The organism is Neobacillus rhizosphaerae (assembly GCF_937468385.1).
GTDB lineage: Bacteria > Bacillota > Bacilli > Bacillales > Cytobacillaceae > Neobacillus > Neobacillus rhizosphaerae.
In genome coordinates this window covers 346030-403700 of sequence record NZ_CALBWS010000001.1, presented here as the reverse complement: position 1 = coordinate 403700, position 57671 = coordinate 346030, and the positions used below count along the sequence as shown (strand labels likewise).

53 protein-coding genes and 1 pseudogene (2 of these 54 only partly in view) are annotated in these 57671 nt (G+C 38.7%); 48 read left to right on the top strand and 6 right to left on the bottom strand.

Features of this window, described 5'->3' with window-relative positions; translation table 11 throughout:
* The 14 genes from M5A78_RS01930 to M5A78_RS01865 all read left to right on the top strand — a co-directional run.
* On the top strand, nt 1–3949 hold the 3' portion of the coding sequence (locus M5A78_RS01930; protein WP_248733581.1) for a PolC-type DNA polymerase III. It extends 377 nt beyond the left edge of the window; 3949 of the gene's 4326 nt are visible here — the last part of the coding sequence; the start codon falls outside the window, past its left edge; its stop codon occupies nt 3947–3949.
* A 449-nt stretch (nt 3950–4398) separates the two neighbouring features.
* Nucleotides 4399–4869, top strand: coding sequence for a ribosome maturation factor RimP (rimP, locus tag M5A78_RS01925; RefSeq protein WP_248733580.1), 471 nt, complete (start codon nt 4399–4401; stop codon nt 4867–4869).
* A 40-nt stretch (nt 4870–4909) separates the two neighbouring features.
* Nucleotides 4910–6031, top strand: coding sequence for a transcription termination factor NusA (gene nusA / locus M5A78_RS01920; protein ID WP_248733579.1), 1122 nt, complete (start codon nt 4910–4912; stop codon nt 6029–6031).
* A gap of 16 nt (nt 6032–6047) precedes the next feature.
* Entirely contained in the window at nt 6048–6320 is a 273-nt protein-coding gene (gene rnpM / locus M5A78_RS01915; RefSeq protein ID WP_248733578.1) for an RNase P modulator RnpM, read from the top strand.
* Nucleotides 6321–6328: 8 nt separating this feature from the next.
* The gene (locus tag M5A78_RS01910; RefSeq protein WP_248733577.1) at nt 6329–6631 is read left to right on the top strand and encodes a YlxQ family RNA-binding protein; all 303 of its coding nucleotides are present in this window, start codon (nt 6329–6331) and stop codon (nt 6629–6631) included.
* Nucleotides 6632–6650: 19 nt separating this feature from the next.
* Nucleotides 6651–8972, top strand: coding sequence for a translation initiation factor IF-2 (infB, locus tag M5A78_RS01905; RefSeq protein WP_248733576.1), 2322 nt, complete (start codon nt 6651–6653; stop codon nt 8970–8972).
* Nucleotides 8969–9250, top strand: a complete 282-nt coding sequence (locus M5A78_RS01900; protein WP_248733575.1) for a DUF503 domain-containing protein — start codon at nt 8969–8971, stop codon at nt 9248–9250. The genes infB and M5A78_RS01900 overlap by 4 nt, the downstream gene beginning before the upstream one ends.
* Nucleotides 9251–9267: 17 nt before the next feature.
* On the top strand, nt 9268–9639 hold the full coding sequence (rbfA, locus tag M5A78_RS01895) for a 30S ribosome-binding factor RbfA (RefSeq protein ID WP_248733574.1): 372 nt from the start codon (nt 9268–9270) through the stop codon (nt 9637–9639).
* A gap of 101 nt (nt 9640–9740) precedes the next feature.
* Nucleotides 9741–10661, top strand: a complete 921-nt coding sequence (gene truB / locus M5A78_RS01890) for a tRNA pseudouridine(55) synthase TruB (RefSeq protein ID WP_248733573.1) — start codon at nt 9741–9743, stop codon at nt 10659–10661.
* A 31-nt stretch (nt 10662–10692) separates the two neighbouring features.
* Nucleotides 10693–11646 (top strand): bifunctional riboflavin kinase/FAD synthetase, encoded by a 954-nt coding sequence (gene ribF / locus M5A78_RS01885; protein WP_248733572.1) that lies wholly within the window; start codon nt 10693–10695, stop codon nt 11644–11646.
* Between the two features lie 171 nt (nt 11647–11817).
* Nucleotides 11818–12087 carry a 30S ribosomal protein S15 gene (gene rpsO, locus M5A78_RS01880; protein ID WP_248733571.1) on the top strand — a complete coding sequence of 90 codons (270 nt, stop codon included), beginning with the start codon at nt 11818–11820 and terminating at the stop codon, nt 12085–12087.
* Nucleotides 12088–12365: 278 nt separating this feature from the next.
* Entirely contained in the window at nt 12366–14483 is a 2118-nt protein-coding gene (gene pnp, locus M5A78_RS01875; RefSeq protein WP_248733570.1) for a polyribonucleotide nucleotidyltransferase, read from the top strand.
* 130 nt (nt 14484–14613) lie between these two features.
* A complete protein-coding gene (locus M5A78_RS01870) occupies nt 14614–15561 on the top strand; it encodes a polysaccharide deacetylase family protein (RefSeq protein WP_248733569.1) in 948 nt (315 codons plus the stop codon).
* A gap of 260 nt (nt 15562–15821) precedes the next feature.
* Entirely contained in the window at nt 15822–17060 is a 1239-nt protein-coding gene (locus tag M5A78_RS01865) for a M16 family metallopeptidase (protein ID WP_248733568.1), read from the top strand.
* A gap of 236 nt (nt 17061–17296) precedes the next feature.
* Here M5A78_RS01865 and M5A78_RS01860 read toward each other — a convergent pair whose 3' ends face one another.
* On the bottom strand, nt 17297–17578 hold the full coding sequence (locus M5A78_RS01860; protein ID WP_264760429.1) for a transposase: 282 nt from the start codon (nt 17576–17578) through the stop codon (nt 17297–17299).
* 546 nt (nt 17579–18124) lie between these two features.
* On the opposite strand from M5A78_RS01860, the gene M5A78_RS01855 reads away from it, so the two are divergent.
* The 26 genes from M5A78_RS01855 (at nt 18125) to M5A78_RS01730 (ending at nt 46875) form a co-directional block, all read left to right on the top strand.
* Entirely contained in the window at nt 18125–18367 is a 243-nt protein-coding gene (locus M5A78_RS01855; RefSeq protein WP_248733567.1) for a YlmC/YmxH family sporulation protein, read from the top strand.
* A 163-nt stretch (nt 18368–18530) separates the two neighbouring features.
* Nucleotides 18531–19433 carry a dipicolinic acid synthetase subunit A gene (dpaA, locus tag M5A78_RS01850; protein WP_248733745.1) on the top strand — a complete coding sequence of 301 codons (903 nt, stop codon included), beginning with the start codon at nt 18531–18533 and terminating at the stop codon, nt 19431–19433.
* Complete coding sequence (gene dpaB, locus M5A78_RS01845; protein WP_248733566.1) at nt 19430–20029, top strand: dipicolinate synthase subunit B; 600 nt, start codon at nt 19430–19432, stop codon at nt 20027–20029. Before dpaA ends, dpaB begins: the two co-directional genes overlap by 4 nt.
* A 158-nt stretch (nt 20030–20187) precedes the next feature.
* The gene (gene asd / locus M5A78_RS01840) at nt 20188–21234 is read left to right on the top strand and encodes an aspartate-semialdehyde dehydrogenase (RefSeq protein WP_248733744.1); all 1047 of its coding nucleotides are present in this window, start codon (nt 20188–20190) and stop codon (nt 21232–21234) included.
* 115 nt (nt 21235–21349) lie between these two features.
* On the top strand, nt 21350–22594 hold the full coding sequence (gene dapG / locus M5A78_RS01835; RefSeq protein ID WP_248733565.1) for an aspartate kinase: 1245 nt from the start codon (nt 21350–21352) through the stop codon (nt 22592–22594).
* Between the two features lie 92 nt (nt 22595–22686).
* Nucleotides 22687–23562 (top strand): 4-hydroxy-tetrahydrodipicolinate synthase, encoded by an 876-nt coding sequence (gene dapA / locus M5A78_RS01830; protein ID WP_248733564.1) that lies wholly within the window; start codon nt 22687–22689, stop codon nt 23560–23562.
* Between the two features lie 161 nt (nt 23563–23723).
* A complete protein-coding gene (locus M5A78_RS01825) occupies nt 23724–25391 on the top strand; it encodes a ribonuclease J (RefSeq protein ID WP_319942250.1) in 1668 nt (555 codons plus the stop codon).
* Between the two features lie 115 nt (nt 25392–25506).
* Nucleotides 25507–26262: a ClpP family protease gene (locus M5A78_RS01820; RefSeq protein ID WP_248733563.1), complete on the top strand. Its 756-nt coding sequence runs from the start codon at nt 25507–25509 to the stop codon at nt 26260–26262.
* Nucleotides 26259–26495, top strand: coding sequence for a YlzJ-like family protein (locus tag M5A78_RS01815; protein ID WP_248733562.1), 237 nt, complete (start codon nt 26259–26261; stop codon nt 26493–26495). Before M5A78_RS01820 ends, M5A78_RS01815 begins: the two co-directional genes overlap by 4 nt.
* 144 nt (nt 26496–26639) lie before the next feature.
* Complete coding sequence (locus M5A78_RS01810; protein WP_248733561.1) at nt 26640–28985, top strand: DNA translocase FtsK; 2346 nt, start codon at nt 26640–26642, stop codon at nt 28983–28985.
* A 329-nt stretch (nt 28986–29314) separates the two neighbouring features.
* Complete coding sequence (locus M5A78_RS01805) at nt 29315–30040, top strand: GntR family transcriptional regulator (protein ID WP_248733560.1); 726 nt, start codon at nt 29315–29317, stop codon at nt 30038–30040.
* Nucleotides 30041–30127: 87 nt separating this feature from the next.
* The gene (locus M5A78_RS01800) at nt 30128–31213 is read left to right on the top strand and encodes a BMP family lipoprotein (RefSeq protein WP_248733559.1); all 1086 of its coding nucleotides are present in this window, start codon (nt 30128–30130) and stop codon (nt 31211–31213) included.
* A 212-nt stretch (nt 31214–31425) separates the two neighbouring features.
* Nucleotides 31426–32961 (top strand): ABC transporter ATP-binding protein, encoded by a 1536-nt coding sequence (locus M5A78_RS01795; RefSeq protein ID WP_248733558.1) that lies wholly within the window; start codon nt 31426–31428, stop codon nt 32959–32961.
* On the top strand, nt 32954–34000 hold the full coding sequence (locus tag M5A78_RS01790) for an ABC transporter permease (protein ID WP_248733557.1): 1047 nt from the start codon (nt 32954–32956) through the stop codon (nt 33998–34000). The genes M5A78_RS01795 and M5A78_RS01790 overlap by 8 nt, the downstream gene beginning before the upstream one ends.
* Nucleotides 34001–34960, top strand: coding sequence for an ABC transporter permease (locus M5A78_RS01785; RefSeq protein WP_248733556.1), 960 nt, complete (start codon nt 34001–34003; stop codon nt 34958–34960).
* A 181-nt stretch (nt 34961–35141) separates the two neighbouring features.
* A complete protein-coding gene (gene yfmF / locus M5A78_RS01780; protein ID WP_248733555.1) occupies nt 35142–36422 on the top strand; it encodes an EF-P 5-aminopentanol modification-associated protein YfmF in 1281 nt (426 codons plus the stop codon).
* The gene (gene yfmH, locus M5A78_RS01775; protein ID WP_248733554.1) at nt 36422–37711 is read left to right on the top strand and encodes an EF-P 5-aminopentanol modification-associated protein YfmH; all 1290 of its coding nucleotides are present in this window, start codon (nt 36422–36424) and stop codon (nt 37709–37711) included. The genes yfmF and yfmH overlap by 1 nt, the downstream gene beginning before the upstream one ends.
* A 188-nt stretch (nt 37712–37899) precedes the next feature.
* Complete coding sequence (gene ymfI, locus M5A78_RS01770; RefSeq protein WP_248733553.1) at nt 37900–38622, top strand: elongation factor P 5-aminopentanone reductase; 723 nt, start codon at nt 37900–37902, stop codon at nt 38620–38622.
* A 78-nt stretch (nt 38623–38700) separates the two neighbouring features.
* Nucleotides 38701–38946 (top strand): DUF3243 domain-containing protein, encoded by a 246-nt coding sequence (locus tag M5A78_RS01765; protein ID WP_248733552.1) that lies wholly within the window; start codon nt 38701–38703, stop codon nt 38944–38946.
* A 194-nt stretch (nt 38947–39140) separates the two neighbouring features.
* Nucleotides 39141–39929, top strand: coding sequence for a DUF3388 domain-containing protein (locus M5A78_RS01760; protein ID WP_248733551.1), 789 nt, complete (start codon nt 39141–39143; stop codon nt 39927–39929).
* A 21-nt stretch (nt 39930–39950) separates the two neighbouring features.
* A complete protein-coding gene (locus M5A78_RS01755; protein WP_248733550.1) occupies nt 39951–40865 on the top strand; it encodes a helix-turn-helix domain-containing protein in 915 nt (304 codons plus the stop codon).
* A 51-nt stretch (nt 40866–40916) separates the two neighbouring features.
* Nucleotides 40917–41501 carry a CDP-diacylglycerol--glycerol-3-phosphate 3-phosphatidyltransferase gene (gene pgsA / locus M5A78_RS01750; protein ID WP_248733549.1) on the top strand — a complete coding sequence of 195 codons (585 nt, stop codon included), beginning with the start codon at nt 40917–40919 and terminating at the stop codon, nt 41499–41501.
* Between the two features lie 24 nt (nt 41502–41525).
* Nucleotides 41526–42779: a competence/damage-inducible protein A gene (locus tag M5A78_RS01745; RefSeq protein WP_248733548.1), complete on the top strand. Its 1254-nt coding sequence runs from the start codon at nt 41526–41528 to the stop codon at nt 42777–42779.
* A 267-nt stretch (nt 42780–43046) separates the two neighbouring features.
* Nucleotides 43047–44087: a recombinase RecA gene (gene recA / locus M5A78_RS01740; RefSeq protein ID WP_248733547.1), complete on the top strand. Its 1041-nt coding sequence runs from the start codon at nt 43047–43049 to the stop codon at nt 44085–44087.
* A 320-nt stretch (nt 44088–44407) separates the two neighbouring features.
* Nucleotides 44408–45967, top strand: coding sequence for a ribonuclease Y (gene rny, locus M5A78_RS01735; protein ID WP_248733546.1), 1560 nt, complete (start codon nt 44408–44410; stop codon nt 45965–45967).
* A 110-nt stretch (nt 45968–46077) separates the two neighbouring features.
* Nucleotides 46078–46875, top strand: a complete 798-nt coding sequence (locus M5A78_RS01730) for a TIGR00282 family metallophosphoesterase (RefSeq protein WP_248733545.1) — start codon at nt 46078–46080, stop codon at nt 46873–46875.
* A 227-nt stretch (nt 46876–47102) separates the two neighbouring features.
* On the opposite strand, the pseudogene M5A78_RS01725 reads toward M5A78_RS01730, so the two are convergent.
* Nucleotides 47103–47345: pseudogene (locus M5A78_RS01725) on the bottom strand (transposase); the annotation flags it as partial.
* Between the two features lie 791 nt (nt 47346–48136).
* Between M5A78_RS01725 and spoVS the strand changes: the two are divergent.
* The 7 genes from spoVS (at nt 48137) to M5A78_RS01690 (ending at nt 54814) form a co-directional block, all read left to right on the top strand.
* Entirely contained in the window at nt 48137–48397 is a 261-nt protein-coding gene (gene spoVS, locus M5A78_RS01720) for a stage V sporulation protein SpoVS (RefSeq protein ID WP_003211281.1), read from the top strand.
* A 519-nt stretch (nt 48398–48916) separates the two neighbouring features.
* Nucleotides 48917–50653 (top strand): 2-oxoacid:acceptor oxidoreductase subunit alpha, encoded by a 1737-nt coding sequence (locus M5A78_RS01715; RefSeq protein WP_248733544.1) that lies wholly within the window; start codon nt 48917–48919, stop codon nt 50651–50653.
* Nucleotides 50654–51520: a 2-oxoacid:ferredoxin oxidoreductase subunit beta gene (locus M5A78_RS01710; protein WP_248733543.1), complete on the top strand. Its 867-nt coding sequence runs from the start codon at nt 50654–50656 to the stop codon at nt 51518–51520.
* A 193-nt stretch (nt 51521–51713) separates the two neighbouring features.
* The gene (gene miaB, locus M5A78_RS01705) at nt 51714–53258 is read left to right on the top strand and encodes a tRNA (N6-isopentenyl adenosine(37)-C2)-methylthiotransferase MiaB (protein ID WP_248733542.1); all 1545 of its coding nucleotides are present in this window, start codon (nt 51714–51716) and stop codon (nt 53256–53258) included.
* A gap of 1 nt (nt 53259) precedes the next feature.
* Nucleotides 53260–53715, top strand: coding sequence for a RicAFT regulatory complex protein RicA family protein (locus M5A78_RS01700; RefSeq protein ID WP_248733541.1), 456 nt, complete (start codon nt 53260–53262; stop codon nt 53713–53715).
* A 253-nt stretch (nt 53716–53968) separates the two neighbouring features.
* The gene (locus tag M5A78_RS01695; RefSeq protein WP_248733540.1) at nt 53969–54514 is read left to right on the top strand and encodes an outer spore coat protein CotE; all 546 of its coding nucleotides are present in this window, start codon (nt 53969–53971) and stop codon (nt 54512–54514) included.
* Between the two features lie 99 nt (nt 54515–54613).
* A complete protein-coding gene (locus M5A78_RS01690) occupies nt 54614–54814 on the top strand; it encodes a hypothetical protein (protein ID WP_248733751.1) in 201 nt (66 codons plus the stop codon).
* Nucleotides 54815–54831: 17 nt separating this feature from the next.
* On the opposite strand, the gene M5A78_RS01685 is transcribed toward M5A78_RS01690, so the two are convergent.
* Nucleotides 54832–55383: a GNAT family N-acetyltransferase gene (locus M5A78_RS01685; RefSeq protein WP_248733539.1), complete on the bottom strand. Its 552-nt coding sequence runs from the start codon at nt 55381–55383 to the stop codon at nt 54832–54834.
* Between the two features lie 119 nt (nt 55384–55502).
* On the opposite strand from M5A78_RS01685, the gene M5A78_RS01680 reads away from it, so the two are divergent.
* Nucleotides 55503–56258 (top strand): serine/threonine protein kinase, encoded by a 756-nt coding sequence (locus tag M5A78_RS01680; protein WP_248733538.1) that lies wholly within the window; start codon nt 55503–55505, stop codon nt 56256–56258.
* Between the two features lie 210 nt (nt 56259–56468).
* On the opposite strand, the gene M5A78_RS01675 is transcribed toward M5A78_RS01680, so the two are convergent.
* The 3 genes from M5A78_RS01675 to M5A78_RS01665 form a co-directional block, all read right to left on the bottom strand.
* Nucleotides 56469–56660 carry a hypothetical protein gene (locus tag M5A78_RS01675; RefSeq protein WP_248733537.1) on the bottom strand — a complete coding sequence of 64 codons (192 nt, stop codon included), beginning with the start codon at nt 56658–56660 and terminating at the stop codon, nt 56469–56471.
* Between the two features lie 52 nt (nt 56661–56712).
* The gene (locus M5A78_RS01670; RefSeq protein WP_248733536.1) at nt 56713–56904 is read right to left on the bottom strand and encodes a hypothetical protein; all 192 of its coding nucleotides are present in this window, start codon (nt 56902–56904) and stop codon (nt 56713–56715) included.
* 267 nt (nt 56905–57171) lie between these two features.
* A protein-coding gene (locus tag M5A78_RS01665; RefSeq protein WP_248733535.1) for an aminotransferase-like domain-containing protein crosses the window boundary here: on the bottom strand, nt 57172–57671 show its end. 952 nt of this gene lie beyond the right edge of the window; the window shows 500 of its 1452 coding nt (coding positions 953–1452); the start codon falls outside the window, past its right edge; the stop codon is at nt 57172–57174.

Genomic DNA, 57671 nt, shown 5'->3' with positions numbered 1-57671 from the left:
GAATAAGTTAACGATTTCCGTAAGAAATGAGGCAGAAGGGCTGGCGCTAAAACGTAAATACGGCCCAGTAATTGGTGAGGTATTTCAATCCATAGGTTTTCCGCTATTGGCAATCGAGACAGACATAAAGACTGATGAAAAAAATGAGGAATATCAACAATTTTTACTTGCTAAGCAAAAGGAAGATCAGGAACGTGCCCTGTTGGCAATGGTTGAGATGCAAAAGAAGGAAGCTGAAAAGGAACAAGCTGCAGGAGATGGTCCTGTTGGTCCGTTATCGATTGGATTAACCATTAAAGATGATAGTGACCTGCGCAGTCTAATTGATATCGTCGATGAAGAGAGAAGAGTAGTAGTTGAAGGTTACATTTTCGATGCAGATATACGGGAGTTAAGAAGCGGGCGTTCCCTTTTAACTTTTAAGATTACTGATTACACAAGCTCTATCATGGTAAAAATGTTTTCTCGTGATAAAGAGGATGCTGCCCTGTTCCAGCATGTGAAAAAAGGAATGTGGGTAAGGGTCCGTGGAAGCATTCAAAACGATACCTTTGTTCGTGACCTTGTCATGATTGGCAATGATATTAATGAATTCAAGCCAATTGGCCGCAAGGATACCGCAGCAGAAGATGAAAAACGTGTTGAACTTCACCTTCATACTCCTATGAGTCAGATGGATGCTGTAACACCAGTAAGTGCCCTAATTGCTCAAGCGAAAAAATGGGGTCATAAAGCTATTGCCGTAACCGACCATGCTATTGCCCAATCTTTTCCCGAGGCATATGGAGCAGGAAAGAAAAATGATGTTAAGATTCTATATGGAGTTGAAGTTAATTTAGTCGATGATGGTGTACCCATTGCCTACAATGACGCTCACCGGTTATTAGTAGAAGATACCTATGTCGTTTTTGACGTTGAAACCACAGGTCTTTCAGCTGTTTATAATACGATTATCGAGCTAGCTGCTGTGAAGGTGAAGGAAGGGGAGATCATTGACCGGTTTGAATCCTTTGCTAACCCACATCATCGTTTATCTGCAACAACCATAAATTTGACAGGTATTACTGATGATATGGTGCAAAATGCACCTGAAGTGGAAGAAGTCCTCAGAAGGTTTTATGACTGGGCGGAGGATGCGGTTTTAGTCGCCCATAATGCTTCCTTCGATATGGGATTCCTCAATGTCGGTTATAAAAAAATCGGATTGGAAAAAGCGAAAAACCCAGTCATTGATACACTTGAACTCGGCCGATTTCTTTATCCAGAGCTGAAAAACCACCGCTTAAATACTTTAACAAAGAAATTTGACATTGAACTAACCCAACACCATCGGGCAATATATGATGCAGAAGCAACCGGATATTTATTGTTAAAGATGTTAAAAGATGCCCTTGAAAAGGGGATAGAGTACCATGACGAATTTAATAACAACATGGGAAAAGGAAATGCCTATCAACGTGCTCGTCCATATCATTGCACACTTTTAGCACAAACTGAAGCTGGGTTAAAGAACTTATTTAAACTCGTTTCGATTTCTCACATTGAGTATTTTTACAGAGTTCCAAGAATTCCTAGGTCGGTCTTACAAAAATATCGTGAAGGAATCTTAGTGGGATCTGGCTGTAATAAAGGTGAAGTATTCGAAGGGATGATGCAAAAGTCTCCTGAGGAAGTAGAAGCCCATGCCCATTTTTATGATTATCTTGAGGTAATGCCTAAGGAAATAAATGCACCGTTGATTGAAATGGAATTGGTCCGTGATGAAAAGGCTATGGAAGATATTATTACGAAAATAGTTGCACTAGGCGATAAATTAGGACTTCCAGTAGTGGCAACGGGAAATGTTCATTATTTAAATGAAAACGACAAAATTTATCGCAAAATATTAATCAGCTCACAAGGCGGCGCTAACCCGCTGAATCGGCACGAGCTTCCTGATGTCCATTTTCGAACAACCAACGAAATGCTTGATTCCTTCTCGTTTTTAGGTAAAGAAAAGGCAAAGGAAATTGTCGTCACAAACTCGAATAAAATTGCCGATATGATTGAGGTCATAAAACCGATAAAAGATGATTTATATACTCCAAGAATTGAAGGCGCGGATGAAGAAATGCGTGAAATGAGCTATGAGATGGCACGCAAAATCTACGGTGACCCACTCCCTGAAATTGTTGAAGCAAGGCTTGAAAAGGAATTAAAAAGTATTATCGGACATGGATTTGCCGTCATATATTTAATCTCTCATAAGCTTGTTAAAAAGTCACTTGATGATGGTTACCTTGTAGGCTCACGTGGATCTGTCGGTTCATCCCTTGTTGCAACAATGACCGAGATAACAGAAGTAAATCCACTGCCACCACATTATGTGTGCCCAAGCTGTAAGCATTCAGAGTTTTTTAATGATGGATCTGTTGGTTCTGGTTTTGATTTACCTGATAAAGATTGCCCACATTGCGGAGATAAATACCGCAAGGACGGACATGATATCCCATTCGAAACGTTCCTCGGCTTTAAGGGAGATAAAGTTCCCGATATCGATTTAAACTTTTCGGGTGAGTATCAACCGCGTGCTCATAACTATACGAAGGTCCTGTTTGGTGAAGATAATGTATTCCGTGCAGGGACAATTGGTACGGTTGCAGATAAAACAGCGTTTGGTTATGTAAAAGCCTATCAACAAGAAAACAATTTACAGATGCGTAATGCAGAAGTGGAACGACTTGCTTCCGGCTGTACCGGGGTAAAAAGAACGACGGGACAGCACCCTGGTGGAATTATTGTTATCCCTGATTACATGGATGTTTATGATTTTTCACCCATTCAATTCCCGGCTGATGATAGAAATTCTGAATGGAAGACAACACATTTTGATTTCCATTCCATCCATGATAACGTATTAAAACTAGATATCCTTGGTCACGATGATCCGACAGTTATCAGAATGCTTCAGGATCTGAGTGGTATGGACCCGAAAACCATCCCAACCGATGACCCAGAAGTGATGAAAATCTTTAGCAACACCGAATCATTAGGGGTAACAGAAGAACAAATCATGTGTAAAACCGGGACTCTAGGGATACCAGAGTTTGGAACCAGATTCGTAAGGCAGATGCTTGAAGATACGAAACCAACTACCTTCTCAGAGCTCGTTCAGATTTCTGGGCTGTCACATGGCACCGACGTTTGGCTTGGAAATGCGCAAGAGTTAATTCATAATCAAACATGTAACTTAAGTGAAGTAATTGGCTGCCGTGATGATATCATGGTTTACCTGATCTATCAGGGGCTGGATCCATCGTTTGCTTTCAAAATTATGGAATCCGTCCGTAAAGGAAAAGGCTTAAGCGAAGAAATGGAAGCGGAAATGCGAAAAAACGAAGTACCGGAATGGTACATCGATTCCTGCAAAAAGATTAAATACATGTTTCCTAAGGCACACGCTGCAGCGTATGTATTAATGGCGGTTCGAATTGCCTATTTTAAGGTCCATCTGCCACTGCTATATTATGCTGCCTACTTTACTGTCAGAGCAGAGGATTTTGACATTGAAGCGATGTCGCGTGGTTCAGAGGCTATTCGGGCAAAAATTGAAGAAATAAATGCAAAGGGTTTAGAGGCTTCAAATAAAGAGAAAAACCTGCTAACCGTTTTGGAGCTAGCACTTGAAATGACTGAAAGAGGCTTTTCTTTCCAAAATTATGATTTATATAAATCCGATGCATCAGAATTTATTATTGATGGAAATTCATTAATTCCACCTTTTAATTCGATACCTGGTCTAGGAACAAACGCTGCGTTTAATATCGTTAAGGCTAGAGAAGGTAGAGAATTTTTATCGAAAGAAGACTTGCAGCAGCGGGGGAAGGTATCTAAGACCATTCTTGAATATTTAGACAAACAAGGCTGTCTAAAATCCCTTCCAGAGCAAAATCAACTTTCGTTGTTCTAATTAAGTAAAACCTAGATACGACACCACTAGCGTCAAGGTTACCGGCCCATGATTAAGGTGCTTCAGCTTTGGGATTCATTTGCATATAATTGTTGGTTATGGTATAGTTTTATTGGAAATACTAAGAAATACTCTCGTGTTCAAGAGTGGGGAAACCCGCTCTTTCGTTTTGTGTAGATTATTTTTGTATGGAAAAGGGGCGGAGTGCCGCTAAAACGAACTAGGATATTCTATCTGAGTGAAAAATTTACATTTCACGCGACGAATAAAGTGAAATGCAGCTCTGCTCACACCGCCTTTATTAGGTTATGCTATCGCATTGAATCCATTGTATTTTCAGGAATAGGTGGTAGCGTGGAACTCTATTTACGTTTTTTATGTAACTTAATAAAACTTTCCGTGAACTACATACAATATGGGTGAATAATATCGAAAAAAGGAGGGTAAGTATGAGCAAAGTAACGGAAGTAGTGGAAGAGCTTGCCGCACCGATTATGCTTGAATTAGGATTGGAATTGGTAGAAATCGAGTATGTGAAAGAAGGAAAAAGCTGGTTTCTTCGCGTATATATAGATTCAGATAAGGGTGTTGATATTGAGGATTGCGGACTTGTCAGTGAACGACTAAGCGAAAAACTCGATGAAATCGATCCAATTCCCCATAATTATTTTCTAGAAGTGTCCTCTCCTGGAGCAGAGCGTCCATTAAAAAAAGAAAAAGATTTTCAAAAGGCAATCGGCAAAAATGTCTTTATCAAAACTTATGAGCCAATTGATGGCGAAAAAAACTTCGAGGGGACATTGCTTGAATTTGATGGGCAGCATCTTAAAATTGAAGTCAAAATCAAAACTCGTAAGAAAACCATAGAAATACCTTTTGAAAAAGTGGCGAATGCACGATTAGCTGTTATTTTTTCATAACGAAAGAAAAATTGAAAAAAGATTAGGGGGATACAAGCAAATGAGCAGCGAATTATTAGATGCTCTTACTATACTGGAAAGAGAAAAAGGTATTTCCAGAGATATTTTAATTGAAGCGATTGAGGCAGCACTAGTATCGGCCTATCGTCGAAATTTCAATCAGGCCCAGAATGTTCGCATCGACTTAAATTTACAAGTAGGTTCAATGCGTGTTTTTGCACGTAAAGAGGTTGTTGACCAGGTATTTGATCCACGTCTGGAAATATCTATCGAGGATGCTAGACGAGTTAATCCAAACTACCAGGTAGAAGATGTAGTTGAAATGGAGGTCACTCCAAAGGATTTCGGAAGAATAGCCGCCCAAACGGCAAAACAAGTAGTTACACAGCGAGTTAGAGAAGCAGAACGAGGAATTATTTACTCTGAATTCATTGACCGTGAAGAAGATATTATGACAGGTATTGTTCAGAGGCTAGATTCAAAATTTATCTATGTCAGCCTTGGAAAAATAGAAGCATTATTACCAGTAAATGAACAAATGCCAAATGAACGATATAAGCCGCATGATCGGATCAAGGTATTTATTACCAAAGTCGAAAAAACCACAAAAGGTCCACAAATCTTTGTATCGCGGACCCACCCGGGATTATTAAAACGATTATTTGAAATTGAAGTACCTGAAATTTATGACGGTACAGTAGAAATTAAATCTGTTGCCCGTGAAGCGGGTGATCGCTCGAAGATTTCCGTCCATTCAGATAATCTTGAAGTCGATCCAGTCGGATCTTGTGTCGGACCAAAGGGAACAAGGGTTCAGGCAGTCGTCAATGAATTAAAGGGTGAAAAAATCGATATTGTGAAATGGTCTGATGATCCGGTTGTCTTTGTTGCAAATTCGCTCAGCCCTTCTAAAGTACTAGATGTTATCGTAAATGAAAATGAAAAAGCCACAACGGTGATTGTCCCGGATTATCAGTTGTCCCTTGCAATTGGCAAGCGCGGTCAAAATGCCCGCTTAGCTGCTAAATTAACAGGCTGGAAAATTGATATCAAATCGGAAACTGAAGCACGTGAGCTAGGTATATATCCACGAGAAGAAACAATTAGGCTTTTTGATGACCAGGTTGATACTGATTTCGATTTTGAAGAAGAATTAGATTAAAGTAGAGGTGAGACGTGTGAACCCTAGAAAAAAAGTTCCTATGCGTAAGTGTGTGGCAACCGGTGAAATGAAACCGAAAAAAGAACTTGTTCGCATCGTTCGCACCAAAGAAGGAGACGTTTCCATCGATTTGACTGGAAAAAAATCCGGCAGAGGCGCATACCTTTCAAAGAACAAAGAAGCTGTCATACTAGCCAAGAAAAAAAACACCTTGTCTAATCATTTAGAGGTTTCTATAAATGATTCTATATATGAAGAACTACTTGAATTAATAGAGAAGGAGAACTGACCATCCACATGAAACAAAATCAATGGATGTCATTGCTTGGCTTGGCCAATCGAGCGCGTAAAATCACAACCGGTGAGGAACTAACCGTCAAGGAAATCCGAAACGGCAAAGCAAAACTCGTTTTATTATCCGCAGATGCATCTGTAAATACGACTAAAAAAATTACGGATAAATGTAATTCTTATGAGGTTCCATTTAAAATGGTGGAAGACCGTCATCTTCTTGGTCAAGCAATTGGCAAGGAAGCCCGCGTTGTTGTAGCTATTATGGATGATGGATTTGCAAAAAAATTGATAACGTTGCTCGATTAAATCTAGCGGGGGTGAAAATATGAGTAAAATCCGTGTTTATGAATACGCAAAAAAACACAATATTTCAAGTAAAGAAATCATCACAAAATTAAAAGAAATGAATATAGAGGTTTCTAACCATATGGCAACAATAGAAGATTCAGAAGTTAAAAAACTTGACGCAACCTTCAACAAAAAAGAGAACACCACTTCACAGCAAAAACAAGGAAATGGGCAGCAGCAAAATCGCTCGAACGCGCAGCCAGCAAAGCAGCAACAGCAACGTCAAAATCAAAATCAAAATCCTGCTAAGTCTGGGCAAAAGCCGCAAACACAAACGAAAGCAACTCCTAAAGCTTTTGAGGAAGCTGCTGACAAGACGGCCGCTCCAAGCAAGGTAAAAGTAGTCTCTCCACCAAAAACAGGTGAAGGTAAAAAGCAAAACCAGCAAAGTCAATCAAAAGAAAATAAAGTTTTCAGCAGTGCCGATAAAGCTAAGGCCAAGCCTTATAATAATAATCAAAATCGTAATAATAATTTTAATAAAAAGAAGAAGGCTCATACGCCAGTTCAACAGGCACAACCGCAAAAGAGGAAGGAAAGAGAGCTTCCAGCAAAAATTACCTATAGTGAATCCCTAACAGTTGGGGAACTAGCTAAAAAGATTTATCGCGAGCCTTCAGAAATTATTAAAAAGCTCTTTTTACTAGGAGTGATGGCAACCATAAATCAAGTTTTAGATAAAGATGCGATTGAATTGATTGCCGGTGAGTATGGGGTAGAGGTTGAAGAGGAAATCAAGGTAGATACAACAGATCTTGAGGTTTATTTTACGGAAGATGCGGCGGAATCCCAAGTGGAACGACCTTCTGTCGTTACGATTATGGGACACGTTGACCATGGTAAAACCACCCTCTTGGACTCAATTAGAAACACAAAGGTAACCGAAGGCGAAGCTGGAGGAATCACTCAGCATATCGGGGCCTATCAAGTCGTTGAAAACGGTAAGAAAATAACATTCCTTGATACTCCGGGACATGCAGCCTTCACGACAATGCGTGCGCGCGGGGCAAAAATTACCGATATTACGATTCTTGTAGTTGCAGCAGATGACGGTGTCATGCCGCAAACGGTTGAAGCGATTAACCATGCTAAAGCAGCTGAAGTTCCAATTATTGTTGCAGTTAATAAAATGGATAAAGAAGCAGCTAATGCCGACCGTGTCATGCAGGAATTGACCGAGCATGGATTAGTAGCAGAGGCCTGGGGTGGGGAAACCATCTTTGTACCACTTTCTGCAAAAACAGGTGAAGGAATCGATAATCTGTTGGAAATGATTCTTCTCGTTGGTGAGGTAGAAGAATATAAGGCTAATCCAAACCGAAAAGCCGTGGGTACCGTCATCGAAGCACAATTAGACAAGGGCCGCGGTTCAGTTGCAACCTTGCTGGTACAAAACGGTACATTAAAAATTGGTGATCCAATCGTTGTCGGAAACACGTTTGGTCGTGTCCGTGCAATGGTGAATGATAAAGGACGCCGTGTAAAAGAGGCGGGTCCATCGACTCCTGTTGAAATCACAGGACTAAGTGATGTGCCTCAGGCAGGAGACCGCTTTGTAGTCTTTGAGGATGAAAAAACAGCTCGTCATGTTGGGGAAGCTCGTGCCCAAACAGCATTGGTAGCCCAGCGTGGTGAAAAATCGATTGTCAGTCTTGAAACACTATTTGATCAATTGAAGCTGGGAGAAATGAAGGATTTAAACATTATCCTCAAAGCAGATGTTCAAGGCTCTGCTGAGGCCGTTGCTGCTTCATTACAAAAAATAGATGTTCAAGGTGTTAATATCAAAATAATTCATAGTGGCGCAGGTGCCATTAATGAATCTGACATCACACTTGCCGCAGCATCTAATGCCATTGTTATCGGTTTTAACGTTCGTCCGGATGTCAATGCGAAACGTGCAGCAGAGGCAGAAAAAGTAGACGTCCGTCTCCACAGTATTATTTATAAGGTTATCGAAGAGATTGAAGCGGCCATGAAAGGTATGCTCGATCCTGAATTCCGAGAAAAAGTTATTGGTCAAGCTGAAATTCGCCAGACTTTCAAGGTTTCGAAGGTTGGTACGATTGCCGGCTCGTATGTGACAGATGGTAAAATTACCCGCGACAGCGGCATTCGTTTAATCCGGAACGGTGTTGTCACCTTTGAGGGTAATATCGATGCGTTAAAACGATTTAAAGACGACGTAAAAGAAGTGGCGCAAGGTTATGAATGTGGTATAACAATTAAAAACTTCAATGATGTTAAAGAAGGAGACATTATTGAAGCCTACGTAATGGAAGAAATTGAACGGAAATGATGATAGGCTCAGCTGTTTGTGAATGTATGATCTATGCCGCACATTCTTTAAAAGAGAAACGTGCTGTTTTACAACGGATCCTTACACGATTAAAACAGAAATTTAATGTATCCGTGGCAGAAGTCGGCTACCAGGATGTATGGCAGAGGACAAAAATTGCCATTGTTGTCGTCACCTCCTCACGGATTTCATCAGAGTTGGAATTGCAAAACGCATTAAAACTAATCGACTCATTTCCAGAAATAGAAAGAACGATCACCGAGATTGAATGGCTTTAAGTTAAGAGGTGAATGTGATGAGCCACAGAGCAAATCGTGTTGGAGAACAAATGAAAAAAGAACTAGGTGATATCATAAGTCGTAAAATCAAAGATCCGCGGATCGGATTTGTGACTGTTACCGACGTTGAAGTAACGGGAGATTTACAACAAGCCAAAGTATATATTTCTGTATTAGGTGATGAAGAGCAAAGAGATAACACCTTAAAAGGACTGGCCAAAGCAAAAGGTTTTATTCGAACTGAAATTGGTCAACGTATTCGTTTGCGTAAAACACCTGAAATCATTTTTGAATGGGATGAATCAGTCGATTATGGAAATCGAATTGAGACACTTCTTCATGAACTCCATACAGATGACAAACCTTTGGAAAAGAATGAAGAAGAGTAAGTTCATTTTCATAAATTACTCACAAAAATTTTAAGGTAAATGGATGGATAGACAATTGTCTATCCATTTTTTTAGATATTATTAGGATTGGAGCGAATAATGTGGAAGGTATTTTACCATTTCTTAAGCCTGCTGGGCTAACTTCGCATGACTGTGTCTTTAAGTTAAGGAAAATATTAAAAACAAAAAAGGTTGGCCATACAGGTACTCTTGATCCTGATGTGACAGGTGTTCTTCCCATTTGTATTGGAAAAGCAACAAAGGTTGCAGAATATATAACCGATGCAGGGAAGGCATACGAGGGTGAAGTGACCATTGGCTTTTCTACAACAACTGAAGATGCCTCGGGTGACTTAGTTGAAAAGAAATTCGTAAATCGGACAATACAGCGTGAAGAAATTCAGAAGGTACTTGATTCATTAACGGGGGAAATTGAGCAAACTCCACCAATGTTTTCAGCTGTAAAAGTTGGAGGCGTCCGCCTCTATGAATATGCCCGGAAAGGGATTGAAGTGGAACGTCCTACTAGAAAGGTGACGATTTATTCTATTCAGCTCCTTGATGATCGAACAGAATTTACCGGAGAGACCATTCAATTTCGATTTAGAGTCAGCTGTAGCAAGGGGACCTATATTCGGACATTGGCGGTCATGATTGGAGAATGCCTAGGGTATCCTGCCCATATGTCAAATCTGACTAGAATTCAATCAGCATCCTATATGCTTGCCGATTGCCTAACATTTGCTGAGGTTGAGAAGATAATGGAAGCGGGAGCTATTGCCACTGTATTAAAACCATTAGAAACAGCACTTTCTCATTTGCCGAAATTACTGATTAATGATAAAGTAGCAGAGAAAGTGAAAAATGGTGCACTATTACAATTACCAGAACATTTAAAGACAACGAACGGACCTATTATTGCGGAAACGAATGACGGACTGGCGATAGCGATTTATGCAAAACATCCTAACAAGCCAGACCTGCTTAAACCAGTTAAGGTGTTAAGAAATGAGATAGAATAAAAGGTTACGATATAGAAAAGGTGAGTTTCAGTTGGAAGTAATAAGGATTAATTTTCCATATAATACAGAAAACAAAGAATTTCCTCCGTTATCAATGGCCCTTGGCTATTTCGATGGAGTACATCGCGGACACCAACAGGTTATAATTGAGGCAAAAAGACAAGCAGAAACTAGAGGTTTATCTAGTGCAGTCATGACGTTTGATCCACATCCATCAGTAGTATTAGGAAAGAATCAAATGCATGTACAGTATATTACCCCTTTGGAAGAAAAAATTAATATTATTGAAGAGCTAGGTGTAGATTTTCTATTTATTATTCATTTTACTGAAGAATTTGCTAATTTGCTGCCACAGGAATTTATTGATCAATTTGTCATTAGCCTTAATGTAAAGCATGCTGTGGCTGGATTTGATTTTACATATGGACGGATGGGTAAAGGAACAATGGAAACACTACCATTCCACTCAAGAGATAAATTTACTTATTCTGTCGTCCCAAAGTTTACCCAAGATGATGAAAAGGTTAGTTCTACAAGAATTCGTAACTTGCTTAGGAATGGCAGAACTGATGAGCTTTCAACTCTTCTAGGTCGAAGGTATACAACGTCAGGAGTAGTCATTCATGGAGATAAACGAGGTAGGACAATTGGTTTTCCAACTGCGAATGTGGACATAAATGATGAATATATTATTCCACCACTCGGTGTTTATGCGGTAAGAATGAAGGTAAATAATGATTGGCATTATGGTGTTTGTAATGTTGGTTTCAAGCCAACCTTTAATAAGGAAGCCTTAAAGCAATCAGTTGAGGTTCATTTGTTTGACTTTGACAGAGAGATTTATGGAAATGAAGTTGTTATCGAATGGCACCTATATTTACGGAGAGAACAAAAATTTCCAGGTATAGAAGAACTTGTTATTCAAATAGAAAATGATAAGCAAAATGCCATACTCTACTTTAAAAAGAATCGACAATCTTCCTGAATTTGCTGCTGTATAGAAGTATTTCTTACAATATAATAAGGTTTTAACTTGCTTTTTGCAGTGAAAAGATGTATTCTTAACTACGTATTAAAAACAACCTTTGCTTGGCAAGTCGAGTCACCGACGCTTGCTCGGTAACAGGGGATATGAAAATTTAGGAGGTGAATCTGGATGGCAATCACTCAAGAACGTAAAAATGAACTTATCAATGAGTACAAAACTCATGAAGGCGACACTGGATCTGCTGAAGTTCAAATCGCTGTCCTTACGGAATCAATTAACAATTTGAACGATCACTTACGTACACACAAGAAAGATCACCACTCACGTCGCGGTCTTTTGAAAATGGTTGGTAAACGTCGTAATCTTTTGACTTTCCTACGTAATAAAGATGTTCAACGGTACCGTGTGTTAATTAATAAGCTTGGTCTACGTCGTTAGTCAACAGAAGCGGGATTTTTCCCGCTTTTTTATTAGCCTAAAAAGATAAAATGTGTAAGTGTCTTGATCAGCCAAGCTTTAGAACTAGACAAAATAAAGAATTTTTTATACATATTTTTAAGTCAGAACTTTTATGTGCATACTATAAGTGAATTTGAATTATACAATAAGCTTTCAAGGCTTTTTTTATATAAGGTAGATTTAGAAAGATGATTTTAGCGATTGAGTATTCTTTCGCATCATCCTCCTAATTGATTGAGATAGAGAGGGGTAATATTATGGAACAAACGAAACATGAATATTCGATGAATTGGGCTGGGCGTAAGTTAACCGTCGAAATCGGCCAATTGGCAAAACAAGCAAACGGTGCGGTAATGGTTCGCTATGGTGATACTGCCGTATTAAGTACTGCAACTGCTTCAAAAGAACCTAAAAACTTGGACTTTTTTCCATTAACAGTTAACTATGAAGAGCGTTTGTATGCAGTTGGTAAGATTCCTGGAGGTTTTATCAAACGGGAAGGTCGCCCAAGTGAAAAAGCTATTTTGGCCAGCCGCCTTATTGACCGGCCAATTCGACCGCTTTTTGCGGATGGCTTCCGTAATGATGTTCAAGTGATTAGTATTGTTATGAGTGTGGACCAAGATTGTTCTACAGAAATGGCTGCAATGTTTGGATCTTCATTGGCACTAAGTACATCTGACATTCCCTTTGAGGGACCAATTGCAGGTGTCGTAGTAGGCCGAGTTAACGGTGAATTTGTCGTCAATCCAACAGTTGAACAAGCAGAACAGAGCGACATTCACTTAACTGTTGCAGGTACTAAAGATGCCATTAACATGGTAGAAGCAGGCGCTTTAGAGGTTCCTGAGGAAATCATGCTTGAAGCAATCATGTTTGGCCATAATGAGATTATACGATTAATTGAATTCCAAGAAAAAATTGTTGCAGAGGTTGGCAAAGAAAAAAGACAAATTAATTTGTTTGAGCTAGATAAAGAGCTTGAAGCTGAAGTTAGAGAAATGTGCGAAGCAGAAATGATAAGTGCGATACAGGTTCAAGAAAAGCATGCTCGTGAAGATGCTATTAAAGAAGTTAAAAATCAAGTTTTGGCTAAGTTTGAAGAACAAGAAGCAACTGCTGATGATTTGAAACAAGTCAAGCAAATTTTGGACAAGATTGTAAAAGGTGAGGTTCGCCGCTTAATTACAGTAGAAAAAGTGCGTCCAGATGGTCGTAAAATTGATGAGATTCGTCCATTATCTTCACAAGTAAGTATTTTACCACGTACCCACGGTTCAGGATTATTTACACGTGGACAAACACAAGCCTTAAGTATTTGTACTCTTGGTGCAATGGGGGATGTACAGATCCTTGATGGCTTAGGTATTGAAGAGGAGAAGCGATTCATGCATCATTATAACTTCCCTTCCTTTAGTGTTGGGGAGACAGGTCCAATCCGAGGACCTGGCCGTCGTGAAATTGGACATGGTGCTTTGGGTGAACGGGCACTTGAGCCGATTGTTCCATCTGAAAAGGATTTTCCATATACCATTCGCCTTGTTTCTGAGGTTCTTGAATCCAATGGTTCAACATCTCAGGCTAGCATTTGTGCAAGTACATTGGCGATGATGGATGCAGGTGTGCCAATTAAAGCCCCTGTAGCAGGTATTGCCATGGGACTTGTAAAATCAGGGGAGCATTATACCGTTTTATCTGATATCCAAGGAATGGAAGACCACTTAGGAGACATGGATTTTAAAGTGGCTGGAACTGCAAAAGGAGTTACGGCGCTTCAAATGGATATTAAAATTGAGGGCCTTTCTCGCGAAATTTTAGAAGAGGCTTTGCAGCAGGCGAAAGTTGGTAGAATGCATATCTTAGACTCTATGCTAGCTACGATTACGGAGCCAAGACCAGAGCTATCTCAGTTTGCACCGAAAATTTTAACGATGACAATTAACCCTGATAAGATCCGTGATGTCATTGGACCGAGCGGTAAACAAATCAATAAGATTATTGAGGAAACGGGCGTTAAGATTGATATTGAACAGGATGGTACCGTGTTTATTGCGTCAACCAACCAAGAAATGAACCAAAAAGCGAAGAAAATCATTGAAGATATTGTTCGTGAGGTAGTAGTTGGTGAAATATACCTTGGTAAGGTTAAACGGATTGAAAAATTTGGTGCCTTCGTGGAAATCTTTGCTGGGAAAGACGGACTTGTCCATATTTCTGAACTAGCTGAAGAGCGGGTAGGAAAAGTGGAAGATGTTGTTAAGATTGGCGACGAAATTTTAGTAAAAGTAACTGAAATTGATAAACAAGGCCGTGTTAACCTTTCACGCAAAGTGATATTAAAGGAACAACGTGAAAAGGCTGAAGAAAAACAGTAATAAAACTCAGGTTTATGGAAGCTGTGATAGTAAGTCAGGGGGAACCCTGACTTTTTCCATGTACGTGGCTTTTTCCCCCGTTCTACCTTGTCCTGTTTATACATAATCTGTATAGAAGGGGGAAAAGTAGATGAAAAAGGTAAGTATTTTTATTAGTTTATGTTTAGCTGCTTGGATATCTGTAAACAATCCGATAGTAAATAAATATGTCACTGCATTAAAAGAGCCTGCTCTTCCTGCAGCGAAACAGCTAGATTCGCTGTATCAAAGTATCATAAAAAATGCGCCTACATATGAAATTCCACCTTCCGATGCTAAAGTTGACAGAGTCTGGAAGGCCATTCCTGGATATAATGGACTTAGAGTTGATATTGCAGCTTCATATAAAAATATGAAACATAAAGGCGTTTTTGATCCTAAGAAATTAGTATTCGTCCAAGCAAAGCCAAAGGTTCAATTGCGAGATTTGCCACCATCTCCCATTTATAAAGGCCATCCTGAAAAACCGATGGTAACCTTCCTTATTAATGTTGCCTGGGGGAATGAATATTTATCAGAAATGCTTGCAACCTTAAAAAATCATAATATTTCTACTAGTTTTTTTCTTGAAGGAAATTGGGTCAAAAAGAATCCAGAGCTTGCTAAAATGATTGTCAGTGCAGGGCATGAGATAGGAAATCACTCGTATAACCATCCAGATATGAAACGGCTAACTGCTGCACAGGCAAGAGAACAAATGATAAAAACCAATGAAATCATTGAAGCAGCTACAGGAGAGAAATGTGTGTGGTTTGCACCACCCAGTGGCAGCTACCGGGATGAAACAATAAAAGTTGCAGACGAATTAAAGATGAAGACGGTTTTGTGGACTGTAGATACAGTTGACTGGCAAAAACCTTCAACTGAAGTACTTATTAATCGAGTGGTAACAAAAATCGATAAAGGTTCAATAGTCCTTATGCATCCAACCGAATCAACGGCAAAATCGCTTGATCGCTTAATCACCTTAATTGAGCAAAAAAATTTAAAAATTGGTACCGTTTCCGATTTATTGAGCGAGGAACGAATCCTAAAATAAATTTAAGCAAGATATATCTGAAAGTTGGAGAAAGTATATCTAAGAAAGTATAATAAATAATTGGAATAGTAGCAGCTGCTGTTTATCCCGCATTAACGGGCAGTAAGACCCCCACTTAAAGACTTAGAGGGAAAAATAAGGATAAGTATAAAGTGGGGCTCAACTGCCCATAAAAGCCCGATTGGTTCAACTAACAATCAGTGGGGGGTGGAAAATCCCCCCACTGATTGAAGTTTCACTGTATAGACAGGAGGAAGTCAATGATTAATAAATACACTTGCCAAAATGGAGTAAGAATCGTATTAGAAAATATTCCCACCGTTCGATCTGTTGCCATCGGGGTTTGGATAGGAACTGGTTCCAGAAATGAAAATCCACAAACTAATGGGATTTCTCATTTTCTAGAACATATGTTTTTTAAAGGAACTGCCTCGCGTTCGGCTAAGGAAATTGCTGAATCCTTCGATAGCATTGGTGGACAGGTAAATGCTTTTACCTCTAAGGAATACACATGCTATTATGCAAAAGTTCTTGATACACATTCTCAATTTGCCTTGGATGTGTTAGCTGATATGTTTTTTAATTCCACTTTTGTTGAAGAGGAATTAAAGAAAGAAAAAAATGTTGTTTTAGAAGAAATTAAAATGTATGAAGATACTCCAGACGATATCGTCCATGATTTATTAAGCAGGGCCGTTTTTGAATCCCATCCGCTTGGATATCCGATTCTTGGGACGGAAGAAACCCTAAATACGTTTACGAGTGAATCACTGAAAGATTATATCCATGAAAGATACACCCCTGAAAATGTCGTCATTTCGATAGCAGGTAATGTATCAGAATCATTTATTCAGGAAGTGGAAAAGTATTTTGGATCCTATCATGGTGGAAATAATGAAACTCCTGAAAATGTTCCTGTTTTCCATTCCAATCGTATCTCTCGGAAAAAGGAGACAGAGCAGGCCCATTTATGTATTGGTTTTGAAGGCTTAAAGGTTGGTCACGAGGACATCTACAGTCTAATTACCTTAAATAATATTTTGGGTGGAAGCATGAGTTCAAGATTATTTCAAGAGGTTCGTGAACAAAGGGGCTTAGCTTACTCGGTATTCTCTTATCATTCTGCTTATCAGGATAGTGGGATCGTGACTGTTTATGGAGGAACGGGTGCAAAGCAGCTGGATGTATTATTTGAAACAATTCAAGAAACACTAGATAAATTAAAGCAAGACGGGATTTCCGAAAGGGAATTAACAAATAGTAAAGAACAACTTAAAGGCAGCCTCATGCTAAGTCTGGAAAGTACAAATAGCCGGATGAGCCGGAATGGAAAAAATGAACTGCTATTAAAACGCCATCGCTCACTAGACGAGATTATTGAGCAGATTGATTTAGTGTCTAAAAGAAGTGTTGATGAAATGGCAAGGTCCGTTTTTACTGACAAATATTCCGTCACTTTGATTAGCCCTGATGGTGAATTTCCGAATAAGTTGTCGTAGATAAAAAAACAGTTCGTTTTGAACTTTCAGATTGTCGAGAAAGTGTTTAATTCTCGGCAATTTTTTAATAATGGATTGGCCCTGCTAACTGGCCTGTTGATTTCCGCTCCGGGCACTCGCTTTCCGCGGGGAGGTCCGGGAGCCTCCTCGGCTCTTTGGAGCCCTGCGGGGTCTCCCGTGACCTCTCTATCCCGCAGGAGTCGAGTGCCCTCCGCTCCAATCAACAGGGTGGCAAATCAACCGAAAGAATTGCAACACACTTTTTCTAGCCTGGCTAAGTGTGTCGCAATCTTTTTTATATTTTGGCAGGCTGCTATAAGGAGAGCCTGTTCACTTGCATTCTCTAATCTCCGTAACCGGCAGTAGCGAAGCCCATGCAGATCTTTTGAGTCTGCGAAGCTTCGCTCAATTTTTTCCTCTCTAAATTTATAAAGCAATTTTCCCGATTTAGATAAGCGATTTAACCTTACCTTTTCCTTTACTGGCTTTTTTCCATGATTTATTCTATCCTCTTCAATAGCCTTGTTTAATTCATCAAAGTATTCACGAGTTTCTACTTCAACTTCTTCTCTCGTTTATATATGCTTATTTGCATTTGCCTTTAAATGGGATCAGGAACTAATTCATCAATAGACACAAATTCATATTCACTTTGGGAAGATTCTCTTGTTTCAAACATAGATTTCACCACTTATTTTTTTATTTTTTTGGTTGTGTGAGGACATTATTGAATTTGCACCTGTTGATTGGAGCGGAAGGCGCGAAGACTCCTGCGGGAGTACGGGGCAGGGGAGACCCCACAGGCGCGCATTAGCGCCGAGGAGGCTCCCCGCGGCACGCCCGCGGAAAGCGAAGCGCCTGGAGCGCAAATCAACAGACATGTTGCATGAATGATAATATAACAAATTAACGCAGTGAAATATTAAAGTGACATAAAAAAATAAAGGCTGTCAAAGGTTTTTCGACAGCCTGACAGTTCGTTTTGAACTGTTTTTTTAGTTAGTCTAAATTAGGACTTCCTTTTATAAACTAATAGAAAAGAGCAATGAGGGGAGTTCTATTCCATGAGGCTGAGTGAATTAAGTGGTAAAGAAATAGTTGATGTTAAAAAGGCTGAGCGTCTTGGCGTACTTGGCCAAACAGATTTAGAAATTAATGAAGGCACAGGCCAAATACAGGCACTGCTTATTCCTTCATTAAAATGGTTTGGTTTTCGGAAACAGGGAGTGGAAATAAGAGTGCCTTGGCAGCATATAAAAAAAATTGGCTCGGATATGATTATTATTGATGTTCCAGAAGAAGATTAGGAAAACTTCAAAAAGCTCAAGCAAAATAAATTTTGCTTGGGCTTTTTCGTTTTACTATAGGTGGAAAACTCACCGAATGAAGCTTTCTTTCATAAGATGGTGGAGTGATAACAAGAAAAGGAATTCCCAGTTGGATTTTTTAAAAAAGAAGGTGAATGTTTTCATGCTGACAGGGATGCAAATTGCCGTGATTGGCGGGGATGCCAGACAGCTGGAAATCATCCGCAAGTTAACCGAGTTAGATGCGAGATTATCGCTAATTGGTTTCGAACAGCTTGACCATGCCTTCACTGGTGCAGTCAAGGAAAAGTTGGATGAAGTTAATTTTTCAAATATGGATGCCCTTATTCTACCTGTTCCAGGTACAGACCTAGAAGGCCAGGTGGAAACAATCTTTTCGAATGAGAAGGTTATTTTAACAGGAGCAATGCTGGATAAAACACTTGAAAATTGTACGATTTATTCTGGGATTAGTAATTCCTATTTAAATGGAATTACAAAACAGAGCAAACGAACTCTTGTCCAGTTATTTGAACGGGATGATGTTGCCATCTATAATTCCATCCCAACTGTAGAAGGAACAATTATGATGGCCATACAGCATACTGATTTCACGATTCACGGCTCAAATATTACAGTTTTGGGCTTAGGAAGAGTAGGGATGAGTGTAGCAAGAACTTTTGCAGCACTAGGAGCAAAGGTAAAGGTTGGAGCCAGAAAAAGTGAACATTTAGCAAGAATTACCGAAATGGGCTTAACGCCATTCCATCTAAATAATTTAGTGAATGAAGTGAAGGATACAGATATTCTTATTAACACGGCACCACATTTAATTGTTACGGCCATGGTTATTTCTAAATTACCCTCACATTCGCTCATTATTGATCTTGCCTCAAAACCAGGTGGAACTGATTTTAGATATGCTGAAAAAAGAGGAATAAAAGCATTACTTGCTCCAGGGCTTCCAGGGATTGTTGCACCCAAAACAGCTGGTCAAATTCTGGCCAATGTTCTCGCCCAACTGCTTCAGGACGATTTAAGAAGGCGAAAGGGGAAGGTAAAATGAGTTTAAGGGGTAAAAGGATTGGCTTTGGCCTAACCGGTTCTCATTGTACGTATGATGCTGTATTTCCAGAAATAGAAAAACTAGTTCTCGCCGGTGCAGAGGTAATGCCAGTTGTAAGTTTTACAGTAAAAAATACAGAAACCCGTTTTGGAAAAGGGGAAGACTGGATTGAGCGAATTGAAGATTTAACAGGACACAAGGTTATTGATTCAATTGTCAAAGCAGAGCCCTTAGGACCAAAAATCCCACTAGATTGTATGGTTATTGCGCCATTAACCGGAGTATCAATGAGTAAATTTGCTAATGCCATGAATGACAGTCCGGTTTTAATGGCTGCAAAAGCAACTCTTAGAAATTTAAGGCCAGTCGTACTAGGTATTTCAACCAATGATGCACTTGGCTTAAATGGCGTAAATTTAATGAGATTAATGGCAACAAAAAATATATATTTTATTCCTTATGGCCAGGATGATCCTGTGAAAAAGCCTAATTCGATGGTTGCAAGAATGACGTTACTTTCTGAAACAGTTGAAGCAGCAATGGAAGGAATACAAATTCAGCCCGTACTTGTTGAAAGATATAATGACATAGACTAATTCTCCCCTTCTTTCTTTAAAAAAGGTTATTTCTTAATAGGAATATGTTAAAATAGATTAACTATTCATCAGTCGGGAGGTTTCTCCCGCTGATGATATTTTTCAAACTTGAAATGACCAAAAAATATACAGTTGAAAGATTGAAGGGAGAACAGGTAATGAGAAGCGACAATGGATTTCATGTTGCTGTTGTTGGGGCAACAGGAGCAGTAGGACAACAAATGATTCAAACACTAATCAAAGAGAATTTTCCAATTGGAGAACTTACCCTCCTATCCTCAGCCCGGTCTGCAGGGAAAAAAGTGAATGTAAATGGTCAGGAATATATAATTCAGGAAGCAAAGCCTGAGAGCTTTGAAGGAGTCGAAATTGCCTTATTCAGTGCTGGCGGCAGTGTTTCTAAGGAACTTGCCCCTGAAGCAGTAAAACGTGGTGCCATCGTCGTGGACAACACTAGCGCATTTAGAATGGATACGGATAAACCATTGGTTGTTCCTGAAGTGAATGAAGCGGACTTGCATCACCATAATGGCATTATTGCTAATCCAAACTGCTCAACGATTCAAATGGTAGTAGCCTTAGAGCCAATTCGTCAGAAATATGGTTTAAAAAAGGTTATCGTATCAACCTATCAAGCGGTTTCCGGTGCAGGTGCTGCTGCAGTCGAAGAATTAATGGAACAAACAAAGTCAATTTTAAATGATGAACCATTTGAACCTGGTATTTTACCAGTAAAATCAGACAAAAGTCATTATCAAATTGCCTTTAACGCCATTCCGCAAATTGATAAATTTCAAGAAAACGGCTATACGTTTGAAGAAATGAAAATGATTAATGAGACAAAGAAAATCATGCATTTGCCAGAATTACAGGTTTCAGCAACCTGTGTCCGACTCCCAATTGCAGTCGGTCATTCGGAATCAGTTTATTTTGAAATTGAATCAGATGACGTAAGTGCAAACGACATTAAAGCATTATTAAAAGATGCACCGGGAGTTATCTTACAGGATGATCTTGAAAATCAAATATATCCAATGCCGGCAAATTGTGTTGGAAAAAATGATGTCTTTGTAGGACGTATTAGAAAAGACATCGATGAAGGCCGCGGGTTCCATATGTGGGTAGTTTCAGACAACCTGCTTAAAGGCGCTGCATGGAATTCCGTCCAAATCGCAGAAAGTTTAGTTAAATTGGGGTTAGTATAAGAAGAGCGAAGTCCACTAGCCGTTGGGCGCTGGAGCTAGACAATTCTCAAAGTCCAATGATAGAAATCTGATTTTATTATAAAGTTACATCCAAAAGGCAGGTTTTGGTGTTATTATGAAAATTATTGTTCAAAAATTTGGCGGGACATCTGTCAAAGATGAGAAGAGCAGGAAATTTGCTCAAGGCCATATTGAAAAAGCATTAGCTGACGGTTACAAAGTAGTAGTTGTTGTTTCGGCAATGGGGAGAAAGGGAGACCCCTATGCAACTGATACACTATTATCTTTAATCGGGGGCAACTTAAGTAAAATCTCGAAACGGGAACATGATTTATTATTATCATGCGGTGAGGTTATTTCTAGCATCGTATTTACACACATGTTGCTGGAGAACGGAGTCAATGCGGTAGCATTAACAGGAGCTCAAGCTGGATTTAGGACGAACAATGACCATACAAATGCAAAAATCAACGAAATGAAATGTGACAGGCTCCTAAGAGAACTTGAAAAATCTGATGTTGTCGTAGTTGCCGGATTTCAAGGGGCTGCGAAAAATGGAGATGTTACCACTATTGGACGCGGCGGAAGTGATACATCAGCAGCAGCACTTGGTGCTGCCCTTAATGCTGAATGGATTGATATATTCACGGATGTGGAGGGAATTATGACTGCAGACCCACGGATTGCAGAAAATGCCCGGCCGCTTTCTGTAGTTACCTATACAGAAGTTTGTAATATGGCCTATCAAGGTGCAAAGGTGATTCATCCAAGAGCAGTAGAAATTGCCATGCAGGCAAAGGTGCCCATTCGAATCCGCTCCACCTATTCCGACACCCTTGGAACATTGGTTACTACATTAAATAAAAATAATCGTGGAAGTGACATAAAGGAACGAGTCGTAACAGGGATTGCACATGTTTCAAATGTCACTCAAATAAAAGTGTTTGCGAAAAAAGATCAGTACTACTTGCAATCAGAAGTTTTTAAGGCAATGGCCAATGAAAAAATCAGTGTTGATTTTATCAATATTTCGCCAAACGGTGTTGTTTATACGGTTAATGAAGAGATGACGGATAGGGCTATTCAAGTCTTAAACGCATTAGATCATGAGCCTATTATTGAACGACATTGTGCAAAGGTTTCTGTAGTAGGTGCAGGTATTGCTGGCGTCCCAGGGGTAACCTCGAAAATCGTTACTGCCTTATCAGACAAGGGAATTCGTATTTTACAATCGGCAGACAGCCATACCACCATTTGGGTACTAGTTAAGCAGGATGATTTGGTTAAATCCGTCAATGCCCTGCATGATGCTTTTCAATTAGAAGAAGAATTAATGGAATTTAATTATACAGATTTATAAATATTATCAACAGGATATAATGTGTCATTTGAAGAAATTCAAGGATACATTTGCACATACGGCACCCCGTATGGATGGGAAGGAGTAGGAAAATGGTTCATTTCGGGCGAGTTTCTACTGCAATGGTAACCCCTTTTGATAAAAAAGGGCATATTGACTTTGCTAAGACCACTCAATTAGTAAATTATTTAATTGAAAATGGAACAGATTCCCTTGTAATTGCAGGTACCACAGGTGAATCACCTACATTATCCAAGGAAGAAAAGCTGGCATTATTCAATCATGTTGTAAAAGTTGTAAACAAAAGAATTCCAGTGATTGCTGGAACAGGAAGCAATAACACATATGCCTCAATTGAATTGACAAAAAAAGCAGAGCAGCTTGGCGTAGATGCTATTTTAGTGGTTGCACCGTATTATAACAAGCCAAATCAAGAAGGCTTATACCAGCATTTTAAGGCAGTAGCCGAAGCTACTACACTACCAGTAATGCTTTATAATATTCCTGGAAGGTCAGTAGTAAACATCCTTCCAGAAACTGTGATTCGTCTTTCCAAGATACCAAATATAGTGGCAATAAAGGAAGCTAGTGGGGACTTAAATGCCATGACCCAAATTATAGCCAATACGGATGATGATTTTGTTTTGTACAGCGGAGATGACAGTTTAACAATACCTATTCTTTCCGTTGGCGGGGTAGGTGTAGTCTCAGTTGCATCTCATGTGATTGGAAATGAAATGCAAGAAATGATTAATGTGTTTATTGATGGAGAGAATGGAAAGGCTGCGAAATTACATCAGCAGTTACTGCCAATTATGCAGGGGTTATTTGCTGCTCCAAGTCCTGCTCCAGTTAAAACGGCATTGCAGGTTTATGGATTGGATGTAGGCTCAGTAAGGCTGCCTCTTGTAGGATTAACTGAACAAGAACGGACCAAGTTAATTTCACTCTTAAATAAAAAAAAATAACTAAGAGCCAACCGAAACAATATCGGTTGGCTTATTTCTTTATCTCGGCTATTTTGTGTGTGCATAGAAATCTCATTTAAGTTGTAAAGGTTTTCTTATTTCAAGTATAATAATTGTAACTGATTTCGATCGGCCTAAACATATGTAGGAGGAAACGGAAATTGATAAAGGAAAAAAATAATTCCATTAAGGTTATTGCACTTGGTGGTAATGGAGAAAACGGTAAGAATATGTATCTTGTAGAAGTGGACAAGGACATCTTCATTATTGATGCCGGCTTAATGTTCCCCGAGGAAGAAATGCTGGGCATCGATACGGTTATTCCTGATATTACCTATTTAAAAGACAACAAGGAACGGGTTAAAGCCATTTTTCTAACACATGGTCATGAAGATCATATTGGCGCACTATCCTATGTGCTCAAGGAAGTAGATGTCCCCGTTTATGGAACGAAACTGACCCTTGCCCTTGCAAGTGCAAAGTTTAAAGAGCAGGACTTCAATGGGAAAGCTCGATTTATTGAAGTGAATTCGGATACGATAGTAGACTTAGATTCCGTAAATGTCAGCTTTTTTAAAACCAATCATAGCATCCCTGATTCTGTTGGAGTTTGCATTCATACATCTGAAGGTAGTATTGTTTATACTGGTGACTTTAAATTTGATCAAGCCGCAACTAAACTATACAAACCTGAAATAGGAAAAATGGCAGCCATTGGTGACAATGGAGTCTTATGTTTATTGTCTGATAGTACCGATGCTGAAAAACCAGGCTATACAACATCTGAAGCCATCGTTGAACGTGAAATGTCCAACGCTTTTTATAATGCACCTGGCAGAATCATTGCAGCTTGTTTTGCATCAGACATAAACCGAATCCAGCATATTTTTAACGCTGCAAGGGAGAATGGCCGTAAAGTCGCAGTAGTTGGGAAGAGCCTGGAACGAATATATCATATAGCGCTCGATTTAGGTTACCTGGAAGTGGATGAAGATTTAATTATCCCGATTAGCGAGATTAAGGATTATCAAGACAGGGAAATTGCTGTATTAATGACTGGTAGTCAAGGGGAACCTATTGAGGCCCTGCAAAAAATGGCAAAACAAACACATAAACTATTAAATATCCAACCAGGGGATACTGTTTTGATCGCTGCCTCACCGCTTAAGGGGAGTGAAGTATTTTTATTCAAGACAATCGATATGCTATTCAGGGCAGGAGCTAATGTCATTTCTGGTAAACGGACGATCCATGTTTCAAGCCATGGAAGTCAAGAAGAATTAAAATTTATGATAAATTTAATGAATCCTAAGTTTTTAATACCTGTTCATGGCGAATATCGGATGCTAAAAGCACATCGAAAATTAGGGCTGGAATGTGGTCTTACCGATGGACAAATATTCATTCTAGATCGTGGTGATGTGGTGGAATGGAAGGAAGGATCATTATCCATTACTGGAAAAGTTCCCTCTGGTAATGTTCTCGTCGATGGTATTGGTGTAGGTGATGTTGGTAACATCGTATTAAGGGATCGAAAGCTTTTATCTCAAGATGGCATTCTAATCGTGGTTGTCACGTTAACGAAACAAGAAAAGAAAATTGCTGCAGGTCCTGAAATTATCTCAAGAGGATTTGTCTATGTTCGTGAATCAGAAAAACTAATGGATGATTCTACAAAATTAGTACGGGATATTGTAGAAAGAAATACGGCAAAAGGTTCTTTTGAATGGGCAAGCCTCAAGCAGGAAATAAGAGATGAATTAAATCGATACTTATTTGAAAAAACAAAAAGAAGACCAATGATTCTTCCGATTATTATGGAAGTCTAATTTGAATTTCAACAGGCACTGATGCTATCAGTGCCTGTTTGTATGGTCAATATTCATGGATGAAATTGTATGAAAGGATAATACTAACTTTATCATGTATGAAGGGAGTATTAGAATGAATACCAACTTTCCAAAAAATGACACTGATAACCAGGAAGAAGGAGAGCCTCAAAAAGAGGAAAAGTCTCCTTCTACATTAATAGAAAAAATTCAGCAGCTAGGACAAACCAATGTGCCACAGTTTTCTCAGGATTCTAAAATTCATTGTTTGACCATAATCGGTCAAATTGAGGGCCATTTAGCCCTGCCGCCGCAAAACAAAACAACAAAATACGAACATATAATTCCGCAGCTCGTTGCTATTGAACAAAATCCCAAAATAGAGGGAGTTCTGATTATTTTAAATACCGTTGGCGGCGATGTAGAGGCGGGCTTGGCCATTTCAGAAATGCTAGCAACCCTATCAAAACCTACTGTCTCGATAGTGCTCGGTGGAGGACACTCAATTGGCGTGCCAATCGCTGTATCTTGCGACTATTCTTTTATTGCTGAAACCGCTACGATGACCATTCATCCAATCCGTTTAACAGGTCTTGTTATTGGAGTTCCAGCAACCTTTGAATATTTGGATAAAATGCAGGAGCGGGTAGTCAACTTTGTTACGAAGCATTCGAAAATTACAGAAGAGACTTTTAAAGACTTAATGTTTGCAAAGGGGAATTTAACAAGAGATATTGGGACAAATGTAATTGGTGTGGATGCGGTAAAATGTGGATTAATAGACGAAGTGGGCGGACTAGGGCAGGCAATGAAAAAGTTAAATCAGATGATTGATCTTCAAAAAGAAAAGAATGAGGGACTGATTCAATGATTCTTTATACGATGATGCCAAATGAACTTGTGTTTCCTTATGATGGTGAATCGGTCAGTAAACAACAAATGGTCAACTTTCAAGGAATACCATTATTGGTAGAGGCTACTGATCAACAGAATTTTCAAGTTATCCGCATACTTAGCAGTGATCCCCAGCATTTTATGGATGAGAAAATATGCCCAGGTGCAAAAATATCTTTTACTAATCTCGAAGGATTGACGGTATTGTAGTAGTAGATTATGGTATAATTAGGCTATGAAGACAAGAGCAGCCAATCGGCTGCTTTCCTTTTTACCTTATTTTTATCAGCTATTAATAATAGTAAGTAGCAATACTTGAAATAATATACCACAATAAAACTACAAGGTGATTAGATGGCCAAAAAAAAGAGAAGACAACCTAAAAAGCGAGATAACCATTTAAAACGAACCATTCAATATGAATTATCGGCACTCGTACTATTAGCATTGGCGATAATTTCGATTGCTAAGCTTGGGGCTGTCGGTAAGGCGACTGTCCTCTTCTTCCGGTTTTGGATGGGTGAATGGTACATGTTATGTTTACTTGGATTGGTAATATTAAGTGTTTATTTGATGTGGAAAAGAGAAATGCCCTTTTTCTTCCATATAAAATTAGTTGGCAGCTATTTTATTGTTTCTGCTATCCTATTGTTAAGTCATGTAACTTTATTTAATTTGCTTACGAATGACGGGAGATTTAAAGACCCTAGTGTGATCGGAAACACTTGGGAGTTATTTATGATGGAACTTAAAGGAGATACCAGCACCACCGACCTTGGGGGCGGAATAATTGGAGCAATCTTGTTTGCATTATTTCATTACTTATTCGCTGAAACTGGTACGAAAATTATCGCTTTTATTTTCATTATTATTGGAATTATACTTATTACCGGAAAATCGTTTGGAGATATCATTGGTAAAATTCTCATTACCGGTATTGATTTTTTAAAAAATCAATGGGAAGCCTTTAAAATGGATATGTCTGAATGGAAACATAAAAAACAAGAACGCAGTAATGAAAGAAAATCACAAAAGAAGCCAGAAAAACAAAATCCTTCAAATGAAAACAGACCGATTATAAATAGTCAGAAGCTACCGGAACAAGATGAGACCAGAATACCTGAACCGATAATATCTAGTTTTTCAGACCGAGCATATGTTGAAGAGGGCCTAAAAGAAAATCAAAAAGTACAATCAAAAAGTACAAAGAGTAACCATGATGAAGATGTGGAAGATCAAACCCCTCCAATTACATTTACAGAAGTGGAAAACGTGGCTTACGAATTACCGCCACTAAAACTCCTAAAGCTTCCAAAAAAAACCGACCAAAGTGGAGAATATGAATTAATTCATGCAAATGCGGCCAAGCTTGAAAGGACCTTCCAAAGCTTTGGCGTAAAAGCGCGTGTCACACAAGTACATTTAGGACCAGCTGTAACAAAATATGAGGTGCATCCTGATGTTGGAGTGAAAGTTAGTAAAATTGTCAGCTTAAGTGATGATTTAGCCTTAGCACTTGCTGCTAAAGATATTCGGATAGAAGCTCCTATCCCTGGAAAATCTGCGATTGGTATTGAGGTTCCAAATTCTGAGGTAGCGATGGTTTCCCTTCGTGAAGTACTAGACGCTACCCAAAATGATAAGCCGGATGCCAAACTTCTCATTGGACTTGGCAGGGATATTACTGGTGAAGCCGTTCTAGCAGAATTAAATAAAATGCCTCATCTGCTAGTAGCCGGAGCAACAGGAAGTGGGAAAAGTGTCTGTATAAATGGGATTATCACGAGTATTTTAATGCGGGCAAAGCCACATGAAGTAAAGTTAATGATGATTGACCCGAAAATGGTCGAGTTAAATGTTTATAACGGAATCCCCCATTTGCTGGCACCTGTTGTAACAGATGCAAAAAAAGCGTCACAGGCCTTGAAAAAGGTAGTTAATGAAATGGAAAGGCGTTATGAACTGTTTTCTTATACCGGGACACGAAATATTGAAGGCTATAATGATCATATCAGAAGGCATAATTTAGAGGAAAATGATAAGCAACCGTTATTACCATATATTGTCGTCATTGTTGATGAGCTAGCCGACTTAATGATGGTAGCCTCTTCGGATGTAGAGGATTCGATTACTAGACTTGCGCAAATGGCCCGCGCTGCAGGCATTCATTTAATTATCGCCACACAAAGGCCATCCGTTGATGTCATTACGGGAGTAATTAAAGCAAATATTCCATCCCGTATTGCCTTTGCGGTATCAAGTGCAACCGATTCAAGAACCATCCTGGATATGGGGGGAGCAGAGAAGCTACTTGGTCGCGGTGACATGTTATTCTTACCAGTGGGGGCATCAAAACCAGTCAGGGTTCAAGGTGCATTCCTTTCAGATCAAGAGGTTGAGGAAACCGTAGAATTTGTAATTTCTCAGCAAAAGGCACAATATCAAGAAGAAATGATTCCTGATGATATTCCTGAAGTAACAGGTGCGGTCGAAGATGACCTATATGACGAAGCGGTTGAGCTTATCATTGATATGCAAACAGCATCCGTTTCCATGCTACAGCGCCGCTTCCGGATAGGCTATACAAGAGCCGCTCGTTTAATAGACGAAATGGAGGTTCGTGGAGTAGTAGGCCCATATGAAGGAAGTAAACCTCGTGCTGTTTTACAATCTAAGCCTAAGGAAGAACAAAGTTCATAATTAGTATAAAAAAAAGAGCTTTTGGCTCTTTTTTTTATACTAATTTTCTGAAAATTTGATACTATAGTAATAGGAGGTGAATGCCTTATCAAAGGAAAAATACCTATCTTTTACTACAAAGTCTCTCGGTTTATATTTTAATATTTAATTATAGCAGATTTTCTTCTGAATAATTCGGTAACTTTATGACAATTATTATCTTCTGACCTTTTTTCGACAAAATTTTGAATTCCTATTTATTTATCACAAAAAAAATGTTAATATAAATCCGATTAGTAGGAATGATATCAGATGTCTGATGTCTTAGGAAAAAGGCTGGAGGAAACAGCATGTCAATAAAGTCAGATAACCGACATTTATACTTACAAGTAATCGATCGGTTAAAGCAGGATATGGAAGATGGAGTATACAAAGAAAAAGAAAAATTACCTTCAGAATTCGATCTTGCCAAACAGCTTGGTGTAAGCAGGGCAACCCTTAGGGAAGCTTTACGCATTCTTGAGGAGGAAAACGTTATCGTAAGGCGCCATGGAGTTGGTACCTTTGTTAATGCAAAGCCATTGTTTACTTCAGGGATTGAACAACTTAATAGTGTTACTGACATGATTAAACAGGCTGGAATGAAACCCGGAACCATTTTTTTAAGTTCATCAACACTAAGTCCAACCGAAGAGGATATTCGTCGTTTCTCATGTTCTACTAGTGAGGATATTGTCGTGATGGAGAGGGTCAGAACTGCAAATGGAGAGCCGGTCGTCTACTGTGTCGACAAGGTCCCTGAACGCATTTTGCCGGAAACCTTTTCTCATGGAGAAGAATCAATCTTCAGCATTTTAGATGAGGAATCAAACCGGAGAATTACATACGCGGTTGCCCAGATCGAGCCGATTGGCTATCATGAGAAAATTTCCCCAATTCTAGAATGTGACCCAGAAACAGCATTGTTGGTATTAAAACAAATGCATTTCGATGAAATGGATGAACCTGTCCTATTCTCGGTAAACTATTTTAAAGCTGATAAATTTAGTTTTCATGTATTAAGGAAAAGACCATAATTTTTATAATCCTTTTTGAAAACGCAACCAGTCATGCTTTAGAGCATTTCTACTACATCAAACATAATTCTTAGGGGGTACAATACCTTGAAAAAGCGTAAAATTGGAATGGCGCTATCACTAGTTCTTGCTGCTGGAACACTTTTAGGTGCTTGTGGAAAAAGTGATACTAACAAACCCGCAGATACATCTAAAGGTGGAGACAAAGAAAAAGCATTCTCTGTTGCAATGGTTACGGATGTCGGCGGTGTTGACGACAAATCATTTAACCAATCTGCTTGGGAAGGTCTTAAAGATTTTGGTAAAGACAACGGCTTGAAAAAAGGTAAAGGTGGATTTGATTACGCTCAATCCACATCAGATGCTGATTACTCTACAAACTTAAATACGCTTGCCCGCCAAGGTTTTGATTTAGTATACGGTATCGGCTTCTTAATGCATGCTGCTGTTGATGAAATTTCTCAACAACAAGCAAAATCAAAATTTGCAATCGTCGATGATGAAGTGAAACAGCCAAACGTTGCGAGCATTATGTTTAAAGAGCAAGAAGCAGCATTCCTTGCTGGTGTTGCAGCTGCCCTACAAACAAAAACTAATCATATCGGTTTCATTGGTGGTATGAAAATTCCTGTAATCGAACGTTTTGAATCTGGTTTCTTAGCTGGTGTTAAAGCTGCTAAGCCAGAAGCAAAAGTTGACGTTCAATATTCTGGAGCATTTGATAAAGCTGAACTTGGCGGAACAATCGCTTCTAAAATGTACTCTACAGGTGCAGATGTAATATTCCATGCTGCCGGTGCTACAGGAAATGGTTTATTCAAAGAAGCTGGTGACTTAAAGAAAAAAGATCCATCGCGTGAAATTTGGGCAATCGGTGTAGACCGTGACCAAAACGACATGGGTCCTGATGTTGTTCTAACTTCTGCTATGAAACGTGTTGACGTAGCAGTTAAAGACCTTTCCACTAAAGCAAAAGATGGCAAATTCCCTGGTGGACAAACCACTACTTATGGCTTACAAGAAGATGGTGTTGGCTTAGCACCAATTAACAGCAAAGCATCAAATAAAGATGCTATCGATAAAGCTGTTAAAGAATGGGTTGAAAAAATTAAATCAGGTGCTATTAAAGTTCCTGGTACGCTTGAAGAATTAAAGACTTTTAGTGCAAAATAATACTAATTGAGGAATAAGCGGGTTTTAGAATCTGCCTGCTTATTCCTTCTTAATTGAAAATCCTAATTGAAGCGTAGAATACTTATTCTACTTTTCACTTAAGATTTTAACTGGGGAGGAATTCCCCGTTTTTTTAAACCTAAGTAAGGTCTGACCTCTTACTACTATTGGTCATTTTTTCCTTTTACCTTTATTACAGGGAGTGAGATAAGATGGATTATGTAATTGAGATGCTCAACATTCGAAAGGAGTTTGGTGGCTTCGTTGCGAATGATAACATTACCCTACAATTAAAGAAGGGTGAAATTCATGCTTTGCTCGGTGAAAACGGTGCCGGAAAATCAACGTTAATGAACGTTCTTTTCGGATTATACCAGCCAGAACAAGGTGAAATACGTGTAAAGGGGAAACCAGTTCACATTTCTAACCCTAATATTGCTAACGAACTTGGAATTGGAATGGTTCACCAGCATTTTATGCTAGTTGACAAGTTTACCGTTACCGAGAATATCATCTTAGGTAAAGAGATTACAAGCGGAGGACAAATAAACATTAAAAAAGCAGAAAAAGAAGTTCGGGAGATTTCGGAACGTTATGGATTGGCCGTTGACCCACAAGCGAGAATTTCAGATATCACGGTTGGAATGCAGCAACGGGTAGAAATCTTAAAAACTCTATACCGTGGTGCTGAAATTTTAATTTTTGATGAACCAACAGCTGTATTAACTCCGCAAGAAATAAAAGAACTTATACAAATAATGAAAACGCTTATTAAAGAGGGTAAATCCATAATCCTTATTACCCATAAATTAAAAGAGATTATGGAAGTTGCCGATCGCTGTACCGTTATCCGTAAAGGAAAAGGAATTGGAACAGTTACTGTTAGTGAAACAAATCCGAATGAACTTGCTAGTTTAATGGTCGGTCGAGAAGTTGTTTTTAAAACAGAAAAGACTCCATCTACACCAAAACAGGATGTTTTGGAAATAAAAGACTTAGTGGTAAAAGATACACGTGGTGTTACTGTGGTAAACGGACTCGATCTACACGTACGTGCCGGTGAAATTGTCGGTATTGCAGGTATAGATGGAAATGGTCAATCCGAATTTATTGAAGCTATTACTGGTTTAAGAAAGTCGGAAAGCGGCAGCATTAAGGTTAATGGCAAGGAATTGATGGGATTTTCTTCACGGAAAATTACCGAATCAGGAGTTGGTCATATTCCGCAAGACCGACATAAACATGGATTGGTCCTGAATTATCCGATTGCTGAAAATATGGTTTTACAAACCTACTATAAGAAGCCTTTTTCCAAAAACGGTATTCTAAATTTTAAAGAGATCTACAATAAAGCAAGAACATTAATTAAAGAGTTTGATGTTCGGACACCAAGTGAATATACATTGGCACGTGCTCTTTCCGGGGGGAACCAGCAAAAAGCAATTATCGGCCGCGAAGTTGACCGTAATCCAGACTTGCTTATTGCAGCACAGCCAACTCGAGGACTTGATGTTGGGGCAATTGAGTTTATTCATAAACGTTTAATTGAACAGCGTGATCATGGAAAAGCTGTTTTACTAGTGTCATTCGAGCTTGATGAAATTATAAATGTCAGTGATCGGATCGCTGTTATTTATGAGGGGAAAATTGTTGCTGTTGTCAATCCAAAAGAAACGACTGAACAAGAACTAGGATTGCTAATGGCTGGCTCGAATAGAAAGGAAGCGGGGGAAGAAACACATGTCTAAACGCTTACGCAGTATTTTAACACCAATTATTGCTGTGCTTTTAGGAATTATTGTTGGGACCATTATCATGTTAGTAAGTGGTTACAATCCCGTTGATGCGTATACCGCATTATGGAACGGGGCATTTGGTGATGTTTATTACACAGGAGAGGTAATAAGACAGGTTACACCATATATTTTAGCTGGTCTTGCTGTTGCCTTTGCTTTTAGAGTTGGTTTGTTCAATATCGGTGTAGAAGGACAATTTATTGTTGGGTGGCTTGCAGCAGTTTGGGTAGGGGTTGCCTTTGATCTTCCTAAAGTGATTCATTTGCCTTTAGCTATTATAGCTGCAATGGTTGCCGGTGGTCTTTGGGCATTTATCCCTGGATTACTTAAAGCACGCTTTCGCGTACACGAAGTTATTGTTACCATTATGATGAACTATACAGCATTACACACTGTTAACTACATTATCCGTACTAAATTAAACCAGGGTTCTGCAAAAACTGGTATGATCCATGAATCAGCGTCACTGCGTTCTCCTTGGCTTCAGGAACTCACGACCCACTCCACCATGCACTGGGGTATTATGATCGCAATTGCTTGTTGCTTCATAATGTGGTTCCTACTTGAGAAAACAACTCGAGGCTTTGAATTACGTGCGGTTGGATTTAATCAAGATGCTGCACATTATGCAGGTATGAGTGTTAATAAGAACATCATTCTTTCAATGGTAATTTCCGGAGCCTTTGCTGGTATTGCCGGTGCTATGGAAGGGTTAGGTACATTCGGCTATATGGCAGTTCAAGGCGGGTTCACAGGTGTTGGTTTTAACGGGATTGCCGTTGCATTATTAGGAGGAAATACGGCGCTTGGAGTATTTTTCTCTGCTTTATTATTCGGTTCTTTAAAAATTGGAGCATTATCAATGCCGCTTGAGGCAGGAGTGCCAAAGGAACTTGTTGATATCATTATTGCGTTAATTGTTTTCTTTGTTGCGTCTAGTTATATTATTCGAGTAGTTCTTGATCGATTCAGTAAAAAGGGGGTGAAGTAAGTGACCTTAATGCAAATTTTAATGATTGTAATTCCATCCACATTATTATGGGCAGCGCCACTTATCTTCACTGCATTGGGCGGTGTTTTCTCCGAACGTTCCGGTGTAGTAAATATCGGATTGGAAGGACTAATGGTCATTGGCGCATTCTCTTCAATCGTGTTTAACTTAACATTTGTTGGTACATTCGGTAGTGCCACACCCTGGATTGCATTATTGGTTGCAATGCTTGCAGGTGCGATTTTCTCTATCCTTCATGCTGTCGCATCGATTACATTCCGTGCTGACCATACTGTTTCTGGGGTTGCCATCAACTTGTTAGCAACAGGACTTACATTGTTCCTTGTCAAGTTGATTTATAATAAAGGTGAAACAGATATTATTAAACACGGCTTTAGCAAGGTAGATATCCCAATTCTAAAGGATATCCCTGTAATTGGAAAAATACTTTTTCAGAACACTTATTGGACATCCTTTGTAGCGATTATTGTTGCCGTTATTGCTTGGTATGTTATTTATAAAACTCCCTTTGGATTACGTCTTCGTTCGGTGGGTGAACACCCAATGGCTGCTGACACAATGGGGATTAACGTTACCAAAATGCGATACCTAGGTGTTATTATTTCTGGAGCGCTTGGTGGAATTGGCGGCGGCGTTTATGCTCAATCTATTTCTTCAAACTTTAGTCACGCAACTATCAGCGGACAAGGTTTTATGGCGCTAGCAGCAATGATTTTCGGTAAATGGCATCCACTAGGTGCTATGGGGGCGGCATTGTTCTTTGGTTTTGCCCAAAGTATTAGTATCATTGGTTCAAGCTTACCTTATTTAAAAGAAATCCCAGATGTATATTTGTTAATTGCTCCATATGTATTGACTATTTTAGCCTTAACTGGTTTTATCGGTCGTGCAGAAGCTCCAAAAGCAGATGGGGTTCATTACATCAAAGGAAGCAGATAAGATATATTCTAGAACCCTCGGGATCGAGGGTTCTTTTTAATATAATCAAGGTGTTATTACTTGCCAGATTTAATATTGTCAAATTATAGTAAGAATAGGCATATATTACATTGGAAAAGATAAAAAGAAAATGTTTACATATTTTTAAATTAGCGCTTTAAATAACAAAGGAGGAATTTAAATGGACGCTGTCACAGAAAAAACAACAGACATGAATGGGTTCAACCTCCATGTCATTGAAACAAATAAATTCAAAACCAATACCATTGTTTGGAGAATGAAAGCTCCGTTAACAAAAGAGGATGTAACGAAAAGGGCCCTTCTTCCCTATGTTTTACAAAGCAGCTCTGCAAAATATCCACAGACAACAACACTCCGATCATACCTGGATGAACTATATGGTGCGATGCTGTTTGTTGATTTAGCTAAAAAAGGCGAATATCATATTATGAGTTTTACCATAGAAATTGCAAATGAAAAGTTTTTAAGCAATCCAAGCCCCTTATTGAAAAAAGGATTTGAATTATTGACAGAAATATTAACCAAACCTAACGTCAGGGGAAATGCCTTTGACAAAGAAACAATTGAAAATGAAAAACGAACGCTTAAATCTAGAATTCAATCCGTTTTTGATGATAAGATGCGCTACTCCAATGTCCGTCTTCTAGAAGAAATGTGTAAGGGTGAAGCATATGCTATCCAAGTGAATGGGGAAGCAGCAGATGTTGATGTAATTACACCAGAGAATTTATATGACTATTACCAAAAGGCCTTTTTAGAGGATGAAATGGATCTTTATGTGATTGGTGATGTAAAAGAGGAGGAAGTAAAAAAATTTGTATTAGAACTTCTTCCATTTGAAAATCGCTCCCCTAAGACCGTTGTAAATCAGGAAATGAGGAAAAAAGAGGAAGTTAATGAAGTGAAAGAACAGCAAGATGTGAAGCAAGGGAAATTAAACATGGGTTATCGAACAAATATTGTTTACGGTGACGAGGATTATTTTGCCCTTCAAGTTTTTAATGGGATATTTGGTGGATTTTCACACTCCAAGTTATTTATCAATGTCCGTGAAAAAGCAAGTCTTGCTTACTATGCAGCCAGCCGATTAGAAAGCCATAAAGGCTTAATGATGGTTATGTCTGGGATAGATTTGAAAAATTATAACCAGGCTGTTGGAATCATCCACGAGCAAATGGAGGCAATGAAAAATGGTGATTTCACAGACCAGGAGTTAGCACAGACAAAGGCTGTAATCCAAAATCAAATTTTGGAAACCATCGACACAGCTAGAGGTTTAACAGAAATTCTTTATCATAATGTTGTGGCACATACCGAAATCAAACTAAACACTTGGCTTACTGAAATGCAAAAAATAACGAAGGATGAAATTGTGGCTGTCGCAAAGAAGATTCATCTTGATACCATCTATTTCTTAACAGGAACGGAGGCAGCAAAGTAATGGAGAAAATTACTTTTGACCAGCTTCAGGAGGAGCTATATCACGAAAAAATGTCAAATGGACTAAATGTCTATATTTTGCCAAAGAAAGGCTTCAATAAAACGTTTGCGACCTTTACCACTAAGTATGGGTCGGTAGATAATACTTTTGTTCCGTTAGGAAAAAATGAATATGTAAAAGTACCTGATGGGATCGCCCATTTTCTAGAACACAAGTTATTTGAAAAGGAAGAAGGAGATGTTTTTCAGCAATTTAGCAGGCAGGGTGCATCTGCTAATGCATTTACCTCCTTCACCCGGACGGCCTATTTATTTTCAAGTACTTCCGATATAGAAAAAAACTTAGAAACACTGATTGATTTTGTTCAAGAACCATATTTTTCTGAAAAAACGGTGGAAAAAGAAAAAGGAATTATCGGTCAAGAAATCACGATGTATGATGATAACCCTGATTGGCGCTTATATTTTGGTTTAATCCAAAACCTATATCAAAATCATCCTGTAAAAATCGACATTGCTGGAACAATTGAGTCTATTTCGCATATTACCAAGGATTGGTTATATGAGTGTTACAATTCCTTCTATCATCCAAGCAACATGCTTTTATTTATTGTTGGTCCTGTTGACCCTGAATCCTTTATGAATCAAGTTAGGGAAAATCAAGCAAAAAAAGATTACAAGGATATGCCGGAAATCAGGCGTCAATTCAAACAAGAGCCTGCAAAAGCGGCAGAGAAAAAACAAGTGCTGCAAATGAATGTCCAAACCTCAAAATGCTTAGTTGGTATAAAAGCACTTCATGTGGATCAATCTGGAAATGAAATGTTAAAAAATGAATTAACGATGAATGTGCTTCTAGATCTATTGTTCGGGAAAAGTTCAGAAAATTATAATCAGCTCTATAATGAAGGTTTGGTTGATGAAACCTTCTCATATGACTATTCACAGGAATTTGGCTTTGGGTTTGCGATGATTGGCGGTGACACCAAAGATCCAGATCTACTTGCTGAAAGGCTAGAAAAAATGCTTATCGCTACCAAGTCAGGAAATGCCTTTACACAAGATCAATTAGAAAGGGCGAAAAAGAAGAAAATTGGCGCATTTCTGCGTTCAATTAATTCACCTGAATATATCGCCAATCAATTTACACGCTATGCATTTAATGAAATGAATTTATTTGATGTTGTGCCAACACTAGAAAATATTTCTTTACATGATGTCCAATCTTTGGCAGAGGAAGTTATATCTGAAGAACGCTTTTCTGTATGCCAGATCATACCCAAAAAGTAAAAATTGGAAAGCGAAACGATCAGCCCCGAAAAGTACAAGTGGAGCTGGCTAGAAGATTGTACTTTTCCTTCTTAACGAAGTGAATTATGTCCTAGTGGAGGAGTAGTGTAAAGCTGGGCAGACAAGGATGGAGCGTCGTTTTCAAGGCGCTTTTTTCCTTCGTTTATTTTATAGAGAGAGTGATATAAATGAAGAAATATGTACTATTAACGGGAGCTAGTGGAGGAATCGGTCAAGCAGTTGCCTGTAACCTTGCAGCAAAAGGATACCATTTATACTTACATTACAATAAAAATGAACAATCAATTAAATCTTTAATCGATAGCCTTGAGCCATTTGGCGGAGAGTATCTTCCGATTCATGCTGACTTGACCGAAACTGAGGGCTACAAATCAATATGTTCACAAATTTTTTCCTTAGATGCAATTATCCATTGTGCTGGGAACAGTAAATATGGTTTACTGATGGATTTGAACCAACAAGATGTAGAATCTTTACTGAATGTTCACGTATTAAGTCCGTTAATGTTAACAAAAGAGTTGCTACCGAAATTATTTAGTAAAGGTTCAGGTAATATCGTTGTGATTAGTTCCATTTGGGGCCAAACAGGTGCCGCCTGTGAAGTGGCTTATTCTGCAGCTAAAGGGGCTCAGATTGCGTTTGTAAAGGCACTCAGTAAAGAAGTAGCTCTTAATGGTATTCGTGTTAATGCGATTGCCCCTGGTGCTGTTGAAACAAAGATGATGGATGGTTTTACGGAGGAGGAGCTAGACCGAGTTTCTTTTGAAATTCCAATGGGCAGACTTGGACAGACTGATGAAATTGCAAGATGTGTCGCTTTCTTGCTCTCTGATGATTCTTCCTATATTACCGGGCAGGTTCTTGCCGTTAATGGTGGCTGGTACATATAAAGTTCACAAGTTTATCATGAATAGTTTACGCCTCTTGTTCGCAAAATAACCTTGTACTACTCTAAAGGAGGTAATGTGATGTCTGTTTTAGATAATTGGAAGCAGTGGCAAGAATTCCTTGGTGATCGTCTTCAACACGCAGAAAATGAAGGTATGAGTGAAGGGGCAATAAACAATCTTGCATTTCAAATTGGGGATTATTTAGCAAACCAAGTAGATCCAAAAAATGAGCAAGAGCGAATTCTTTCTGACATGTGGTCTGTTGCTGATAAGCAAGAACAACAGGCAATTGCGAATATTATGGTTAAACTTGTAAAGGAATAATGAAAAGAGAGGAGGATTCTCCTCTCTTTTTTATTTTTTCAATAACAGTTTTAATCCCTTCATGCTAATTTGCTGTTAAAAAGTGTTATTCTCTTTGTTTTTCCTTTCATCTTCATTCAAAATCATTTATTATAAGGGTTAGAAAAGGATTTGCGAAAAATTTGTCGAAACTTCTTTTTAGGAGGTTTTTATTAGTGAAAAAGGAATGGTACTTAGAATATGAGATTCAAAAAAACCGTCCCGGACTATTGGGGGACATTTCATCCTTATTAGGAATGCTAGCTATTAACATTGTAACCATCAATGGTGTGGATGAAGGCAGACGAGGTTTGCTTATTTTAGCAAAAGATGATGATCAAATTAAACGGCTTGAGTCAATTTTACATACAATGGATACAATAAAATTAATCAAACTAAGAGAACCGAAACTACGTGACAGACTTGCAGTTAGACACGGGCGATATATTCAAAGAGACGCAGATGATAAAAAAACATTTCGCTTTGTGAGGGATGAGCTTGGATTATTAGTGGATTTTATGGCAGAATTATTTAAGCAGGATGGGCATAAGCTAATTGGTATTCGCGGAATGCCAAGGGTTGGCAAAACAGAATCACTTGTTGCCGCAAGTGTTTGTGCCAATAAACGCTGGTTATTTGTCTCATCTACTCTATTAAAACAAACCATCCGTAATCAACTAATTGAAGATGAGTACAACGAAAATAATTTGTTTATTCTGGATGGAATTGTTTCGACAAGACGAGCCAACGAACGTCACTGGCAGCTCGTCCGCGAAATCATGCGATTACCATCTGTTAAGGTAGTGGAACATCCAGATATCTTCGTACAAAACTCAGAGTACACGCTTGAGGATTTTGATTATATTATTGAACTTAGGAATGACGCAGAAGAGGAGATTACATACGATATTGTCGATCAGCATAATATGTTCTCCGGATCTGAATTTGGAGATTTTGATTTTTAATTAATTGGAAGGTGTTAACAGGTGACTGAATTAGGAAATCGACTAAAAGAAGCTCGATTAGCCAAAGGATTAAGCTTGGATGATTTACAATCCATGACAAAAATTCAAAAGAGATATTTAATTGGGATTGAAGAGGGAAACTATTCGAGTATGCCCGGAAATTTTTATGTGCGTGCCTTTATTAAACAGTATGCGGAGGCATTAAGCCTTAATCCTGATGAAATTTTTGAAACTTATCAAAGTGAAATTCCAGCTTCTTACAATGAGGAATTACCGCAGCAATTATCAAGAGTGAACACTCAAAAAAACATTACTGGAGGAAATTCGAAAATCTATAATATTCTTCCCAAAATCCTCATTACTGTTTTTATCATTGGCATAGTTAGTCTTTTATATATTTTAATTACTAATTATGCAGGGAAAGGTTCGAATGAATCGATTAATAAAAAAAATGACCCGGTTAAACTTATTAAGTCTGAAAATCTAGACAAAGCAAAAGGAAATGAAAAAGAGAAGGATAAGAAAAAAAACAATGGAAAAGACAAAGAAACAACCAAGCAGGAAGAAAAAAATCCACCTATAGACGAAGCACCTAAACAAGAAATTACTGTTGTACAAAGTAGTGGAAAGAATTCTACATATGATTTAAAAAACGCTGATAAATTTGTTGTCAAATTGGTCTCAAAAGGTCAAACATGGGTTAGTATTAAAAATGGGAAAGGGAATTCCTTTTTTCAAGGAACTCTCAAATCACTTGAAAATGGTGGGCCAGAGAGCCAAACCGTAGATTTAACGGCAGAAAGCAGTGCTGTCATTAGGGTTGGAAACGCGGCGGATACTGAAATCTATGTAAATGACCAAAAGCTTGAGTATGCAGTTGCACCGACTAAAGATGTTCAGAACATTACGATTCAATATGTTCCGAAAAGCGAATAGTCATCTGTGGATGGCTATTTTTCGCTTTCAATAAACACGCGGAGGAAAATTATGAATATTCCAAACAGAATAACCGTATCAAGAATCTTATTAATTCCAATCTTCATGATCATTATGCTTGCACCTTTTGACTGGGGGAATATGTATCTTCTTGGTGCAAACATGCCAGTTACCCACTTTGTCGGAGCGTTAATTTTTATTTTAGCTGCATCAACGGATTGGATTGATGGCCATTATGCCCGTAAGTATAATCTCGTGACCAATATGGGCAAATTTCTCGATCCGCTTGCCGATAAATTGCTAGTATCAGCTGCTCTTATTGTTTTAGTGGAGCTTAATCACGTATATGCACCTTCATGGATAGTTATCGTTATCATCAGCAGGGAATTTGCAGTAACGGGTTTGCGCTTGTTGCTTGCCGGTGAAGGAGAAGTTGTAGCTGCTAATATGCTTGGGAAAATTAAAACATGGACCCAGATTATCGCGATATCTTCTATCTTGTTACATAATATTATTTTTGTCATGATTCCGTTTCGATTTGATGTAGTGTCATTGTGGGTTGCATTAATTTTTACCATCTGGTCTGGCTGGGATTATTTTGCTAAAAATAGTCATGTGCTAAAGAACTCAAAGTAATCTTTGATGGAAGGGGAGATAAATGTGAATGCTGAGATTATTGCAGTCGGCTCGGAATTGTTACTCGGTCAAATTGTTAATACGAACGCCCGATTTTTGTCTCAGCAAATAGCTGGGCTAGGAATTGATGTCTTTTTTCATACTGTCGTTGGTGATAATCCTGCAAGGTTGAAGGCCTCGATTGAACAGGCAGAAAGGCGTTCCGAAATCATCATTTTTACTGGTGGACTTGGACCCACTAAGGATGATTTGACAAAAGAAACCATTTCTCGTCACCTTGGAAAAGAACTAGTCATGGACGAATCAGCATTAGCTTCAATTGAACTTTTTTTTAAGCGGACCAACCGGATCATGACTGAAAACAATCGAAAACAAGCTCTTGTATTAGAAGGTTCTCTTGTTCTCCCTAATGATCATGGAATGGCTCCAGGGATGGTGCTAGAAAGCGGCGACCATCTTTATATGCTGCTGCCAGGACCACCAAAAGAAATGGAACCTATGTTCCTTCGTTACGGTGGTCATGCGCTTTCTTCCTTTGCCTGCTCTAATGAAAAGATTGTCTCAAGAGTGTTACGATATTTTGGAATTGGGGAAGCGGCGCTTGAAACTGAAATTATTGATTTAATTGATGCGCAAAATAATCCTACGATTGCTCCACTGGCAGGGGACGGAGAGGTTACCTTAAGACTAACTGCCAAACATGTGGATGAGATTAAGGCACAATCCATGCTTGATGAAGTAGAACATACGATTAATCAACGTGTCGGCGACTTTTTTTATGGCTATGACAACACAACTCTGTTTGCAGAACTGACGAAAAGTTTAAAAGAAAGAAATCTAACGATTACGGCAGCTGAGAGTTTAACTGGGGGGCTGTTCCAGCAGGAAATAACTTCGATTCCAGGTGCAAGCTCAGTGTTTAAAGGCGGGGTAGTCTGCTATTCAAATGATGTAAAGCAACAGGTGTTACAAGTGAAACAAGAAACGCTTGAAAAACACGGGGCTGTGAGTGAACAATGTGCTCAAGAGCTTGCTGAAAATGCAGCTAGAATTTTTGCGACTGATATTGGAATTAGTTTCACGGGTGTAGCTGGACCTGACGATCTTGAAGGTAAGCCTGTTGGTACGGTTTATATTGGCATTTCAATTAAAGGAAGACCAACGCATGTCGAAAAACTTAATCTTGGCGGAACGAGAGAAGCAAATCGGAATCGAGCGGTGAAATTTGGCTGCTATTTTATTCTTAAATATATAAAAGATTCACAGAATGCTAAGTAGCGTTCTGTTTTTTTAAATAATTTATTAATAAAAACAATTTTCTGATAAATATCGATAATCGCGATATCTGACTACAAAATTTACGAAAAAATACAAAAAGTAGCGAGAAATCTCGTTTTTGCATCAAGAATGGTCTTGAAAAAAATCGAATGAATGTTCGATTTTTTGCTCGACAAATTACCGAAAAAAAGTTATATTATTTATAGGTAATAATTTGATAGACTGTAGCAAGAAGCTAGTGTTTATATATAAGGGAGGAAATGATTCGTGAGCGATCGTAAAGCGGCATTAGAAATGGCGTTAAAACAAATTGAAAAACAATTCGGTAAAGGTTCCGTCATGAAGATGGGAGAGAAAACGGATACGAAGATTTTAACGAGTCCGAGTGGCTCTTTAGCACTTGATGCAGCACTTGGAGTGGGTGGATATCCTAGAGGCCGTATTATCGAAGTTTATGGTCCTGAGAGCTCTGGTAAAACAACGGTTGCCTTGCATGCGATTGCTGAAGTCCAAGCAAATGGTGGACAAGCAGCATTTATTGATGCTGAACATGCCCTTGACCCAGCGTATGCCCAAAAATTGGGTGTTAACATTGATGAGTTATTGCTATCACAGCCTGATACGGGTGAACAAGCGCTTGAAATCGCAGAAGCATTAGTACGAAGTGGTGCAATTGATATTATTGTAGTCGATTCAGTAGCAGCATTAGTTCCAAAAGCAGAAATTGAAGGCGAAATGGGAGATTCTCATGTTGGTTTACAAGCGCGCTTGATGTCGCAAGCACTTCGTAAACTTTCTGGTGCTATCAACAAGTCTAAGACAATCGCTATCTTTATTAACCAAATCCGTGAAAAAATTGGCGTTATGTTTGGGAACCCCGAAACCACACCTGGTGGTCGTGCACTAAAGTTTTATTCAACAGTCCGTCTTGAAGTGCGCCGTGCTGAAGCGTTGAAGCAAGGAACTGACATGGTAGGGAACAAAACCAAAATTAAAGTAGTGAAGAACAAGGTTGCTCCACCATTCCGTACAGCTGAAGTAGATATTATGTATGGTGAGGGTATTTCTAAGGAAGGCGAGATCATCGATCTAGGCTCAGAATTAGATATCGTTCAAAAGAGTGGATCATGGTATTCCTATAATGATGAAAGACTTGGCCAGGGACGTGAAAACGCGAAGTTATTCTTGAAAGAAAACCCTGAGGTTCGCCTTGAAATTCAACAAAAAATTCGTGAGCACTATGGTTTAGATGGTGAAAAGACGGTCACAGAAACTGATGACGATGAACAATTTGAATTAATAGATTAATGTTGATGAGCAAAGCCAAATTTTGGTTTTGCTCCTTTTTAATAATGTATATTAATTTAATTGAAGTTATAAATATTCAATTGTGATTTAGCCTGTTAAGGGAATGAATGAAGACAAATTCTAAATATTTGAAAAAGCCAATTGGACTAAGCCTTGACAATGAATATTCCCACCTTTACAATTAACATGTATATTTTACATTTTTGGTAATATTACATTGCGAAAAAGCCTTGGTGCTTGCTGTATGTTGAGTCTAAACAATGTACATGCCGACACTTAAAAAATTGTAACAAAAGTTCATAGCAAGAGGAGGTGTAACGATGGAACTAATTACAATCGCCTTCATTTTGCTTGGCCTTATCGTCGGTGCCGTTGTTGGCTATTTTGTTCATAAATCCATTGCTGAAGCAAAAGTAGCTGGTGCAAAGAATGCTGCTGAGCAGATTCTTGAAGATGCCAAACGTGATGCTGATTCATTGAAAAAAGAAGCTTTGTTGGAAGCAAAGGATGAAATTCACAAGCTTCGGACAGAAGCAGAACGTGAGGTTCGTGAACGAAGAAATGAAATGCAAAAACAAGAAAACCGTTTACTGCAAAGAGAAGAGAATTTAGATCGAAAAGAGGAAACGTTAAATAAGCGTGAAAATCTTTTAGAAAAGAAGGATGATTCTCTAAATCAAAGACAACAGCATATTGAAGAGATGGAAAGCAAAGTGGACGAGTTGGTACGAAAACAACAAACTGAACTCGAACGAGTTTCGAGCTTAACGCGCGAGGAAGCTAAAACAATCATTATTGACAGGATGGAGCAGGAACTTACCCATGATACTGCCATAATGATCAAGGAAAGTGAAAATCGTGCAAAAGAGGAAGCCGACAAGAAAGCAAAGGAAATCCTTTCATTAGCAATTCAGCGTTGCGCTGCTGACCATGTTGCGGAAACGACTGTTTCTGTCGTCAACCTGCCTAATGACGAAATGAAGGGCCGTATCATTGGCCGTGAAGGAAGAAACATCCGTACACTTGAAACATTAACGGGAATTGATTTGATTATTGATGACACACCAGAAGCTGTTATTCTATCAGGCTTTGACCCTATTCGTCGGGAAACGGCTCGCTTAGCACTTGAAAAGTTAGTTCAAGATGGGCGTATCCATCCTGCTCGAATTGAGGAAATGGTTGAAAAATCTCGCCGTGAAGTGGATGAATATATTCGCGAAGTGGGAGAGCAAACCACTTTTGAAGTGGGTGTACATGGACTTCATCCAGATCTTATCAAAATTCTTGGTCGCTTAAAGTTCCGTACGAGCTATGGACAAAACGTCTTAAAGCATTCAATGGAAGTTGCACAGCTTTCGGGCTTGCTTGCCGCTGAACTTGGTCAAGATGAAACGTTAGCACGTCGTGCAGGTTTACTCCATGACATAGGGAAAGCAATTGACCATGAAGTGGAAGGAAGCCATGTGGAAATTGGGGTAGAACTTGCAACAAAATACAAGGAACACCCAGTAGTAATCAATAGTATTGCATCTCACCATGGTGACACTGAACCAACATCTATTATTGCCGTTCTGGTAGCTGCGGCAGACGCCTTATCAGCAGCAAGACCAGGTGCACGTAGTGAGACTCTTGAAAACTATATCCGCCGTCTTGAGAAGCTGGAAGAGATTTCTGAGTCCTATGAAGGTGTTGAGAAATCCTTTGCCATTCAAGCTGGTCGTGAGGTTCGTATCATTGTAAGACCAGATGCGGTTGATGACTTGGCAGCACATCGATTAGCACGCGATATTCGCAAGCGAATCGAAGAAGAGCTTGATTATCCTGGACATATTAAAGTGACAGTCATTCGTGAGACGCGGGCTGTAGAATACGCAAAATAAAGCGGTGCGAAAGCACCGCTTTATTTATTGGTAATCCTTATGCGATTAAAAATAGTCTGAATGTGATACAATTTAAACGATAACAATTCTTATTGATGAAAGGGAGAAAAATGAATCTTTTATTTATTGGCGATGTCGTCGGCTCGCCGGGCCGTGACATGGTGAAGGAATATTTACCAAAATTAAAAGAAAAATTTCGTCCACACTTTACCATTATTAATGGTGAAAATGCAGCAGGTGGAAAGGGAATTACTGAAAAAATCTATCGAGAATTTTTGGGATATGGTGCACAGGCTGTAACACTCGGAAATCATGCATGGGATAATCGAGAGATTTTTGAATTTATCGATACAGCGAAAAATATGGTAAGACCAGCAAATTTCCCTGAAGGCACACCTGGTAAAGGTTTGGCTTTTTTTAAAGTGAATGAATTAGAAGTTGCGGTAATTAATCTACAAGGTCGAACCTTTATGGCTCCATTGGATTGCCCCTTTAGAAAGGCTGATGAATTGGTTGGTATAGCCAAGGAAAGGACACCATTTATTTTTGTGGATTTTCATGCGGAAGTCACGAGTGAAAAACAGGCCATGGGGTGGTATTTGGACGGAAGAGTATCAGCAGTTGTTGGAACTCATACACATGTTCAAACGGCAGATAGTCGGGTTTTACCTGGTGGAACAGGTTATTTATCAGATGTAGGCATGACGGGACCTTATGACGGCATTTTAGGGGTAGAAAGAGAAGCTGTCCTTAAAAGGTTTCTAACTAGTATGCCAGTTCGCTTTGATGTAGCAACAGGGGGAAGAAACCAGTTAAGCGCGGTTTTCATTGAACTAGACCGTAAAACAGGCTTAACCAAAAAGATGATTCCCATCTTAATAAATGATGACCATCCGTTTTATACTTAAGAGCAAATTACTATTTGCTCAGATTGTCGAGAAAGGGTATATTTCTCGGCGATTTTTAATAATGGATTAGCCCTGCTATCTGGCCTGTTGATTTCCGCTCCGGGCACTCGCTTTCCGCGGGGAGCTCCGGGAGCCTCCTCGGCTCTTTTGGAGCCTGCGGGGTCTCCCGTGACCTCTCTATCCCGCAGGAGTCGAGTGCCCTCCGCTCCAATCAACAGGGTGGCAAATCAACCTAAAGAATTGTCACACACTTTTTCTAACCTGGCTAAGTGTGTTGCAATCTTTTTTATATTTTGGCAGGCTGCTGTAAGGAGAGCCTGTTCACTTGCATTCTTTAATCCCCGTAACCGGCAGTTGCGAAGCCCATGCAGCTCTTTTGAGTCTGCGAAGCTTCGCTCCATTTTTTCCTTTCAAAATTTATAAAGCAATTTTCCCGATTTAGATAAGCGATTTAACCTTACCTTTTCCTTTAATGGCTTTTTTCCATGTTTTATTCTATCCTCTTCAATAGCCTTATTTAATTCAGCAAAGTATTCACGAGTTTCTACTTCAACTTCTTCACTCGTGTATTTATGCTTATTTGCATTTGCCTTTAAATGGGATAATGAACTAATTCATCAATAGACACAAATTCATATTCACTTTGGGAAGATTCTCTTGGTTTAAACATAGATTTCACCACTTATTTTTTTGGTTGTTTTGGTTGTGTGAGGACATTATTGAATTTGCACTTGTTGATTGGAGCGGAAGGCGCGAAGACTCCTGCGGGAGTACGGGGCAGGGGAGACACCACAGGCGCATTAGCGCCGAGGAGGCTCCCCGGCACGCCCGCGGAAAGCGAAGCGCCTGGAGCGCAAATCAACAGACATGTTGCATGAATAATATTATAACGAATAAACGCGGTGAAATATTAAAGTAATATAAAAAAATAAAGGCTGTCGAAGGTTTTTAGACAGCCTGAGCAAATTGCGATTTGCTCTTTTTTTGTTGTAAGAAAACCTTTAACTTTGATAACTGTCTAACTCCATAAGAGTTATGTTCGGAAGTGATGCTTCGCAGGAAAGAAAAGCGTTAGCATCTCTGAGGAGCGTATAGCGAATAGTGTACTTCGTTAAACGGAGGCCTCCGCTTTTCTAATTATTTTGTCCAAGCCGGAATATGTCTTTTGACAAATGAATATAGTAGCAGTGGAATGATATATACCTGATTTGTTCATGAAACTGCTCATGCGGGATCGGGATTTTCTAAGGAGGAGCTAGGAATGGAAATATTAAAAGTTTCAGCAAAATCTAATCCTAATTCTGTAGCTGGTGCACTCGCCGGAGTTCTGCGTGAAAGAGGTGCAGCAGAAATACAGGCAATTGGTGCGGGTGCATTAAATCAAGCCGTTAAGGCAGTTGCAATTGCACGAGGATTTGTAGCACCTAGCGGAGTAGATTTAATCTGCATCCCAGCGTTTACCGATATCTTAATTGACGGCGAAGAACGCACAGCTATTAAGCTCATCGTCGAACCACGTTGAAAGAGATAGACTATTCATAAGGGCAAAACACATGTAATTCTTTAACTTTACCTACCTGTTTGTCTATACAAGCAGGTTTTTTGTGTGTTTAGGTTTTAATAAATATCCGCAAAATGGATAATAATAAAAAATATGTCGATTATTTCGATATTAATATATTATTCTGATATATAGCTTGGAGTTTTATAACTATCAATTCCATGTCCAATTAATCAGGGTAAAACTGCGTTACCACACGTGTTTAAGCATATATTTTATGCGAGTCCTCATTAAAGGAAGAAGGCAAGTTTTTAATAATAAAAAAATATTCATATTTTAGACAATATTTCTCTGTAAAGGCTTGCAATTTTTAGTGCTTAGGTCTAGAATTGTAAGCGTTTAGTACATATCCTTGATTCTCTTTTTTTTGGTCTATTAAGCAGTAAAATAGGCTAAATTCTAGTGATTTGCTTGGATTAGTGCTACACTAATAAATGATTCTATCTACTTATTTTTTACATATCCAAAGGGGTGTAAGACATGATCAATCAACTTTCGTGGAAAGTTGGCGGACAACAAGGGGAAGGTATTGAAAGTACTGGGGAAATCTTTGCAATCGCACTGAATCGCCTAGGGTATTACTTGTATGGCTATCGTCACTTTTCATCACGCATTAAAGGCGGTCATACAAACAACAAAATCAGAGTTAGTACAACAGAAGTTCGTTCTATTTCAGATGATCTTGATATTCTTGTTGCTTTTGACCAAGAAACCATTGATGTAAATTACAAGGAACTTCCTAGCACAGGTGTCATCCTTGCTGATTCCAAATTTACTCCAAAGAAACCAGAAGATACTGAAGCATCGATGTTTGCGGTGCCATTCACAGAAATTGCCACTGGACTTGGAACTTCATTAATGAAAAACATGGTAGCAATTGGTGCAACTTCTGCTGTTCTAGATTTGGATATTCATGTATTTGAGGAAGTTGTTCGTGAGATTTTCGGCAAAAAAGGCGATCAAGTTGTTGCCAAAAACATGGATGCTATCAAAGCTGGCTTTGATTATATGAAAGAAAAACTTGAAGTGGGTCTTCAAACAATGCAGCTTGAAAAAGCCGATGGTAAAAAGCGGATGTTTATGATTGGTAACGATGCGATTGCATTAGGTGCACTTGCAGCAGGTTGCCGCTTTATGGCAGCATACCCAATTACCCCTGCTTCTGATATTATGGAGTATTTGATTAAGAAATTACCTGCACTTGGCGGAACTGTTATCCAAACAGAAGATGAAATCGCTGCGTGTACTATGACAATTGGTGCAAGCTATGGTGGTGTTCGTGCGATTACCGCTTCATCAGGTCCTGGATTATCATTAAAGATGGAAGCAATTGGCCTTGCTGGTATTACTGAAACTCCACTTGTAATTGTTGACACACAGCGTGGCGGTCCATCAACAGGATTACCAACAAAGCAAGAACAATCCGACCTTATGGCAATGATTTACGGAACACACGGTGAAATTCCAAAAATCGTTATTGCTCCAAGTACTGTACAAGAAGCTTTCTATGATACTGCTGAAGCATTTAACCTTGCAGAAGAATATCAATGTCCGGTAATTGTTTTATCTGACCTTCAGTTATCTTTAGGGAAACAAACAGTTGAACCGCTTGATTTTTCTAAGGTAGAAATAAGACGTGGTAAGCTTGTAACTGAAGAACTTCCTGAAATTGAAAATAAAGGTTATTTCAAGCGTTATGAAGTAACAGAAGATGGGGTTTCACCTCGGACAATTCCTGGTATGAAAAATGGTATTCATCATGTCACCGGTGTTGAACATGCTGAAACAGGTAAACCTTCTGAATCAGCAACCAATCGGATTGCACAAATGGATAAACGTTTCCGTAAGGTAGAGAATATCCGTTTTGATACACCTGTTTATAAAAATGCTCCACATGAAGATGCTGACATTTTAATCGTTGGCTTTAATTCAACTCGTGGTGTAATTGAAGAAGCAATGGGACGCTTAAAAAATGATGGTTTGAAAGTGAATCATGCTCAAATTCGCTTAATTCATCCATTCCCAACAGACGAGGTTCTTCCACTTGTTCGTTCAGCTAAAAAAGTAATTGTTGTGGAAAATAATGCAACTGGTCAGTTAGCTAATATTATGAAGATGAATGTTGGCTATGCTGAAAAAATCACTAAATATGTTAAATATGATGGGAATCCATTCCTTCCACACGAAGTTCATACAAAATGTAAGGAGTTGTTCTAAATGGCCACTTTCAAAGACTTTCGAAATGATGTTAAACCGAACTGGTGCCCTGGCTGTGGCGACTTCTCCGTACAAGCGGCAATGCAGCGTGCAGCAGCAAACGTTGGTTTACAACCAGAAAATTTAGCAGTAATTTCTGGGATTGGCTGTTCTGGCCGTATTTCTGGTTATATAAATGCTTACGGTTTCCATGGAATTCATGGCCGTTCACTTCCGATTGCTCAAGGTGTTAAAATGGCCAATCGTGATTTAACGGTTATCGCTTCTGGTGGTGACGGTGATGGATACGCGATTGGGATGGGGCATACCATTCATGCAATTCGCCGTAATATTAATGTTACCTATGTTGTTATGGATAACCAAATTTATGGTTTAACAAAAGGACAAACATCTCCACGTTCTGCAGTAGGTTTTAAAACAAAATCCACTCCAATGGGGTCCATTGAACAGTCGATTTCTCCGATGGAAATGGCTTTGACAGTAGGAGCAACATTTGTTGCTCAAAGCTTTTCAACAGATTTAAAAGACCTAACTGCCTTAATCGAAGCAGGTATCAATCATAATGGGTTCGCTTTAATTAATGTATTCAGCCCTTGTGTTACCTATAATAAGGTCAACACCTATGATTGGTTTAAAGAGAATTTAACAAAGCTTAGCGATATTGAAGGTTATGATGCATCTAACCGTGAAATGGCAATGCAGACTTTAATGAAGCATAACGGCCTTGTTACAGGTCTTATTTACCAAAATACTGAGCGTCAATCTTATCAAGACTTAATTACTGGATTCTCGGAAGCTCCTTTATCAGAGGCAGATCTTAATCTTGATCAAGCACACTTTGATAAATTAGTAGCAGAATTTATGTAAACATATAATCGTGAAGGTCCCGTGGAGTCAAATCCACGGGATTTCTATTGTTTTCAAAGGCTTAAACCTTTATACTATTATAATGTGCAGATAAGGCACATTCTCCTTTTCTACTATAGTAAAGGTGAAAAATAACAATATTTATATTCATAGACGTATCAAGTGATTTTAATTGAAAGGAGATTTTTTTTACATGAATGAAAAGCAACGATTAGAAGGCCAGCAAGTTGAAACTGCTAATTCTTCGGACAAAAAATCCGCCAAGGATTATAGCAAGTACTTTGAGCAAGTCATTACTGCGCCTTCCCTTAAAGATGCTAAAAAACGTGGTAAAGAAGAAGTGAAGTATCATAATGACTTTGCCATTCCTGAAGAATTTCGTGGAATGGGTGAGGGCCGTAAATTTTATATTCGTACTTATGGATGTCAAATGAACGAGCATGATACAGAGGTAATGGCTGGGATCTTTTTAGCATTAGGATACGAGCCGACAGATAACACTGATGACGCTAATGTAATTCTTTTAAATACTTGTGCTATTCGTGAGAATGCCGAAAACAAAGTATTTGGTGAACTTGGCCATTTGAAAGCGTTGAAATTGGAAAAGCCTGACTTATTACTTGGTGTTTGCGGATGTATGTCTCAGGAAGAGTCTGTCGTTAACAAGATATTGAAAACGTACCAACAGGTAGACATGATTTTCGGGACCCATAATATCCATCGCTTACCAAATATTTTACATGAAGCATACATGTCAAAAGAAATGGTTGTCGAAGTATGGTCTAAGGAAGGAGATGTCATTGAAAACCTTCCAAAGGTTCGTCGCGGTAAAATTAAGGCATGGGTTAACATTATGTATGGATGTGATAAATTCTGTACGTACTGTATCGTACCTTTTACACGAGGGAAAGAGAGAAGCCGACGCCCTGAAGAAATTATCCAGGAAGTCCGCCATTTGGCAGCACAAGGCTATCATGAAGTAACATTGCTAGGGCAAAATGTTAATGCCTATGGAAAGGACCTTGAGGGTGTTAACTACGGCTTAGGCGAGTTAATGAACGAATTAAGGAAAATTGATATTCCTCGTATTCGTTTTACCACTAGCCACCCACGTGATTTTGATGATCGTCTGATTGAAGTCCTTGCAAAAGGTGGTAATTTAATGGATCACATCCATTTACCAGTACAGTCAGGCTCAACTGAGGTATTAAAGATTATGGCTCGTAAATATACAAGAGAACAATATTTAGAGCTTGTTAGAAAAATCAAAGCGGCTATTCCAAATGTTGCCTTGACAACCGATATTATTGTCGGCTACCCGAATGAAACGGATGAACAGTTTGAAGAAACGATGTCCCTCTACCGAGAAGTCGGTTATGAATTGGCTTATACATTTATTTACTCTCCACGTGAAGGGACTCCTGCGGCGAAAATGGAGGATAATGTTCCGATGGAAGTAAAGAAAGAGCGCTTGCAGCGACTTAACGCACTTGTTAATGAACTTTCATTAGAAGCAATGAAAAAACATGAAGGTCAAATCCTTGATGTCCTTGTTGAAGGGGAAAGTAAGAACAACCCTGATGTCCTTGCTGGGTACACAACCAGAAGCAAGCTTGTAAACTTTGTTGCTCCAAAGACTGCCATTGGCAAAATTGTTAAAGTGAAAATTAAAGAAGCAAGAACATGGTCATTAAACGGAGAAATAGTAGAAGAATTACAACCAATAGAGGTGAAATAAAGTGGCGAAGTATACAAAAGACGATATCGTCGCTCGTGCAGCAGATTTAGCACGCATGATTACAGAAACTGAGGAAGTGGACTTCTTTAAACGTGCGGAAGCACAGATTCACGACAACCCAAAAGTGAAAACATTAATAGCAGATATAAAAGGCTTACAAAAGCAAGCAGTTAACCTGCAGCATTATGGTAAACCAGAGGCATTAAAAAAAGTGGAAGATAAAATTACTTCGATTGAGCAAGAATTGGATGAAATACCTGTCGTACTGGATTTCAAACAATCTCAATTGGAAGTGAATGAACTTCTACAACTAATTGCATCAACCATTTCTAATACAGTTACTGATGAAATTATTATTTCAACTGGTGGAGACGTATTAATGGGTGAAACAGGTTCAAGCATAAAGAACGGCGGCGGCGCTTGCGATGACCACGGCGATTGTGATCACGAACATTAAGAATGAGAACCAGGCTTCTAAACGAGGTCTGGTTTTCTTTTTCTAGTTTTCTACCTTCAAAGAATTCCTCAAAACAAACTGCGCGTAGTACCCTTCATTTTAAAGTACATGCATGAAAGGCACACACCTTAAAAATCCCGCATAAAATGAACTATGACTAAACTTTTAACCAGTATTCACAAAAATATATTTCACACTAGTCTACAAATTAGCATAGGATGAAATGAAACTGAATGAGGAGGGTTCGCGCGAAATGGGAGAATATAGAGAGATAATAACGAAGGCGGTAGTAGCGAAAGGACAGAAATTCACGCAGTCCAATCATACGATAAGCCCGGCACATAGTCCAACAAGTATTCTTGGCTGTTGGATCATCAACCATAAATACAACGCGAAAAAAGTCGGCAAGACTGTAGAGATACATGGCTCATATGACATCAACGTTTGGTACTCATTTAATGAGAATACCAAAACAGAAGTAGTAACTGAACGTGTTCAATATACAGATGTCATTAAGCTAAAGTATCGTGACAATGACTGTTTGGATGACAATGAAATTGTTGCAAGGGTACTGCAACAGCCCAATTGTTGTGAAGCAGTCATCTCCCCAAATGGCAACCGAATCATCGTCCATGTTGAAAGGGAATTCCTTGTTGAAGTGATTGGCGAAACAAAGGTTTGCGTTCGTATCAATCCTGAAGGATGCAAGGACGATGACGACGCATGGGGATTGGATGTAGATGACGAAGAATTCGAAGAACTTAATCCCGATTTCTTAGTCGGCTCTGAAGAGGAATAATAATAACTAGGAGGTTTTTACTTCCTAGTTTTTTTCTTTTTTCTGGCGAATTTATATGACGAAAAACAAGCACATTAACTTTTAGGAGGTGAATAAAAATTGGAGATAAAACAGCCTGGAAATAAAAAGATGCCTGATTTTGTTCAATTAAATGACCGAATAATTGCAGAAAGTGGGACCTCACCCATGTTAGTAATCAAAACGAATCTTGACCCAAAGGATCCTGCCGAAAATAACCCATATTATCATAATGGGCAAGCTAAAAAACCTAAAGCAATGAAGGAGTATTTTGAAGAATAAGAGAAGCCAGGACATCTTTATTCCTGGCTCTTTTCCCATTCTGGCTGTAATAGGGATAACACATACGTATCATGAAATTGTTCGTTTTGATTGAGGTAGCCGCGAAGTAGACCTTCCTTTGTGAAACCTTGCTGAATAAGTAAATTTATTGATGCTTCATTTTCGGGATAAACCACGGCCCCAATTCGATACAGATCCAATTGATTAAAACTAAAGCGCAGGACTTCTTTAATTGCCTCTGATGCATATCCCTTTCTCCAAAAAGATGGATGGAGTTCATATCCAATTTCGGCACGTTTATTTTTTAGATGTAACCCATTTAGACCTACAGTACCAATGATTCTTTGATTTTCCTTTAGCTTGATTCCCCAGCGTACGCCTCGTTTTTCAAGAAAGTTTTTCTGGAACATATCAATTAATTTTGAAGCTTCAACCTGTAAAGTGAACCGATTGGTCCCATAAAATCTCGTCACTTCTTCTAAAGATAAAATCTCATAGAGACTATCAACATGTTGAGCAGTTATTTCAATTAATTTTAATCTTTTCGTTTCTAAAATTGGAAAATTCATCTTATCAGCTCTCTTTTACACATAATGTAGTTTAATAACTTAATTTTCCTCTTAGAATTGAATCTAAGTCAAGAGCAAATTAAGATTTATGTAATAAATTATTTTTATCCGAGAGTATAATGTTCCAAGAGGGAAAAGAGGCTACCTTACAGGATTTTGCCCGTTTTTCTCTCATAAATGCTTGGGATATGTGCCTGATTTTTATTAAGGGAAGGGAATATGGTGTCAAGATGCTGATTTCTAAGTATATAGATTTAATAGAACAGGAGTTATTAACGCAAATACATTTATCCACTGACAGCCCATTTGACCCTATCATCGTAAACAATCGGTCAAATTCGTGGAAAACAATCGGGAGCGGCAATTATGCAGGTGTCTTTTTCCATCAAGCTGATCCAAAGAAGGTTGTAAAGGTATACGGTCGAAATCCAAAGGACCTTAAAAAGGAAATTGAGGTCTATAAAAGATTAGGAGAGCATGAATCTTATTCAACTCTTTATGCATATGGGGACACTTATTTAGTATTAAAAAAGATCGAAGGAATCACATTGTTTGATGCGGTTGTAAATGGTGTCCAAATACCTAAACATGTGATAGAGGATATCGATAAAGGGCTAGATTATGCTCGGACTGTTGGTTTAAACCCCTTCGATGTTCACGGCAAAAATGTTGTCATGTTTGAAGGAAGGGGCTATATAGTAGATGTATCTGATTTTTATAAACAGGGCTATTGCCGTAAGTGGGACGATCTGAAAAAAGCCTATTACAAGATTTATAGGCCCTATCTTTATAAACACCATCTACCCATTCCGTTTTTTATTGTCGATGGGGTGCGAAAAGGATATCGGATGTATCGGAGAATGAAAAAGAGATAGGGAAATATACCAATTCAATTTTTTTCCCTATTTTTACATAGTTTGATCGATTCATTATCCCCGTAAGCTCCTCATCTATTCGCATGATTTCAAGCATATAACGAGCCATTGTTTTTCTAAGGTCCCCAATAAAACAACCATGAATGCTCCTAATTATTTATTAAAAAGCTCTGTTAGAAATGTCTTGCGCTTCTATTTTTGATCATTAATTTATTGCCATCTTGCTGATTTGGCTAGCTCAGTTAATGCCCAAATAATGTTAAACATAACCAATGCTATACAAACTGGTACTAAAATAAGTAAATTTTTTCCATATCTTTCTTTTAACATTCCGACAAAAAAACCACTAAAGAATAAAACCACCATTGCAGCTACAAGTACAAACATAAGGATTAATTTCATTTTTTCCTTCTCCTAACATCAAAATATCTTCTATTTTTATTCATTAGACTTATTAAATATGGGTTATATACCAACCCAACCCCACTAGTGCTAGCAAGATTACGATAATATAAATAGCAGTTAATCTAAATGTATTTTGTTTTGTTGAAGTTGAATAGTTATCATCATTTTTTCCTGTCAGCGACAGTGTACTTACAACTGCTAAAATTAAAATTACGATTATTAGTAATATAGAAAAATTCATTATGGTCCCTCCTTTAGCTACTCAATGTAAACGGCCATTATCTCATGGTAAATTGAAATGATTCTCTAAGAATTGTAGTTGACGGATTTATTCATCAATTTAATAGTAAGTGATTTTAGAAAAAAATAATCATCCAATTTTAAAGAAATGGAACCATCCACTTTTTTTCAATTCCTTCACGATAACGAAATAAACCAAAATGAATAGTTGAGATTTTATTCAAGTTAAAAAAGACCGAAGATAAACTTCGGTCTAAAACCAAAAAAATTAAGAGAAGGCATTCGTTTGATTTTCAAATCCTTTCTTTAGCCTTAAAACTCCTTCGTTAATCAAAAGAGTCTCGACTCTCCCAAATGTTAGGCGAATATACCCTTTTTTGGAACCAAGTAAGCTTCCTGGAACAAAGGCGACACCATTTCGTAACGATTCTTCAAGTAATTTATATTCATTGAGATCTTCATTTAACAGTCGGCACCAAAGATGGATTCCACCTTCAGGAATATGAAATTCAAGCTGGTGTGAAAGTTCTTCTTGTAACGAAGTGATTAATACATCTCTCTTTTCTATAAGCTTAAGTTTTAAATCTATGATGTTCTTTCCAAAACTATCCGAAGCAAGAAATTCAGCAGCAACCCACTGAGGAAAAATACTATGCCCATAATCAATTTGTTGTTTAGCGTCGGCAAGTCGTTGAATCACGTTATCTGGGCCAATGATCCATCCAATCCGTAGCCCTGAAGCGGCCAATTTTGAAAGGGAACTAATGT

Coding starts and splice junctions, on each gene's coding strand:
- rimP (WP_248733580.1), top strand. CDS start 4,399: ATGAGCAAAGTAACGGAAGTAGTGGAAGAGCTTGCCGCACCGATTATG.
- nusA (WP_248733579.1), top strand. CDS start 4,910: ATGAGCAGCGAATTATTAGATGCTCTTACTATACTGGAAAGAGAAAAA.
- M5A78_RS01910 (WP_248733577.1), top strand. CDS start 6,329: ATGAAACAAAATCAATGGATGTCATTGCTTGGCTTGGCCAATCGAGCG.
- infB (WP_248733576.1), top strand. CDS start 6,651: ATGAGTAAAATCCGTGTTTATGAATACGCAAAAAAACACAATATTTCA.
- M5A78_RS01900 (WP_248733575.1), top strand. CDS start 8,969: ATGATGATAGGCTCAGCTGTTTGTGAATGTATGATCTATGCCGCACAT.
- rbfA (WP_248733574.1), top strand. CDS start 9,268: ATGAGCCACAGAGCAAATCGTGTTGGAGAACAAATGAAAAAAGAACTA.
- rpsO (WP_248733571.1), top strand. CDS start 11,818: ATGGCAATCACTCAAGAACGTAAAAATGAACTTATCAATGAGTACAAA.
- pnp (WP_248733570.1), top strand. CDS start 12,366: ATGGAACAAACGAAACATGAATATTCGATGAATTGGGCTGGGCGTAAG.
- M5A78_RS01870 (WP_248733569.1), top strand. CDS start 14,614: ATGAAAAAGGTAAGTATTTTTATTAGTTTATGTTTAGCTGCTTGGATA.
- M5A78_RS01865 (WP_248733568.1), top strand. CDS start 15,822: ATGATTAATAAATACACTTGCCAAAATGGAGTAAGAATCGTATTAGAA.
- M5A78_RS01855 (WP_248733567.1), top strand. CDS start 18,125: ATGAGGCTGAGTGAATTAAGTGGTAAAGAAATAGTTGATGTTAAAAAG.
- dpaA (WP_248733745.1), top strand. CDS start 18,531: ATGCTGACAGGGATGCAAATTGCCGTGATTGGCGGGGATGCCAGACAG.
- dpaB (WP_248733566.1), top strand. CDS start 19,430: ATGAGTTTAAGGGGTAAAAGGATTGGCTTTGGCCTAACCGGTTCTCAT.
- asd (WP_248733744.1), top strand. CDS start 20,188: ATGAGAAGCGACAATGGATTTCATGTTGCTGTTGTTGGGGCAACAGGA.
- dapG (WP_248733565.1), top strand. CDS start 21,350: ATGAAAATTATTGTTCAAAAATTTGGCGGGACATCTGTCAAAGATGAG.
- dapA (WP_248733564.1), top strand. CDS start 22,687: ATGGTTCATTTCGGGCGAGTTTCTACTGCAATGGTAACCCCTTTTGAT.
- M5A78_RS01820 (WP_248733563.1), top strand. CDS start 25,507: ATGAATACCAACTTTCCAAAAAATGACACTGATAACCAGGAAGAAGGA.
- M5A78_RS01815 (WP_248733562.1), top strand. CDS start 26,259: ATGATTCTTTATACGATGATGCCAAATGAACTTGTGTTTCCTTATGAT.
- M5A78_RS01810 (WP_248733561.1), top strand. CDS start 26,640: ATGGCCAAAAAAAAGAGAAGACAACCTAAAAAGCGAGATAACCATTTA.
- M5A78_RS01805 (WP_248733560.1), top strand. CDS start 29,315: ATGTCAATAAAGTCAGATAACCGACATTTATACTTACAAGTAATCGAT.
- M5A78_RS01795 (WP_248733558.1), top strand. CDS start 31,426: ATGGATTATGTAATTGAGATGCTCAACATTCGAAAGGAGTTTGGTGGC.
- M5A78_RS01790 (WP_248733557.1), top strand. CDS start 32,954: ATGTCTAAACGCTTACGCAGTATTTTAACACCAATTATTGCTGTGCTT.
- yfmF (WP_248733555.1), top strand. CDS start 35,142: ATGGACGCTGTCACAGAAAAAACAACAGACATGAATGGGTTCAACCTC.
- yfmH (WP_248733554.1), top strand. CDS start 36,422: ATGGAGAAAATTACTTTTGACCAGCTTCAGGAGGAGCTATATCACGAA.
- ymfI (WP_248733553.1), top strand. CDS start 37,900: ATGAAGAAATATGTACTATTAACGGGAGCTAGTGGAGGAATCGGTCAA.
- M5A78_RS01765 (WP_248733552.1), top strand. CDS start 38,701: ATGTCTGTTTTAGATAATTGGAAGCAGTGGCAAGAATTCCTTGGTGAT.
- pgsA (WP_248733549.1), top strand. CDS start 40,917: ATGAATATTCCAAACAGAATAACCGTATCAAGAATCTTATTAATTCCA.
- rny (WP_248733546.1), top strand. CDS start 44,408: ATGGAACTAATTACAATCGCCTTCATTTTGCTTGGCCTTATCGTCGGT.
- M5A78_RS01730 (WP_248733545.1), top strand. CDS start 46,078: ATGAATCTTTTATTTATTGGCGATGTCGTCGGCTCGCCGGGCCGTGAC.
- spoVS (WP_003211281.1), top strand. CDS start 48,137: ATGGAAATATTAAAAGTTTCAGCAAAATCTAATCCTAATTCTGTAGCT.
- M5A78_RS01715 (WP_248733544.1), top strand. CDS start 48,917: ATGATCAATCAACTTTCGTGGAAAGTTGGCGGACAACAAGGGGAAGGT.
- M5A78_RS01710 (WP_248733543.1), top strand. CDS start 50,654: ATGGCCACTTTCAAAGACTTTCGAAATGATGTTAAACCGAACTGGTGC.
- miaB (WP_248733542.1), top strand. CDS start 51,714: ATGAATGAAAAGCAACGATTAGAAGGCCAGCAAGTTGAAACTGCTAAT.
- M5A78_RS01695 (WP_248733540.1), top strand. CDS start 53,969: ATGGGAGAATATAGAGAGATAATAACGAAGGCGGTAGTAGCGAAAGGA.
- M5A78_RS01685 (WP_248733539.1), bottom strand. CDS start 55,383: ATGAATTTTCCAATTTTAGAAACGAAAAGATTAAAATTAATTGAAATA.
- M5A78_RS01680 (WP_248733538.1), top strand. CDS start 55,503: ATGTTCCAAGAGGGAAAAGAGGCTACCTTACAGGATTTTGCCCGTTTT.
- M5A78_RS01675 (WP_248733537.1), bottom strand. CDS start 56,660: ATGAAATTAATCCTTATGTTTGTACTTGTAGCTGCAATGGTGGTTTTA.
- M5A78_RS01670 (WP_248733536.1), bottom strand. CDS start 56,904: ATGAATTTTTCTATATTACTAATAATCGTAATTTTAATTTTAGCAGTT.